Source organism: Acidimicrobiia bacterium (assembly GCA_035471805.1).
In the GTDB taxonomy this organism is placed as follows: domain Bacteria; phylum Actinomycetota; class Acidimicrobiia; order Spongiisociales; family JAHEDJ01; genus JAHEDJ01.
The window spans coordinates 1-57,671 of sequence record DATIPS010000054.1 but is presented as its reverse complement, the minus strand read 5'-3'; the positions used below and the strand labels follow the sequence as shown (position 1 = coordinate 57,671).

Below are 57,671 nucleotides of genomic sequence, written 5' to 3'. Positions count from 1 at the left end.
CCACGGTCATCGGCGAGCCGCAGGTACTGCTGCTCGACGAGCCCAGCGCCGCACTCGATCCGGCCGGCAGACGGGAGGTGCTCGACCTCGTCACCCGGCTGCGCGGCCGGTCAACGGTCATGTTCTCCAGTCACATCTTGGGAGACGTCCAGGAGGTGTGCGACACTGTCGGCATCCTCAGAGATGGCCGACTCCTCTTCCAGGGTTCGCTCGATGAGCTGCTGGTGGGCAGGGTCGAAGCCGTCTATCGGATTCGGCTGCGCGACGCCGACGACGGTGTCTTGCAGTCGCTTCGGGATGCGCCGTGGGTACACCTGGTCGAGCGAGTTTCGGCAGGTGACCTTCGGGTAACGGTTGCAGGACGAGATGAGGCCGAGCGCAACCTTGTGAAGGTTCTCGCCGACAATGGAGCGGCCGTGATATCGATGTCGCCGGAAGGGGCGAACCTCGAAGACGTATTCCTGGAGCTCACGTCGTGAATCTCTGGAGACTCGAGTGGATCCGGATGGTGCGCACCAAAAGATGGGTTGCGATCTTCGGCGTGTTCGTCTTCTTCGGCATCATCGGACCGCTGTCGGCCCGCTACATCGGAGAGTTAGTCGAGCGATTCGGCGGCGGTGTTCAGATCATCCTCCCGGAGCCGACACCGGCCGACGGAATCGAGCAGTATTCGGCCAACATTCAGCAGCTCGGCATACTCGTCCTGGTGATGATCGCGGCCGGAGCCCTCACCATCGAATCTCGCTACGAGATGGCGGTGTTCCTGCGTACCCGCGTGATGTCGTCCGCCCGGCTGTTGATCCCCCGCTATGTGGTCGTCACCGCCGCCGGGATCCTGGCCTACGTTGTGGGAGGATTACTCGCCTGGTACGAGACGGCGGTGCTCATCGGAGCGCCGGACGCCGGCGCAATGGCCGCCGGAATGCTCTGCGGCTCCGTCTACCTGCTGTTCACCGTCTCGATAGTTGCTTTCTTCGGCTCGACGCTCAAGAACGTGCTTCCGACCGTGATCCTCAGCCTGGTGGTGCTCCTCGTGCTGCCGATCATCGGGTTGATCCCGAGCTTGACGGATTGGCTGCCCAGCCGTCTGATCGGGGCACTCGACGGGCTGGTCCGGGGTGCGGCATTCGGCGATTTCCTGAAATCCCTGTTCGTGACCCTGGCCGGCACGTTCGCCCTGCTGTATGGGACAATAGGCGCACTCGCCAAACGCGAACTCTGATCTCCTGGTCTTGACGGGAGGCCCGGGCGGCGCGATAGTTCACGCACGGTGGCATTAGGGGAACTTAGAGTGAAAATCTTCAAAGGCTCGCTCGAAACAGCCGGGGGGGACCGCGCCCCGGCTTCTTTGGCGATCGACGAAGACTCCCTGACGCTCAAGGTCGGAGAATCGGACCTCGGCTCCTGGGGTTTCGACACCGTCGAGATCCGCCGTTCGGCAAGCGACCGTTTCGCCCTCGAACTGGACGGCGAACGCTTGACCTTCATCGCCAACGATCCGGTCGATTTCGCGTACACGGTTCCCGATTGGATCGAAACCCGAAAACCGAAGAGCCGAAAAGGGATCAAGCGGCGTCTGGAGCAGCGCCGGACCAACCTCATCGAGCGAATCGAGAGATCGGGCGGAAGGCGCCACACTCGCAAGATCAGTCGATCGGCGGACCACGTTCACGACTGGAGCGAACAAAACCTCCCGGGAGGCCTGATTCGCCGCGTATGCAAACAGTGCGACCAGGTGTCGATCGACCTGCGCGGCGCGGACCTTCCCGAGGAAACCGTCGCACGGCCCGACACGCCCTCCACGACCGGGTGAACCCGGCTTTCCGAGCCGCCGTTCGCCACCCGGTCACCCACCGGAACCTGCCGACGACCGGCGGCTATTACTGTGAACTGAAACAGCCGCAGGAGCAGCAGTGAAGATCGACAGCTACCGGTTCCTTCCCCGCAGCTTCCGCCCTTTCTACGAGAACCCCACGCCGGACGGCACCGACCCGGTGTGGGCCCCGTTCGACAAACGCCTGGGCAGCAGCCGCATAGCGCTCCTCACCTCCTCGGGCATGTACCTCGAGAACGGCCAGGAAGCGTTTGATCTCGATCGGGAACGTGCCGAACCAACCTGGGGCGACCCGTCCTTTCGGGTCATTCCAAAGCCGTGGCAACGGATCGCGCTCGCTCACCTGCACATCAGCCACGACGACATCCTGGCCGATCCAAACATCGCTTTGCCCATCGATAGGCTCGCAGACGCCGAGGAACGCCGGGTGATCGGAGAAGCCGCCCGGCGCCACTACTCGGTGATGGGATTCCAGGGAGCCGGACTGGAGGGGTGGCGGGAGATTGCCGCTCCCGGGATAATCGACCTCCTTCATCAGGATGAAGTGGACGGCCTCATCCTGGCTCCGGTCTGACCGGACTGTTGTAAGAACGTGCCCGTGCTGGCACGCTGGATCGAAGCGGCAGGAATCCCAACGGTTGTCGTGACCATGATGCCGGATCTCGCCACAGCTCTGTTCAACCCGCGTACCGTCGGCGTCGAGTTTCCCTTCGGTCATCCATTCGGAATGCCGGGCGACGCCCCCATGCAGGACCGTGTGCTCGGGGAAGCGCTCAACGTGCTGGCGGGAGCGGATCGGTTCGGAACCAGAGTCGACATCGACATCGAGTGGCCGGTTCCCCGCAAAGAGGCCTACAAGGCCTGGCAACCGGCGAAACCAAGTCCGATCACCCAGTGGTGGCTCGAACGAAACATGCTGGAACGATAGGTTTGCGGGCGGCGAGCAGGTCGTCGGTTACCCTGAGATTGTGCTTGATCATCTCTGGGCCGGTTGGCGGTCCACGTACGTGAAGTCAATCGACGGCGCTCTCGACGACGACTGTCTGTTCTGCCGGCTGCCCGACGAGTCCGACGAAGACGCCTTGATCCTCGAGCGCACGCCTCTCGCCTACTCGGTTCTGAACCGTTACCCGTATTCGACTGGTCACCTGATGATCACTACCAATCGCCACACCGCCGGCCTCTCGGAGCTCACGCCTGAAGAGCGGTCGCAGATGTGGGACCTGATCATCCGCGCCGAGCTGGGTCTCAACGCCGCTATGCGTCCTCAAGGCTTCAATCTGGGGTTGAACCTGGGCCGGGTGGCGGGAGCCGGGATCCCCGACCACCTCCACTTCCACCTGGTGCCGCGCTGGTTGGGAGACACAAACTTCATGACCTCCACCGCAGGCACCAGAGTCTTGCCCGAGTCTCTGGAAGACACGTGGACGAACGTGAGGGCGGCCCTCAGAGAGAACCGCCCTCCGGCCTAGTGCGGCCTGCCCTCCGCTATACACCCGGCCGGGCGTAGGTGACCAGCGTCTTCATGTAGTTGCCGCGCTCGAAGGCCGCCGGATCCGGAGACGCCGACTGACTCATCGAGCCCTTCATCTGACGCACAGATTCGTACTCGTTCTCTTCCAGCCAGGACCGCAGTCCTTCCAGGGCCTCGGTGAGCACGGCCGGACCGTTGCGCAGCAGGGCCGATGCCATCATCGTGACGTCGGCCCCGGCCAGGAGGAGTTTGATCACATCCTGCGCCGTGTGAACACCGCTGGTCACGGCCATCGAGCCGAGCAAACGGCCCTTGAGGATCGCAGTCCAGCGCAACGGCAATCTCAGATCGTCCGAGTGGGACAACCTGAGATTCGGCTTCACCTCGAGTTCATCGAGGTCGATGTCGGGCTGATAGAACCGGTTGAACAGCACCAGACCGTCGGCGCCGGCATCGATCAGCCTGGTCGCCATATTGGGGATCGAGCTGAAGAACGGCCCCACTTTCACGGCCAAGGGAATCGTTATCGATTTCTTGAGGGCCATCACCAGATCTAGATACTGTTCCTCAACCTCAGCTCCGGTCGTCTCCGGGTTGGTCGGGATCAGATAGACATTCAGCTCGAGCGCGTCCGCACCCGCCTCCTCCATCAGCTTCCCGTAGCGAAGCCAGCCCCCGATCGAAGTGCCGTTCAGGCTGGCGATCACCGGGATCTCCAGGTGCTCTTTGGCGTCGCGGATGAGCTTCAGATACTCACCCGGTCCGGTGTTGTAATCCTGCAGGGTGGGGAAATACCCGCCGACGGCCTCACCGAAGCTGTCCGAGTGGAACTCGGCGAGGGCCAGGGCTTGCTCCTCGTCGTGGACGATCTGTTCTTCGAACAGCGACCAGAGCACCACAGCCGAGGCGCCGGCCGCCTCGAGCTGGCGGAGCGAGGTGAGGTTGCCGGTCATCGGCGAAGCGGAGGGAACGATCGGATGGGCCAGGTCGAGCCCGAGATACTTGGTCGTCAGATCGACGCTCATGGCGCGACCTCCTCCTCCTCCTCAGGGACCTGCCGGTCCAGGTCCGCCAGTTGCTCGTAGAGGTGCCACCGATTGTCGATGTCGTCCTGTGCTCTCGCGAACAGCTCTTCAGCCTGCTCCGGCTTGGTTCTGGCCAGCATCGCATAGCGAGCTTCCTGCATCGCGAAGTCCTTGAAGGTGAGCTTCGGTGCCCGGCTGTCGAGATGGAACGAGTGCCGGCCTTCGGCCTCTGCCATCGGGTCGAACCGAAACAGCGGCCAGTAGCCGCTCTCAACGGCTTCCTTCTGGTGGCTCATCCCGGTCTCCATGTCGATGCCGTGGGCGATGCACTGGCTGTAGGCGATGATGAGGGAGGTCCCCGGATACGCCTCGGCCTCGGCGAAGGCCTTCACGGTCTGCGTGTTGTTGGCGCCCACCGCGATCTGTGCCACGTACACGTTGCCGTAGGCCTGGGCGATCATTCCCAGATCCTTCTTGCCGGTCGGCTTCCCACCGGCGGCAAACTTGGCAACCGCTCCCCGCGGGGTGGCTTTCGAAGCCTGCCCGCCGGTGTTCGAGTACACCTCGGTGTCGAGGACCAGAATGTTGACATTCCGGCCGGAGGCGAACACATGGTCCAGGCCGCCAAACCCGATGTCGTACGCCCAGCCGTCACCGCCGACTATCCAGACGCTCTTGTGAGCCAGTGTGTCGATTCCGGCGATGAGGCGACGAGCTTCGATCGAGTCGATGTCGCCGAGGATCTTCTTGGCGTGTGCAATACGCAGGCGCTGCGCGGCCAACCCGACCTCATCGGTGTCGGTGACGCCGGCCAGGAGTCCCGTTACGAGATCATCTCCTAGTTCTGAGGCGAAACGGCTCACGAGGACCTTGGCATCCTGGACCGACTGGTCCTGCGCCAGCCGCAAACCGAGCCCGAACTCGGCGTTGTCTTCGAACAGGCTGTTGGCCCAGGACGGGCCGCGGCCGTCGGCATTCGTCGAGTACGGAGTCGTCGGCAGGTTGCCGCCGTAGATAGAGGAACAGCCCGTCGCGTTGGCGATGGTTACCCGATCTCCGAACATCTGAGTCATAAGCTTGATGTAGGGGGTTTCTCCGCAGCCGGAACATGCTCCCGAGAACTCGAACAACGGCTCGGCCATCTGACTGCCTTTCACCGTGTCGAGACGCACTTCGGTCCGATCCGGCTCGGGGAGACTCAGGAAGAAGTCGAAGTTGGCCTGCTCCACCTCGAGATGGTCGAGTTTGGGCATCATGTTGATCGACTTGTGCTTGACCTCTTCCTTGGACTTGGCCGGACAGACATCGACGCAGACCCCGCAACCGGTGCAGTCGTCCGGTGCGACTTGAATCGTGAGGACGTTGCCGGGCATCTCGCGGCTTCTGAACTCCTTCGAGAGGAACGTGTCCGGCGCTCCATCGAGGAACGCCGGATCATATACCTTCATCCGGATGGCGGCGTGGGGGCAAACGAGCGCACACTTGGCGCAATCGATGCAGATGTCGGGGTCCCAGATCGGAATGTCCTGGGCGATCGAGCGCTTCTCGAACTTGGTCGTTCCGGTCGGGAACGTCCCGTCGACCGGCATCGCAGACACGGGCAACAAGTTGCCCTTCCCTGCGATCATCATGGCGGTCACGCGCTGCACGAAATCCGGAGCTGCTTCCGGTACGGAGGGCGGCCGAACGAACACCGAGCTCGCCCGGGCCGGAACCGCCACCTTCTCGAGGGCTGCGATTGAGGCGTCGACCGCTGCGAAGTTCCGATCAAGTACCGTTTGACCGAACTTCCCGTAGCTCTTCTGGATCGCTTCCTTGATTTCGGCAATCGCCTGGTCCGGCGGGAGTATCCCAGCCAGATTGAAGAAACAAGTCTGGAGAACCGTGTTGATACGGCCGCCGAGACCGACCTCCCGAGCGACCTTGACGCCGTCCACGACGTAGAACGTGATGTTCTTGTCGATGATCGCCTGCTGGGTCTCCAGGGGTACCTTGTCCCAAACCTCGTCGGCCGAATAGGGGCTGTTGAGGAGGAAGGTTGCTCCCTGGTCGGCAACCTCGAGAACGGCCATCTTCTCGAGGAAGTTGAACTGGTGGCAAGCGACGAAGCTCGCCTTGGTGATCTCGTATGTCGAGTTGATCGGCCGGGGACCGAACCGCAAGTGCGAGACCGTGATCGCTCCCGACTTCTTCGAGTCGTAGACGAAATGACCCTGCGCATACAGGTCGGTGTTCTCGCCGATGATCTTCACCGAGTTCTTGTTGGCCCCGACGGTTCCGTCTGCGCCGAGTCCGAAGAACACCGCGCGGACGACGTCGTCCGGCTCGGTGTTCAGTTCCTCGGTCACATCGAGGCTGAGATGCGTCACATCGTCCACGATCCCAACCGTGAAGTGCACCTTCGGAGACTCCTTGTCGAGTTCTGCGAAGATCGCCGCAACCATCGACGGCGTGAACTCCTTCGATGAAAGCCCGTACCTGCCACCGATTATCCGGGGGAAACCGTCCCAGGCGACGTTGCCGGCTGCGGTCTGCTCCGATATCGCGGTTATCACGTCCTGGTAGAGCGGCTCGCCGAGGGCCCCGGGTTCTTTGGTACGGTCGAGCACCGCAATCGAGCGGGTCGAGCCGGGCAGGGCGGCGATGAGGGCCTCCGCCGAGAACGGCCTGTACAGCCTGACCTTGACCAGACCGACCTTCTCACCGCGATCAACGAGCGCCTGCACCGCCTCCTCGGTCGCGCCGATTCCCGAGCCCATCATGATCACCACTCGCTCGGCGTCGGGTGCGCCGACATAGTCGAAGAGGCGGTAGCTGCGTCCCGTGAGCTCGGCAAGCCGATCCATGGTCGATTGCACGAGATCGGGGACCGCGTCGTAGTAGAGGTTGCAGGCTTCTCGTGCCTGGAAGAACACGTCCGGGTTCTGCGCTGTACCACGGATTACCGGGGCATCCGGATTGAGGCGACGAATACGGTGGGCGGCGACGAGTTCCTCGTCGATCATCACCCGGATGTCGTCGTCGCTCAGTTCATTGATCTTCCCGACTTCGTGCGATGTTCGGAATCCGTCGAAGAAGTGCAGAAACGGAACGCGACTTTCGAGCGTCGCGGCTTGAGCGACGAGAGCCAGGTCGTGCGCTTCTTGTACCGATGCCGACGCCAACAGCGCCCAACCGGTCCCGCGAGTCGCCATAACGTCGCTGTGATCACCAAAGATGGAGAGTGCATGAGTCGCCAGGGTGCGAGCGGCCACGTGAATGACCGACGGCAGCAGCTCGCCTGCGATCTTGTACATATTGGGAATCTTCAGCAGCAGTCCCTGTGACGCCGTGAAACTCGTCGCCATCGCGCCGCCCTGGAGAGCGCCGTGGAGAGCACCGGCAGCACCCGCCTCGCTCTGCATTTCGACAACCTCGGGGATCGTTCCGAAGATGTTCGTGCGGCCCTTGGCCGACCATTCATCGGACAGCTCACCCATCGGAGATGAAGGTGTGATGGGGTAGATGGCAATGACTTCGTTGGTTCTAAACGCAACGGAAGCGGCCGCTTCATTGCCATCAACGGTGACGACGCGTCCCACTCCGGGTCCTTCCTGTCGTGATCAACTCGAATGTTGGTACCCAACCTAGAGATCTGAGCAGGGGACGTCGGCAGTTACCAGGGAGTAATGGGCCATAACAAGGCGCGATCCGCTGGTCGCGAGTAGCGAGTATCCAGCAGAAGGTTCCACGTCCTGAATCATGGTTTCATCCCGTTCACCCCTGCACCGCCCGGAACGTGGAACTCGAGACCCGGAACCTGAGAGATCCTATTGGCCCTGTACAAGACGCCCGAAACGCGCGATCTTGAGAACCAGATTCGAAAGGAGGCGGAACCGTGCACGTGCTGGTCGCATACAGCAGCAAGATGGGTGGAACAGAGGGCATCGCCAAGAAGGTCGCCGACACGCTGACCGGCGAGCATTTCACCGTGACCCTCCGCTCGGCCGGAGAAGTGCCCAACCCCGAGGAGTTCGACGCTGTGATACTCGGCAGCGCGATCTACGGGGCGCGCTGGCGGCGTGAATCGGTTCGATTGCTGAGGCGCCTCAGGCGGGCGGGCTTCGACCGGCCGGTCTGGTTGTTCCACAGCGGCCCGATCGCCGACGACATAGCCCAGGATCCTCAGCCATTCCCCGCCAAGGTGGAGAAACTGGCGGTCGACCTCAGCGTGAAGGACCGCAAGACGTTCGGCGGGCGTCTGCCGGATGATGCAAAGGGTGCGATAGCCCGGAGCATGGTGAAGCAGGGCAGGTCCGGCGACTGGCGGGACTTGGACCAGGTCGGGGTGTGGGCGAAAGAAGTCGGGCGTGTTCTGGCGGCCTCGCAGACCTGAAGGCAAACGGCGGGTCGCCTCCGGTAGATGCCGGGACGGTGAGCAGAATTCCTGCCCATAGGAATACCCTCCGGCTTAGATGGTCCTCGAACGTCTAGCAACGAGGTGCCGTGACCACCCACCGAATGCCCGTCGGCTTCATCGGACACGGGAATCCGTTGTCGGTCGCCGAGCCGGCCCGTACGGCCCCATGGACCGCCTGGGCCCAACGACTCCCCCGGCCCAAATCGATCCTGGTCGTCTCTGCACATTGGGAAGACGCGCCCGTGACAATGGGTTCCACGTCAACTCACGACGCCTTGTTGTACGACTTCTGGGGATTCCCGGACTTCATGTACAACCTTCAATACCGGGCTCCCGGCGCACCCGGTCTCGCCGACCGCGTCGAAGCACTGCTGGATCCCAGCGTGACGGTCCGGCGATCCGAGCGGCCCCTGGACCACGGGGCTTGGATCCCTCTCATGAGGATGTGGCCGGCCGCGGACATTCCGGTACTCCAGATCTCGATGCCGATCGATCTGCATGAAGAACATCTGTACACCCTGGGCCGTGATCTCGCACCACTTCGCGATGACGGCGTATTCATTCTCGGGACCGGCAACCTCGTACACGATCTGCGTGGAGCGGACCTGTGGTCCGACCCTCCTCCTCCCGAATACGTGGAAGCGTTCGATACATGGGTTGCCAGAGCCTTGACGGGACGCGACGACCGCGCTCTGCTGCGCTGGCGGGAGCAGGCACCGGAGCCGCTGCGATCCCACCCGACTGCCGAGCACTACCGGCCGATCCTGGTGGCTGCAGGCGCTGCCCGAGGCGAGAGCGCTCGGTTCAGCGTCGAGGGCTTCGAGCACGGAACCATCAGTCGCAGGTCGGTGCAGTTTCAGGATTGAGCGCCCGGGCACTCTGCGACGGTGCAAAGGGCCCACTGGCGTCGGTGTGGCCAGGGAGACGCATGTGAGACGAGGGTCATGGTCATCCGCCGAGTCGTTGGTGGGACGGCCGGCTCTCCAATCGAGAGGCTGTGGACATGCCCCCCACACCGTGACCCTATCCTCTGGTGGTGCCCGAACCCTCAGGTGTCCTCTCCAAACAGCTCCTGCCTGCCTCGATTGCCATCTTCACAACGGTGGCGCTGGTGGCGTTCGAGGGCCTGGCGGTCACAGCCGCTCTGCCAGAACTGGCCGCCGACCTCGGCGGGGTCTCGCTCCTTCCCTGGACGATCACCGGGTTCCTTCTGACTTCAGGAATCGCCACCGCTATTTCCGGACCGCTGGTCGACGGTGTCGGAACCCGAACGATGTTCCGGTGGGCCGTCGCCATCTTCGTGGGAGCCAGTGTGGCGGCAGCCTTGGCTCCCTCGATGGCCGTAATGATCGTCTCCCGGATAGTCCAGGGCGCCGGAGGGGGGATGATCTCCGCGGTGGGTATCGCAGCCGTCGGGCTCGTCTATCCGCATCACCTCGTCGGGAGAGCATTCGCGGCCAACGCCACCGTCTGGGGGGTGATGGGTGTTGCCGCCCCGGCTATCGCGGCTCTGATGCTGACTGTGCTGGACTGGCGCTGGATATTCCTCGTCAACCTGCCGCTCGGGCTGGCCGCATTGATCGCCGGTTGGCGAGTTCTGCCCGGCCCGGCCGGTCGACGCGACAGACGAGTGGACTGGAGAGGCGCAGCCCTCGTCGGAACGGTGACGATCAGCCTGGCGATGGCGGTCGATCAACTCGACATGACGTCGCTGCCCTGGATTGCCCTCATGGTGATCGGAGCCTGGCTCTACGTCCTGCACGCCCGCAGCCGTGAAGCTCCGATCGTCCGGCTGGAGCATCTGATCCGGCAACCGTACGCCGGGCTGGCCGTCGGCCTGGGCCTCATGGTGGCGGGTGCGATCGCTGCCGAGACCTACGTGCCGCTGTACGTCAGGGGTGCTCTGGGAGCAGGCTCAGCGTCGACTGCCTGGTCCGTCATCTTCTTCACGCTCGGGTGGACGACCGGAGCCAACATCTCCGGCAGACTCACTCGGCGGATGCCCGAGTCGACTCTGACCGTGGGCGGCTTCGGTCTGACCGTGCCGGCGCTCATTCTCATGTGGGCGGCCGTGACATTCGGCTTGCCGTCCGCCGTCGTATTCGGCTGCCTGTATGTCGCCGGGACGGGGGTCGGGATATCGACCAACTCGGGACTCACTCTGCTGCGGACGGCCACGCCGGACGATCAGCTCGGAAGGGCCTCCGCGGCCCACCAGGTGGCCAGGGCACAGGGCTTCACGATCGGAGCCGCGCTCGGCGGTTCGGTGATCCTGCTGGCGGTCTCCAGGGTCGTTCCCGACCTGGAGATGGTGAGGCAACTCCTTGCGGGTGAGTCGGTCGACATGACCGGTGTCGCCGCCCAGGGAATCGCCGACGGTTTCGGCCTGACTGCACTCGTGGGAGCTTGTGTCGTTGCCGCCGGTTTCCCGGCGGTGCTTCGACTGCGAACCCATCTCGGTCCGGCCCGAAGGGCGAAGATCCGCTGACAACCTGGTGGCCCACAAACCGAGAACGGCGATCCGAAACGGCGGCTAGGCGCGGGCCAGCGCCACGGCCTCGGCCGGGCTTCCCATCCACGGATCCCCGTGTCCCGGCAGCAACATCTCGGCCTCCAGGCCAACGAGGCGCTCGAGTGACGAGTCGGCCAGCTCATGATCCAGGTTGAAGCGCTCGTCGATCAGCTGCGGCCCCCGGCCCGGACCGACGAGATCCATCGTGATCAAACCATCCCCGGTGAACAGCAGGCCCAACTCGGGGCAATGGAACATCGCGTGACCTTCGGTATGGCCCGGCGTATGGACAACTACGGGGTGGCCGGGCAGGTCGAGCCGTTCGCCATCCTGGAAAGTGTCCACCTCGTCGAGATGCTCCAGCTTCATCACGCCCGCGACGATCATCGGAAGGAAGGTCCTCAGGGAATACCGGTTGAAGAGGGGGATCTCGGAGATGGATACCGCAGCACGGCCGGTGTAGGTCCCGAGGGCACGGGTTTCCTCCGCCGAGTGCACCGACACCGCCACTCCGTTTCTCATCGCCTCCTTGCCGAACCCGAGGTGGTCGGCATGGGAGTGGGTGGCCACGATGCCCGCCACCGACTCGAGGGACAGACCAATCGACTCGAGGCCGTTGACGAGCTTCCGCCATTCTCTCGAGCATCCCGCGTCGATGACGGTCACCTGATCACCGTCACGGAGAACGTAGAAGTTGTGGCCTCCGGTCCCGAGTGCGAATGTGTTGGTTGCTACCTGTCTCATGAGCATCAGGATACCGATCGAGGCAGGTGCGTGGGGCCGGGTAGTCTCGCCTCCGTGAATGACCCCTAAGCCTGCGCAACAGATCAGGCATGACGCGGTTCAGACTGCGCGCCTAGGGTTAGTCCGACGTCGAACGAAGGGCACCGGAATGGCACAGGAACTCGGTAACTGGGCAGTCAACTACCTTCCGGACGAAGGCGGTCGGTACACGGGCAAACTCAACCTCACGGACGAGAAGCTCACTTTCGTCTCCCTGTACGAGTCCGGCAACAAGACGATCGTCAAGGCGATCTTTCTCGATGTTGGTTCTTTTGCAGCAGCCGGCGGACATACCGTTTACCGCTACTCCAACGACGACGAGGCCCGCGTCGAGCTGCCCGTGAACGAGATCACAGGCGTCAAGGCAACCAAGCGGGGGTTGCTCAAGCAAGCGGTAGTGACCATGCAGGGAGGCGAGGAGTTCGTCTTCGACTACGGCATGTTGTCGGTCAAGAAGATCGTCGAGGCCATCGAGACGGCGATCCCTTCCTGAGCCTCCGCCCGATCGCTGCCCTTGGGCCGTTCTAGCGGCCGGCGCGGTAGGGAACCACGGCCACTCCCCCCTCGCCCATTTCGATGATTCGAACCGAGGCACCGTAGAGGTTGCGGATGTTGTCCGCGGTCAAAACGTCACCGGGGGCTCCTGCCCCGTGCACAATCCCGCCGCCCAGCATGACCAGCCCATCACAGAACTGCGCAGCCAGGGTGAGATCGTGCAGCGCGCTCACTACGGTGAGCGACTGCTCCCTGCGCAACTCGTCAACCAGCTCCAGAACCTGTTGCTGATGCCCCACATCGAGTGCGCTCGTCGGCTCGTCGAGCAAGAGAATCGGTGCGCGCTGGGCCAGCGCCCTGGCGAGGGCCGACTGCTGAGCCTCCCCGCCCGACAGAGATCCGAGCGTCCGGAACGAAAGGGCACCCAGCTGCAACCGTTCCAACACGTCCACCACCACCTGCAGATCCGCCCTGCCTTCGACTCCGAAGTACGAGATGTGCGGTGTGCGCCCGAGCAGCACGTAATCGAAGACCGTCATGTCCGACGGAAGATTGGGACGCTGCGCAACCACTGCGATCGAACGGGACCGTTCGGCGGAGCTCATCTGTCGAACATCCCGACCGTCGAGTGAGACCCTGCCCCCTGCTTCCACCGTTCCGACCACGGCGCGCAGCAGCGTCGTCTTGCCGGATCCGTTGGGCCCGACCAGACCCAGCCAGCCGCCACGCTCGACCTCGATATCGACGCCCTTCAGCACCTCGGTGCCGTTGTAGGAGACCCGCAAGCCGCTGATCGACAGGGTGTTCATCGCATCCTCCGCGCCGAGCGCATCACAACGGCGAAGAATGGTGCACCCAGGAATGCGGTAACCACACCTATCGGAAGTTCGGCCGGGGACATCACCGTGCGAGCCGCCAGGTCGGCCGCTACCAGGAATGCTCCGCCGAACAACGCCGACAGCGGGATGATCACCCGGTAACTCCAACCCGTCAGCAAGCGCACCGTGTGGGGGACGATGATCCCCACGAAGCCGATCAAGCCCGACACCGCTACTGCGGCTGCCGTTCCGAGGCTGGCGGCGATCACGACCGCGGCACGAACACGACCCGTCGATACCCCCAGGGCTCTCGACTCCTCTTCCCCGACTGCCAGCACATCGAGTAGACGCCTGTGAAGGAAGATGACGATCGTGGCGATGCCGGCGTAGGGCAAAGACAACAAGACCTCATGCCAACCCAGCGTGCCGATGGATCCGAGGATCCACGAATACACCTCGCGCAAGGTGTCGGTGTTTCGTTGCTGGATGAATGTCTGCACTGCGGTCAGGAAAGATGCAACGGCCACACCGGCCAGGATGAGGGCGGCATTGCTCCGGTCACCCAGCGTTCGACCTACACCGTAGGTGAGGCCGACTCCGACCAGTGCCCCGCCGAATGCTGCGAGTGGGAGTAACTCAATCGGCCCGACCGCCGCGCCGGGAGCGAACACGAAGGCCAGCGTGGCTCCGAATCCGGCCCCAGCTGCAACACCGAGGAGATACGGGTCCGCCAGCGGATTACGGAACACACCCTGATAGGCAGCTCCGGAGATGGCCAGCGTCGCCCCGACGATCGCCCCCAGGGCAACCCGCGGGAGTCTCAGTTCCCAGAGTATGTCGAGCTGGGTCTCGGTCAAACCCTGGGAGACATCCACGAAAGGCAGCGAATCGGCCAGAGCGCGCAGCAGTTCGCCAACCGGGAGGTCTGCCGGGCCGATGACCAGACCGGCGATGCCGGCCGCCAGGAGCGCCGCGACGCCCGCGGTGACCTGGCCCCAAGTCGGCCGGGTAGCCCTCGGGAGGTCCGGGCCTACGACGAGTGTCGAGCTCATCCGCCTGCCACAGCCAGGGTGGCGATCGCAGCGGCGACGGCCTGCAAGTACTCGACGGTACGCGGGCCCCAGCGCGAGGCGATGTCATCATCGACCACGACTATCGATCCGGTCTGGACCGCCGAGATACTCCCCCACCCGGGCCGGGCCGAGATCGTTTCGATCGACTCGCCGCAGCAGTCCGTGACGAAGATGAGATCCGGGTCTGCGTCGACGATGAACTCGACGGAAAGCTGCGGGTAGCCGAATCCATCCACATCCGCCGGATCGGCGATGTTCACCAGCCCGAGTTCCCGGTAGACGCCGCCTATGAATGTCGACGAGGTCACGGAGAAGAAGTTCGGGTCCAGTTCGTGGTAGTAGGTGAGGGGCGGGTCGACACCCTCGAGTGACGAGAGGAGGGAATCCAACTCGTCGCGCAGCTCTGCGGTTGCCCGGGTGGCCTCGGCCGGGCGGCCGACGGCAGCACCGAGTTGTTCCATCTGCTCGAACGTTCCCTCGATGGTGGACACTGCCGGCATGACCAGCACCTGTACGCCGAGGGTCTCGAGATTGGCGACGATGTCGTCTATGTCGTTGGAGACGACCACTAGATCGGGCCCGTAAGAGACGATTGCCTCGATGTTGGGAATCCAGCCGGAGAGGTCTGTGACCGGAGCATCTGCCGGATACGTCGAATACTCATCGACGGCAATCACCTGACTGCCGGCCCCGATTGCGAAGAGCATCTCCGTGGCCGTAGGCGAGAGCGAGATGATCGCTTGCGGACGTGACTCGATGGTCACCGCACCGTTGCCGGCCGCAACGGTGACGGGAAAAGCTCCGTCAACTTGCGGCACGGTGGTCTGAGTCGTTGTGGGTTGTGAAGTGGTAGTCGACTCAACGGGTTCGAGTACTACTTCGGGGGTTGCGTCCCCGTTCCCATCGGTGGCGGTCACACCGCAAGCTGCGACGAGCAACACCAGCACGACGAGAGCGGCAATCTTCCTGAAATCCAAAACATCCTCCACTCGGGAGGATGAAGGGTGCCTAGGTGACCTGGGGACCAGGTCACGAACGCTGCCTTCACCCGAGACTTGTTCGTGGCCATCGAGTCAGGCGTCCTGGCTCGTCCCCGGAAGGGGCATCACAGTTGCGGGACAGCAGCGGAATCTCACCGCACTTCGCTGCACTCGACGGCATCCGGATTCTTGTGCCGGACAACCTGAGCTTAGCGACCTCAATCCGTCCCGTTCCTGCCCGCAACCCCTGTGACCGTCCCTTTTCGAGGGAGGCCGGAACGGCGGGTAGTAGCGTGAGTTCATCGATTGGAGGAGCAATGGCCGGCTGGACCAAAGGTGAACCGATCCGCACCGGGGACGACTACATCGAGAGTCTCCGCGACCGTAATCTCAAGGTCTTCCTGATGGGCGAGAGAGTGCCCGAACCCGTCGACCATCCGGTGATCCGACCGTCCATCAACGCGCTGGCTGCCACCTACGACCTGGCAGTCGACCAACCCGATCTGGCCGCCGCCGGCTCTTCGATAATCGACGCCCCGGTCAACCGCTTCCTGCACGTCACCGAGAGCGCCGACGATGTGGTTGCTCAGAACAAGATGCAGCGAAGGCTCGGCCAACTGACCGGCACCTGCTTTCAACGCTGCGTTGGTATGGACGCCATCAACTCCACCTTCTCGGTCACCTACGACATCGACGCCGCCAACGGCACCGACTACCACAAGCGGTTCACGACTTGGCTCGCCGAGATGCAACGGATGAACTTCGTTATCGGCGGCGCAATGACCGATCCGAAGGGCGACAGGTCGAAGGCGCCATCCGAGCAAACCGACCCCGATCTCTACGTTCATGTGACCGAGCGCCGCGACGACGGGATCGTGATCCGGGGCGCCAAAGCCCATCAGACGGGAGCAATCAACTCACACTGGTTCATCGTGATGCCGACGATCCGCCTCCGCCAAGCCGACCGGGACTACGCGATCACCTGCGCGGTGCCGGCCGAAGCGAACGGACTCACCTACATCTACGGGCGGCAATCATGCGACACGCGCATTCTCGACGGAGGAGAGATCGATTCAGGCAACGCCCGGTTCTCCGGACAGGAAGCGATGATCATCCTCGAGGACGTTTTCGTTCCCTGGGAGCACGTCTTCATGGACGGCGAGTATGAGTTCGCGGCCACCCTCGTCGAACGCTTCACCAGCTACCACCGGCGGAGCTACGTATGCAAGAGCGGCGTTGGTGACGTCCTGATCGGCGCCGCGGCGCTCGCCGCCGAATACAACGGTGTGGGAGAGGCCTCGCACATCAAGGACAAACTCGTCGAGATGAACCACCTGAACGAGACCATCTACGGCGGCGGGATCGCCGCCTCGCACGAGTCGTTCCAGACCGAGGCCGGCAACTGGGAGAACGACGGGCTGCTGGCCAACGTCTGCAAACACAACGTCACGCGCTTCCCCTACGAGATAGGGCGTCTCGCCCAGGACCTCGCCGGCGGGCTGATGGTCACCATGCCGTCCCAACTCGACTTCGCGGATCCCGAAGCCGGCCCGTTGCTCGACAAGTACCTCAAAGGCCGGGAGGATGTCTCTACCGAGAACCGCATGCGAATCCTTCGCCTGGTCGAGAACATGACTCTGGGCCGGAATGCTGTGGGCTATCTGACCGAGTCGATGCACGGTGCCGGGTCGCCGCAGGCCCAGAGAATCCTGATCGGAAGACAATCAGACCTGGACGGCAAGAAGGCGCTGGCGAAGAGCCTGGCAGGCATAGACGACTGAGAACTACTCGCCGGATTCTGTTGGAGGCCCGGTCCGTCATCCGGGCGATTCACGAGGGTACGGCTCTCAGCCTCCTCGCCTGCCTGAGGGAGCGGCATCCGCGACCTTCGCCTGCAACAGCATCTCCTGAGGGGCGCGACCCTCCGCTTTTCAGCCGCCACCTCCATCGAACATACGTTCGCTATAATGGGTCCATGTCGGACACGCCGGCGATTCTCCATGCCGACCTCGACGCCTTCTACGCTTCGGTCGAGCAGTTGTTGAACCCCCGCCTGCGGGGCAAGCCTGTAGCCGTGGGCGGCGGTGTCGTGCTCGCCGCCTCGTATGAAGCAAAAGCGTTCGGGGTGCGCGGCGGGATGCCGGGCCGGCAGGCACGCCGGCTCTGTCCCAATCTCCAGTTCGTCGGCGGTCACTTCTCGGAATACCAGAGACTCGGCGATCAGGTGATCGAAATCATTCGTGACTTCACTCCACTGATCGAGCGGATTTCGATCGATGAAGCATTCGCGGACGTGTCGGGCTCGGTCCACCTGTTTGGACCCCCGGCCGAAATCGCCGCCAGGATCAGGCAGCGGTCTCGTGATGAGGCAGGTCTGGCGGTCTCAGTCGGCGTGGCCCGGACCAAGCACCTCGCCAAGATCGCTTCTCAGGTTGCGAAACCGGACGGCATGATTGTGATAGACCCGGGCTCGGAACTGGATTTCCTCCACCCCCTGCCGGTCGGCCTCGTCTGGGGAATCGGCCCCGTGACACGCCGGCGGCTCGCTGAGAAGGGAATCGCCACGATCGGCCAGCTCGCCGCCATGCCGGGCCAATCACTCGAGCAGCTGCTGGGTCGGGCCGTCGGCACAAAACTCGGGGAGCTTGCCCGGAACCGGGATCATCGCACCGTCGAAACCGGCCGCCGGGCGGGCTCGGTCGGTGCTCAATCGGCCCTGGGCCGCATGGAGGCAACGGATGAGGTAATCGACTCGACTCTGCGACATCTCGCCGATCGCGTAGCCGGTCGTCTGCGTGCCGGGAGCAAAGCGGGCCGGACGATAACCGCCCGCATTCGCTTCGCGGATCTCCGGACGGTAACCCGGTCGATCACCCTTTCGGCCGCGGTGTCTTCGACGTCGACTCTCGCCGGGATCGCCGGCGACCTGGTTCGAACAGCCCTGGCCGATCATCCTGATGAGACCATCATCTCCCTTCTCGCAATCTCCGTTTCGCAGTTGGCGGAAGAACCTGCCCTTCAGCTCGAGTTGCCGATCGAACTGGACGACGACGAGCACAGGCCGGGAACCGAATCCGGCGCGGCCCGCTGGGTCCTGGATCGGTCAATCGATGAAGTGCGCAGGAGATTCGGACGCCGGGCAGTCGACTACGCCTCGGTGGCACTGACCGGGAATCGCTCGGTCCCCGACGCATTCCGGGAGCTCGCCGAGAAGGATTGACCGACTCTGCCCGGAAGCTCGGCGCCTTTGCCGGGAGTGATACTCCCGACGCGGATGAGAGGGAGCCGCCTAACCCGCCTCGCGTCGTCTTCGAGCCCGGCTCGCAACCGACGGGATGTCGACGAGCTCCGGACCCCATCCGGTCTGGATCGGCCGCACCCTGACACGCGCGTCGACCACCTGCACACCCTCGCCCGGTCTGAGAACCTTGACCGGGTTGAGATCCATCTCGATCAGCTCGGGCACAGCCTCGATCAGGGCCGAGATCCTGAGCAACGCCTCTTCGACGGCGTGCACGTCACCCGCAGGCAGTCCGCGGTATCCCTCGAGCAGTCGATAACCCTTGACCTCCTTGACCATCGTCGACGCCTCGAGGTCGGTCAGAGGAAGCGTACGGAAGGCGACGTCCTCGAGCAGCTCGACGTAGACCCCGCCCAGACCGAACGCCAGCAACGGCCCGAACGATGGATCCTCCGTCATCCCGATCAGGACTTCGTGTCCTCCCGGGACCATCTGCTGGATCAGAACGCCTTCCGGGTCGGCGACCGCCGACCGGACCTTCTCGTAGGCTTCCCGGACCTCGGCTTCACCTTCGATGTTGAGAAGTACTCCGCCGACGTCGGACTTGTGCAGCGCCGAAGGCGACAGCACTTTGACGGCGACGGGCCCTCCGATCGTGTCTGCAATCTCGGCGGCTTCGTCGGCACTGTGGGCCGTTTCCTCGACGGGAAGGCCGATCCCGAAGGCGGCCAGCATGTCCCTGACCTCATGCGGCTCCAGCCAACCGCCCTCCGACCCCAGTCGCTGCAATGCCTTGTCGACTATATAGCGGGCGGTTGGAGCATCGATGCCCGTGAGTTCGGGGACCGAACCCTCCGGAATCTGGAGCCACTCGCCATATCTGACCGCCCTCGAGAGGGCTTGCGCCGCTGATTCCGGGAACAGGTAGGTCGGAATCCTGGTCCCGTCGGTGGTCAGCATCTGGACGGCGTCATCTGACTGCATGAACACCGAGAGGAAGGTCTTGTCGCCGTCGTAGTCGCCCAGCGCCTGGCGAACGGCCGCGGTGATCTCGGGAACGCCCTCGGGAGTCGTCGGGATGTAAATGGCCATCAGGGCATCGATTTCGTCGCTCTCGAGCAGCGTTCTCAGCATGTGCAGATACTGCTCCGGTCCGGCAGATGCGATCATGTCCACCGGATTGCGAACCGAGGCTTCCGGCGACAGAACGGCCCGCAACTTGCCCTGCAGCTCCGGTGAGAACTCCCCCATGATCAACCCGTTCGACTCGAGCGCGTCCGCGGCCAGGATGCCCGGTCCGCCGGCGTTGGTGATGACCCCCACTCGCCTGCCGCGCGGCACGGGCTGGTTGGCGAGAAGCTGCGCGACGTCGAACAGTTCCTCGAGGGTGTTTGTGCGGATTACGCCGGTCTGGTGGAACAGAGCATCCACCGCGATGTCCGCCGACGCCAGGGCCCCCGTGTGACTGCTGGCCGCTCGCGAGCCGGCAACGGTGCGACCGGACTTCACCGCCACGATCGGCTTAGTCCTGGCAACTCTTCTGGCCACACGGGCGAACTTGCGAGGATTGCCGAACGATTCCAGGTAGAGCACGATGACGTCGGTGGCCGGATCTTCCTCCCATGCCAGAAGCAGATCGTTGCCTGAGATATCCGCCTTGTTGCCGACCGAGACGAACGAAGAGATTCCGATGTTGGCACTGTGTGCGTAGTCGAGAATCGCGATGCCGAGCGCCCCCGACTGGCTCGACATGGCGACATTGCCACGGGGCGGGTAGACGGGGGCGAACGTTCCGTTCATCGACACGGTTCGGCTCGTATTGAGAACACCCATGCAGTTGGGTCCGACCATTCGCATCCCGGCCGACCGCACCTTCTCGAGCAATGTGCGTTCCAGCTCGATTCCGCTTTCGCCGACTTCCGAGAACCCGGCCGAGATCACGACCAGTCCTCGCACGCCTTTCTCGGCGCAGTCTTCGACCACCGACAATACGTACGGGGACGGGACAACGATGATGGCGAGGTCGACATCGCCGGGAATGTCCGTCACCGACGGGTACGCCTTTATCGAGTTGACGACGTCGGCGGACGGATTGACCGGATAGACCGGTCCGGTGAATCCGTTGTTTACGAGGTTGCGCAGAAGCCGGCTGCCGATGCTGCCCGGGGTCCTGCTCGCTCCGACAACAGCCACCGAGCGCGGATAGAGGATGGGGAGAATGGAGGCCGATACCGCTCTGCGTTCGCGTACCTGTTCACGGGCGATGGCATCCTCGCTGTGTTCGACCGGGAAGTCGACCGTGTAGACACCCTCTTCGAGGGTACGACCGAGAGCGTATCCACTGTTACGAAAAACGCGCATCATGCCGACGTTCTCGGGCAACACAAAAGCACGGAACCCGGTGATGCCCCGGGAACGGGCATATACCGTGAGCAGCTGGAGGAGCTGCGTTCCGATACCGCGGCCCTGGTGCCCGTCGGCGACCGCGAAGGCGACCTCGGCCAATCTCGGATCGTCTCCGGCGCGGTCGTAGCGCCCGACGCCGACCATGACCCCGTCCTGGCTGACGATGAGAGCCATGCGGTCGTCGTAGTCAACGTTGGTGAAGTACTCGAGCTCCTCAGGTGTCAGCTCACGCTTGACGCGAAAGAACCTGAAGTAGCGGGACTCGGGCCCCATGTTCTCGAACATTCCCAGCATCCGCTCGCCGTCGTCCGGCCTGATGGGTCGGAACTGCGCAACCTCGCCGTCCCGCAGGACGACGTCGAACTCGTACTCGGATGGATATTCAGACAACAGAGATCCTTCTGACGTTCTAGGTACATCTTCTCATGAGGAGAATCGATCGAGATGCCGACCTCGGTCCCCTCCGGTGCTGACACCGTACCCTTTTCCAAGATGACGGGAGCGGCATGACTACCGGTCGAGTCGATCGGACTCGCCGTACGGGACCACCTCGACGACCTCTCCGGCGCGAATAGTGTCCTGGAGGCCGTGCCAGAGCGGGGTGTCGAAGAGGTCGGAATGTCGCTGTTCAAACGTCTCCTTCAGCGGGGACCGCAGGCCGAGGAAATGCCGGAACTCCTCCGGAAACACGTCATAGGGCCCGACCGAATACCACGGCTGATCCGACAACTCGTCTTCGGGGTGGACAGGCGGAGGGATGCGTCGGAAGTTGCACTCGATCAGCTCGGTCAACTCGTCGTAGTCGTAGAAGACCACCCGGCCGTGCCGCGTCACACCGAAATTCTTCAGCAGCAGATCGCCGGCAAAGATATTGGCGGCCGCCAGGTCCTTGATGCACCGTCCGTAGTCGACCACCGCCCCGTGCGCGGCGGCTTCGTCGGCTTCGCGCAGGTAGATGTCGAGAGGGATCACCCGGCGCTCGACGTACACGTGGGCAACGACGACACTGCCGCCCTCTATGCGAACCGTCTCGGACGCCTCAGTCGTCAGTTCGTGGAGGAGCTCCTCCGAAAACCGATCGCGAGCGAAAGCAAGGTGCTCGAACTCCTGCGCATCGATGAGCCGGCCGGCCCGGTCGTGGTTGAACACGAGCCTGTATCTGTCCATTATCTGCTTGCGTGTGGTCCGCTTCTGAGGAGGGAATCGATCCCTGATGACCTTGAACACGAGGTCATGGCCGGGCATTGTGAAAACGATCATCACGAGACCCTTCTTGCCCCTGGCAACAACGAACTTGCCGGCGGATCGATCGAGATGATGCAGCAGATCCCGATACATCTCGGTCTTGCCGTGCTTGTTGTATCCGGTCGTTATATACAGCTCGGCCGGGCGCTTGCCTGGCATCAGCGTGCCGAGGAACCGGACCAGGTCGTAGGGACGATCGGTATCGACGTGGAAGTAGGAGCGGGTGAAGCTGAACAGAACGCGGAGATCCTCGGGCCTGGTCAGCACGGCGTCGACGAATACCCGGTCCCCCCTGTTGTGCAGCGCTATCACCAGGGGAACATCATGTGATCCGCTGAAGAGGCGCCCGACGATGTAGGCGCCTTGCCCCCGGAAGAAGAGAGACTCGACGATCTCTGCCAACTCGACGATTGACAGCGCCCCCAGCTCCAGCAGTCGTTGCTCGACCCGTTCGGCGACGAGCTTCGCGTCTCTGGCCAGATCCTCGTAGCCGACGGTCAGGGCGAAGTCCGAGAGGATTTCTGCGATCAGCACCGAAGTGCGGTCCGAACGCTGGTAGGTACGGTAGACGGGACGACGCGTCCGGGTCGGCGGGGTTACGAAGTCGGTATCGACGAACTCGATCGCAGGGTCAACGCCGACCGTGTCGAAGATTCGACGGGTGACCGAGTTGAAGAACGTCTCCGCGATGTCGAAGTCGTCCCGATCTGAAATCAGGGCCGAGTACCGGGAGCGCATCTCCGCCCACATCTCTTTGTTTTCGAGGCAGTCGCCGAGGATCCCCCGGACATCTTCGATCAACGGATTGAGGACCGCCCGATACAGCGAAAGCCGTTCGAGGGCGTCCTGCTGGGCCCCCGGCCAGTCACAACGTTCGAATCGTGTCCGGGCCCGGCGTGTGATCGCTCGAAACTGGTCCGCATACGATGTGAACGCGGCGTGCACCGAACGGGCGGCCTGATATGCGATGTCGTTGGTCATCGATGCCATTCTCGCTGATAGTGGAGGCATCGCCGTGCCCCATCGACCTGCCGTTCGACCTCCCCCTCACATCGCTCGGACCATTCGCGGCGCTCCCGATCCGGCAACGAGGGGGTTCCGGCGTCTCCACCGGGTCGGTCGGGACAAGCCGTGGTAATCCGGCCGACCCCTCTCGAGGACGGCGTGTGCCCGGGGTGGGACTCGAACCCACACGCCCTTCCGGGCAGGGGATTTTAAGTCCCCCGCGGCTGCCTGTTACGCCACCCGGGCTGGATTGCAGGCTAATGCTCCGGGAATGGTTTGATCGACACCGTTGGTCGAGCCTTGCAGCATCCGGCATGGATCTCGACGAGATCGATGCCGGATGATTCGCCTACGGTTCGGGAAGAAGGCTCTCGGCCGCGGCGTCGAGCAAGTCATGCTCCGATATCACCAACGAGTCGACTCCCACGCGTGCCAGCGCCCGCTCGGCAACGATGGCTCCGGCCAGCAGGACGGGAGCTCGGGCGGGATCCAGAGCAGGAATCGCTGCCGTTTCGGGGATGCTGAGCCGCCGGAGTCGATCGATCACAGAGGCCAGGTCCGGTGCATGCAGACGAGCCAGATGCACCCTGGAGCGATCGTATTGCTCGAGGCCGAGAACGATCGCGGCGAGACTCGTGAACGTACCTGCAACCCCGATCACTGAGTTCGGGGAGGACGGCAGGTGAACGTCCTCGAAGAGACGATCCACGATCGCGCGGCCCTCATCGACTATTCGTTCGGGGGCCGGGCGGGAGCGAACCGCACGCTCGGTGAGCCGGACTGAACCAATGTCCACGCTCCGGGAGTAGTCGACCCCGGTATCCCCGAAAGCGAACTCCGTGCTTCCGCCCCCGATGTCGATGACGACGTATGGGCCTGCGTCCTCGACGGAACCCACGGCACCCGCGAAGGTGAGCCGTGCCTCCTCCACGCCCGAGATGACTTCCGGTCGAACTCCAAGTGCTGTTTCTGCCCGGTCGAGGAACAGTTCACTGTTGGCGGCGTCCCGACTGGCCGAGGTCGCAACAACCCGAACTCTCGATGCATCCAACAGCCGTGTTCGACGACCGAACTCGCCGAGAACCTCCACCGTGCGATCCATTGCGTCCTCGGACAGCGATCCGCTCCGATCGACCCCGCGGCCCAACCCGACGACCTTCACGATTCTCTCGAGCTCCCTGCCGGTCTCGTCGAGAACGAGCAGACGTACGGAGTTGGTGCCGATATCTACTGCAGCGACCGTCACTTCGGTTCACGCCACGCCGGATTCCACGCAACATCTGCGCCGTCCCCGACCACACAGGGCCGGGCACAGTCGAGCGGCTCCACCCACGGCGCCACGAGCGCTCCAACCGGGTTGTCACCGCCCGCCGCAAAGTCGCCGTAATGGGCATGGAGGCACTTGACCCCCCGTCGCAACCCGGCAACGCCCCCTTCCGGTCTGAGCGGCGCATCGGCAGGGACGAGGGCATCGCGTTCTGCTGCGTAACTCTCGTGCCGCCGGGCAAAAGCGGCGGTGAGTGCCTCATCCGACTCGAGCAGTCGCTCCATCTGCTTGACACCGCCGACGGATTCCAGCCGCCCGATCCGCCGCAGGGCCAGCGGGCAGGTCAGCCAGTAGAGAGTGGGAAACGGGGTGCCGTCGTCGAGCACCGGCGGCACCCTCATGACCACGGGCAACGCCAGATGGCAGCGGGCCACCACCTCGCCGGTTGCACGTAGAGGCCGGTCGAGTTGGATGGTTGCGGCAGCCTGGTCGTTGATCAAGTCATCCGCCCGGCGATCGGTAGCTCAAGAATCGACCAGGTCCTTGCCGGTGAGGAAGTTCCAAATGCCCTCGTACCAGGCATCGGGCTCAGCAGGCACCTCCACAGGTTCGACCGGCACCGCAGCCGCTTCGGTGGCCGCGGGTTCGAGAACGACATAGGCGTACTCGCCGGGACGCACGTATCCGAGATTCTCCCTGGCAAGACGCTCGATCTCGCCGTCGGTGGACAGGGCAATCGCCTCCGCCTCCAGACGGTCGTTCTCGGCGCTCAGCAGGTCCAACTGCTCTCGCGCATTCGCCACCTGCTGTTGCTGCGCGAGGATCTTTCGGTACGGAAAGACGTTGGTGAGCAGCACCGAGGCCACCAGGACGACCAGGATCGCCACACCCAGCAGCACCCGCGAACGCCTGTGTGTCATCCGACTCTCCCCAAGGCCGGCCAACCTCCATATCGAGCCGATGTACCGAGATCTTCCTCGATGCGGAGCAACTGATTGTATTTGGCGGTCCGCTCGGCGCGTGCAGGAGCGCCCGTCTTGATCTGGCCCGCATTCGTGGCGACGGCGAGATGGGCGATGAAGGAATCCTCGGTTTCGCCTGAGCGATGGCTCACCACACGGCCGTAGCCGGCACCGTCGGCCCTCGACATGGTGTGGAGCGTCTCGGACAGAGTCCCGATCTGATTGACCTTGATGAGGATGGCATTGGCCACACCTTCATCGATGCCCCGCCGCAAGATCGACTCGTTGGTTACGAAGAGGTCGTCGCCGACGATCTGGATCTTGTCACCGAGCTTCCTGGTCATGAGCGACCAGCCGTCCCAATCGTCCTCGGCCATGCCGTCTTCGATCGAAACGAGAGCTGGGAACGTGCTCACCAAACCGGAGAGGAACTCGACCATCTCAGCCGAATCGAGGTCTCGCCCTTCGAGCCTGTAGCGACCTTCGCGATAGATCTCGGAAGCGGCTACGTCGAGGGCCAGCCCGATGTCCGACCCGACCGTGTAACCGGCGCTCTCGATTGCCTCGGAGAGGAGTTCGAGGGCCGACTCGTTGGTAGGAAGATTCGGAGCGAATCCACCTTCATCTCCCACATTGGTGGAGAGCCCGCGCCCGCCGAGAACCTTCTTGAGGGAGTGGTAGATCTCCACTCCCGATCGCAGTGCGTCGGAGAAACTCGGGGCTCCCGCCGGGACCAGCATGAACTCCTGGATATCCACCGAGTTGGCCGCATGCGCCCCGCCGTTGAGCACGTTGAGCATCGGAACGGGCAGCGTCCTGGCGGCCGGTCCGCCCAGGTAGCGGTACAACGGGATGCCGAGCTGGGCGGCAGCCGCTCTGGCAACTGCGAGCGAAACTGCGAGAATCGCATTCGCTCCCAGGGAGGCCTTGTTGGGGGTGGCGTCGAGATCGAGCATGGCCTGATCGACCGCTTCCTGACGTGTGGCGTCCATGCCCATCACAGCAGGGGCAATCGTCTTGTGAATGTTCGCAACGGCCCGCGTCACGCCCTTGCCGCCGTAGCGGTCTCCACCATCCCGAAGCTCAACCGCTTCGAGTGCCCCCGTCGATGCCCCAGAAGGAACCGCTGCTCGACCGAAGCCACCGCCAGCGAGACGGACCTCGGCCTCAACGGTCGGGTTCCCCCGGGAGTCGAGGACTTCACGGGCCCGGATATCGCTTATTGCGGTGACCACGGACCCTCCTTGTGAAGTCGAACTTACCACGGCAACTCCTTATCGTCTTGCATCTCCAGGCGCTTGGCCTTCTCCCAGCGCGCCTCCATTTCCTCAAGGCTCAGGCCCGTGAACGGGCCGGACTGTTCCATTCTCCGGAATCGCATTTCAAAACGGTCCCCCGCCCTTCGCATTGCAACTTCAGGATCGACGTCGAGATGGCGGGCCAGGTTGACCACCGCAAACAGGAGATCTCCCAGCTCGTGAACCGTCGCCGCTTCTCCCTCTGCTCCGGCCAGCTCGGCGAGTTCCTCTCTCACTTTGTCGAATACAGGTGCCGCGTCATTCCAGTCGAAGCCGACCTTGGCGGCACGATCCTGGAGTTTCTCGGCACGTGTCAGACCGGAGAGCCCGGTCGGCACTCCATCGAGCTGTGAGGTTCGACCGGCCTTCTCCTCGTTCTTGATGCGATCCCAGTTGGCGAGCACTTCATCCGATGAATCGACCTCGACATCGCCGAACACGTGCGGATGGCGGCGTACCAACTTCTGCCGGAGGACCTCTGCAACATCATCGATGTCGAACGCTCCCGCTTCGGACGCCATCGTCGACTGGAAGAGAACCTGCAACAGCACGTCCCCGAGTTCTTCCTCGACGTCCGCATATGCTGCAAAGTCGGGTTCACCTCCCGGAGCCTCCGGCGGCAATACGGACAGAGCGTGAGCGAGCTCGTAGGCCTCCTCGACGAGGTTCTTCACAATGCTTTGATGCGTCTGCTTCTGATCCCAGGGGCAGTCGCGACGAAGCCTTCGCATCGTTCGGACTGCGCCGATCAGACCACCTGGTTCCGCATTCACGAACAGGCTCGTCCTGTAGCCGGCCAGCTGCGGATCGATTGCCTCCACCGTCGTCTCGACTACTCGCTCGGTCGACGAACGGAGATCGACGAGAACCTTCACAGGCGTCCCCTCCGGGAGCACCCGGTCGAGCCGGGCGGCAACGTCGGCCAAAACCACCGGAAGGTCTACATGGCCGATGACCGTGGGAGCGTCGAGTACCAGCGGATCAGGCATGTCCCGGCCGTCCATCACCCGCAGACCATCGCGGAGCGGATCAACTCCAACCTCGGCGACGACGGCATCTACGAAGGACTCGGCTCCGACGACGAGCAGGTCGACTCCGGCAGCAGCGGCACGCTCCATGAGAAGACGCACCGAGGACTCGCCCACATACGGGCTCCCGGGAACGGCAAAGGTCACCGGGCCACGGCCGGCAATCTCCATGGCCCGTGAGGCAACACCCTCATACACGCTCTCGAAGTCGGTAGCCGCGCGATAGAGATCGTCGCAGGTCTGCACCTCCCGCACCGAAGCAACCTGCGCGGCAGCCGGATGGTCGATCGTGCGCAGCAGAACGGTCCGTCCAGGGTCGGTCAGGTACCGCTGCGCTCGATCATCGGTGTATTCCAGGTCGCCGGGCCCAAGCCCGACGACGACGATGTCCGGGACTACTGCGCCGGCGGAACGACCGTCGGGAAGGGTTCGAGCTCCCACGTGCCGTACTCCTCTTCAACGGCCACGTCGGCCCCGCCGATCACGGCGAGCATCCAATCACCCAGCAAGGTGTTGCGTTGCTGCTCACGGAGGCCGGCCACGATGTCCGCACGGACATCCGCGAGCGCCGTCTCCGTGCGGTCCCTCACCAGAATGACGTGGAAACCGAACTGCGACTGCACCGGTCCGGTAGGCACATCCAGCTCCGCCTCGATCGTCGCTACGGCGAACTCTGCAACGTAGTTCGATGCCTGCGCACATCCGAGGTCACCACCCACCTCGGCAGTTCCGTCCGTCCCCAGTTCGGCGGCCACGTCCTCGAACGCCTCTCCACCCTCGATACGATCGAGTGCGGCCTGCGCCTCTTCCTCGGTCGGCACCAGGATGTGGCTCGCGCACACCTCGGTCAGGGACTGAAGCGACGAGTTGTAGGCGGCGAGGACCTCCTCCTCGGACGGATCGGCCTGAGCCTCAGTCAGGGCTTCACCGATCGCCTGCTCCGTCAGATCCTCCTCGATGATGATCGGAACCGCGTCCAGGCTCAGACCTTGCTGGGCCGCGGCTTGCTCGAGGGTTCCCCCGCCCGACTCGATCTGCGCAGTCAGAGCGACGATCTGCTCGTCGATCTCTTCCGCAGTGATGGAAATCCCGAACTCGGCCTCCGCCGCTTTGGAGACGACCTCATGAATGATGAGGGTCTGGATCAGTTGGGCATAGAGATCGGGCGGTGCCGTGGCGAGATCGCCCGATATCAGCTTCTCCACGTCGCCGGCGCTGATCTCCACTCCGTCGACGGTTGCGACCAGGGAGCCGCCGGAACAGGCAGAGACAAGGACGGCGAGCGCCATGACCAACCATACGATGCGTTTCAAGGAATCACCTCACGAAAATCTGTCCGCACGATGGTAGGCGTGTTGTGGGAGAAGGCGGTATTCGAGTTGCTCGGAATCCGGGGGGGCGAAGATGCCCGCCGGTACCCGTCCGCGTTCAGCCGGTCTGCCGGGGGTCCCCTGCCGTCTACGGGGGAGTTGTCCACCGGCCCGGGACGGCCGGTGGTTGATGCTTGTTGCAGAGGCGCTGACTCGCTTCCTGCCGCCGAACGCACGGGGTCCGCTGCCACAGCCGTCCTGGCTCCACATTTTCTTCGATATTCCTTGTCAACGGTTGTTTATGGCCGTTTTCTGTCATACCCGGTTGATATGTTGCATGAATGGAACCGACGTCAACGGCTGACCTGACAACCGATGGTTTAGAGCAGCAACTCATCGAGTTGGAGTCGATCAAGGCTCGCTTGACTGCCCGCCAGATCAGTCTGTTGCGGGAAGCCGACCGACGTCAGGCCCCACTTGGGGATGGATGTCGGTCGTTGGGTGAGTGGACGGCCGGCCGGTTGGATGTCGCACCTGAGACGGCCAAAGCTTTGGTGGCTGCTTGCCGGGTGTTGGAAACCGTTCCAGACCAGGAACAAAGATTGGGGTCGGGGTTGGGTTCGTTCGACCGGATCATCGCCACCGCCCACCTCACCGTTGCCGGAGCATCTCCGGATCGGGTTGAACAAGCGGCTGGTCTCGATATCCCTGGTATCCGCCGTTTGACCGCCATGCACAGACGTATGGCCCCTATCCATGAACAGCAAATGTTCTCGGACCGGTATGTGTCTATGCAACCCACTCTGGACCGCACCGCATACCGTCTGTGGGGACAACTCCCCGGATTGGACGGACAACTGGTTGAACAAGCACTCCTCACCAGAGCAGATACCTTCCCCACCCTGCCAGACGAAACCAGAAGTTCACTGGGTCAACGGAATGCGGACGCTCTGGTCTCCATCGCAGCCGATTCCCTCACAACCAGCTCAGGAGACCAGAACGACAGTGGTTCTGGTCCTGTGTTGTCGGTACTCACCAACCATGACCTAGCTGCCGGGTCGGACGGGCAGACCGGTTCGGTCACCTCGACAGGTATCTCGGTCGGACGATCAACGATCGAGGAGATCTTCTGCACCGGATCAACCGAACACATCAGCTTCCAAAACGGACAACCTCTAGCGGCGGGACGAACCACACGGGTCATCCCTCCCAAACTCCGCCGGGCTGTCCTCTACCGGGATGGAGGATGCACAGCCGACGGCTGCACATCACGTTACCGACTCCAACCACACCACAAGACTCCCTGGTCACAGGGTGGTCGAACAGACCCAACCAACCTCACCACGTTGTGCTGGTTTCATCATCATGTGGTCATCCACCAATCGGGCTACACCATCCAGCCCGACTCAGCACCAGGCAGACTCCGCTTCCAACAACCACCAGGCAACGGCCCGCCCTGATTGGATCCGTTGACCCCTCATCGACGCCGAACATCCACCCACCGATTCCGAAACCACCCGATACGGGCGGCTTTCGCGCGCCACTGACGGTCGTCCTTACCGGGGCCAGGTGACGATCAGCTCTTCGAGTGCCTCAGCGATACCGGCGACCAGATCGATATCGACCTGGTCCGGGGTGTCGGCGGCGGAGTGGAACAGCTCGCCGAGCATCTCTTGAACGTATTCGGTGGTGATTGCCAGAGCGGGCCGACCCCGCATGGCAAAGATCGCATGATCGCTCTGATACCAGTCGGGTCCATTCACGAAATCGTCCCGGGTATCGAAGACGCGCTGCACGTGTTCGGCGATGTCCCCATCGACGTTGTAGGTCGAGTATGCCGACTTCCCTTTCCGGTATCCGGCTCCGTCGATGTTGATCGCCAGCGTCACCTCTTCGAGCGCATCGCCATTGGAAGCCAGCCAGGCGAGCTCCCCGGGTGCGGCGTAGTGGTCCTCGCCATTGACTGCGAGGAGCTCAACTCCAATCTTGAGATCAGGATGGCGTGCAGGAGCAAGCAATTCGGCCAGTAGCAACAGCACCACCACCCCGGTGGCGTTGTCCACTGCCCCAGGAGTGCCGGGCTTGGTGTCGATGTGGGCAATCACCGTCAGCCGTGGCGATTGCGGCCCCCTGGTAGCGATGACGTTCCGGGCCCGGGAGGGAATCCGACGAGAGCGGATTTCGACCGTGGCTACTTCGCCCTCACCGTCCAGCAGTGGCCCGGCATCATTCGGTCGAACGCTCGCCACCGGGATGTTGAAGTCCCCATCCTCAATGAGTGGGAATGGATCGAGCGCTCCGCACAGTTCCGGGTGTTTCCCCGTGACGGCAAGCACCGCTTCGGGAGCACCAGCCTCCAGGAGGCGGATGATCTCCGCATGCTCGTCGGACCCGTAGAACGGAAACGCCTTCGGTGTCAACGGCACAGACGCCAGGTCACCGGCCAACACCGCAATCGAGCCGGCAAGTGCGGCCTGCTCGAGATCTTGCAGAGTGTGCAATACCCGAACCGGGCCAACCGCTTCCACTCCGAGACCGTAGGGCCCGGGTGTGAGCGAGACTGTCGCGCCGTCGATCCTCACCTCGCCGCCATCGGTTTCCCAGTCCAGGCAATCGAAGTCCTGGAACTCAAGACTCCAACCGGAAGCCCCCATCGCTCCGGCCACCAGTGCCACCGCTTCGTCGTTTCCCGAACTCCCCGGCCGGCGATCGGGAACCACGGCGCACAGAGTTTCGAGAAGGCGAGCCGCTCGAAGGGCGTCCGCAGACATATCGTCGGACATGGTCAGGATTCCGGCCGGACGCCCGCCATCATCAGGCCGACCTGCTCGCGCGTGGCGCCGGCAGGGTCGACGATGCCGATGATCTGACCTTCATAGATCACCGCGATTCGATCCGACAGAGCGAACACCTCATCGAGATCCTCGGAAATCATGAGGATGGCTGTGTGTTCGGAGCGCTGCTGCACGAGGCGACTGTGAATGTATTCGGCTGCTCCGATGTCGACACCGCGGGTCGGCTGGGAGGCTACGAGCACGGTCGGGGTCCCCGACATCTCCCGCGCCAGAATCATCTTCTGGATGTTGCCGCCGGACAGGTTCCTGGCAGGCGTATCCAGAGTCGGTGTCTTCACCGCGTATTGGTCAACCAGCAGCTGACTGTGCCCCCGGATCGCCTTGAAATCCATCAGACCGTGGTTGAGATACCTCGGATCGGCATGGTCGATCAGCATGATGTTCTCCGAGACGGAGAAATCGGCGACGGCGCCGTCCCGCAGCCGCCCCTCTGTGACATAGGCAAGGCCGTGCTTGCGGATCTCGGCCGGCTTCAGGTTGGTCGTTTCCACCCCACCGATCCGGATGGAACCACCGGTGACCTCCCGGAGCCCGGCGATAGCCTGCGCCATCTCCCGCTGACCGTTCCCGGAAACTCCGGCGATGCCGAGGATCTCTCCGGCGCGGACCTCGAGATTGAGGCCGCGCACCGTTTCATGGCCGCGATCCCCCATCACGCGCAATCCTTTGATCTCCAGAGCCGCCGAGCCGACCTCCACCGGGGGCTTGTCGGGCACCAGCTTCACCTGCCGGCCGACCATCATCTCGGCGAGGCTCTCTCGAGTCGCCCCCTCGACCGGAACCCGGCCGGTGACGTGACCCTGCCGCAACACGGTGATCCGATCACTCAGCGCCAGCACCTCGTGGAGTTTGTGGGAGATGAATATCAGCCCTCGACCATCGGCGGTCATCTGTCGCAGCGTGTTGAAGAGCTGGTCTACTTCCTGGGGGGTGAGGACTGCAGTCGGCTCATCGAGAATCAGCAGTCTCGCCTCCCGGTAGAGAGCCTTGATGATCTCCACGCGTTGCCGCTGCCCGACGGCCAGTTGCCACACGATCGCACTCGGATCGATCGAAAGCCCGTATCGCTCGGCGAGCACCTCGATTCTCTCGGAAACCGCATCGAGATCGGTCCGAAAGCCGCGCTCGGAAGGCAGCCCGAGCGCCACATTCTCGGCAACGGTCAGTGTCTCAACGAGCATGAAATGCTGATGAATCATGCCGATGTTGCGCTTGATCGCATCAGTCGGACTGTGGATCGCCACCGGCTCGCCGTTCAGCAGGATCTCTCCCTCGTCGGCCTGATAGAGGCCGTAGAGGATCTTCATAAGCGTGCTCTTTCCCGCCCCGTTCTCGCCGAGCAGGGTGTGCACCTCGCCGGACCGGAGGTCGAAATCGACCCGGTAGTTGGCGAGCACACCGGGAAAACGCTTGGTGATGCCGCGCATTTCGAGCATCGGAACATCGCTCATGGAAGGCCCTCGAGTGGAGTCGGAGGGGCGAGCGACAGAGCTCGCTCGCCCCTCGATGTGCGCACACGCGGGGTCCCGGTACCTGATACCCGGTACCTGATACCGCTCCTCCGGGTGTGAGTTTCTCTCATAGGCAGGCCGATTATCCGCCGGTGCTGATCGAGCCGTCGATGATCCCGGCAATCGTCTCCTCGGCGAGTTGCCTCACGTCATCGGGAAGCGCGTAGCCGGGGTTGTACTCGATGACCTCGCCGCCGTTGGCCAGATTGATCGAGTAGATCTCACCGCCGAGCTTGCCGCTCTGGAGGTTCGAGATTATGTCCCTGAGGACGACCTCCCAGTGATAGACCTGAGAAGCCACGACGATGTCGGGAGCCAGCGAGGACTGGTTCGCTTGTGTTCCGAACCAGAGGATCCCCTGCTCGTCCGCCACTCCGACCGCACCCACGACCATCTGGGCCGTACCCGACATGACATCGGCACCCGCAGCCGCATGGGCCTGAGCCGCCTCGGAAGCGAGAGCAACGTCGCCAAACGAGCCTGTGTAGTTGATGTTGACGGACGCCGCCGGATTCTGGGCAACAACCCCGGCCGCGAAGCCGTCGACGTACAGCTTGGCGTCACCGACCTCGATCGGCCCAACGACACCGATGACTCCGCTCTCGCTGAGTGCCGCCGCCATGACTCCCATCACATAGCCGCCCTCGTCGGAGGCAGCCTCGTAGGAGTAGACGTTCGGAATCCCGAACGTATCGGCCGCGGTTCCCCACGCGAACGAGACCTCGGGAAAGTCCGGTGCTATCTCCTGAAGCGAGCCGCCGTACTGAGATCCGTGGGCGATCACCAGGTCGTAGCCCTCAGACGCATAGCCGCGAATGGCAGCCGCCGCGTCCTCGACGACGAAGGTGCCGTCGGTCACGGCAACCTCAACGTTGCCCATCTCGCTTCTGATCACATCGACGGCGTCGACGATCGACTGGGTGAAGGCCAGATCGTTCGAAGCCGACGGGGCGACGATGGCGATCCGGAAAGGTTCGGCAGCCGCCGCCGTGGTTTCCGTCGAACCCTCCGTGTCGTCGGTTGCGGTTGTGTCGTCGGTACTGTCCCCACAGGCGGCCAATACCATCGTCAGCGCTGCGAATAGCGCCAACCAGGTTGTATGTCGTCTTCTCATTCTTCCTCCTGTTCGATGGCGGCCGGCGAGCCGGTCGCCGCTTTCATGCTCCTCTAGTGAAAGGTTTGGTGAGAGCTGCCGGCTGCCGGAACCTCCTCGCAACCAGCACCAAGGCCAGGATCGTGATGATGGCAGGGGCCATGGCTGCGATATCCGACCAGCTTCTCGGGATGATGCCCAGGGTCTTGAACTGCAAAACCAGGGAGTTGACGAATCCGTACAGAAGCGCTCCCCCCATCACACCTGCCGGGCGCCAGGCACCGAAATAGACCAGCGCAATGGCGATGAACCCCTGAGCGTTCGTCAGGTTCTGCTGGAAGATCCCGAGATCTATCGCCAGAGCTGCACCCGCAATCCCCGCCAGGGTCCCTCCCATCGTGACGGTCAGATAGCGGGTGCGAACCACACTCACGCCGAGACTGTCCGCCGCCTCAGGGTTCTCGCCGACTGCCCGTATGTTCATTCCGAAAGTCGTCCGATTGATGATGTACATGCTCACGGGGACCAGACCGAAAGCCAGGTAGACGATCATGCTGTGCTGGAACAGCATCTCGCCCAGTATCGGGATGTCGCTGAGGCCCGGGATATCAAGCTTCGGAAAGCTGCCGACGGGTCGCGGTGTCCCGACGAGCTTCTGGAAGAGAAGATCGCTCATGCCCAGGCCGAACAGATAGATACCGATTCCGCTGATGCCCTGCTCGGCCTTCAGCGTGACCGAGATGACTGCCGACACAAGGCCGAGAATGAGGCCGATCCCTATTCCCATCAACAACCCGAGCCAAACGCTGTCCGTTTTGAGGACCGTGTAGTAGCCGCCGAACGCACCGAGCAACATGATCCCGTCGACGCCCAGGTTGAGCACACCGCTTCGTTGTCCGAAAGTCTCTCCGAGAGAGGCGAGCAACAGAGGGACTGCCAGACGGATGCCCGACGCCACCGTTGCTATGAGAATCGCTTGAGTGAAGAACTCGCTCACGGCCCTCCCCCTCCATCAACCGTGCTTGATCCCGGGAGCGGCGGATTCGGCGCCACGTCGTCCACATGCACGGGTTGCTCCTGGAGGCGTTTCTTCCACCTGTCGCTGGCCACCACAAAGACGACCACGAGCCCGTTCAGCGCCATGATCAACGCCGACGGCACTTGCACGGCCCGTTGAAGTGCGATACCGCCGACGAGGAGGCCGCCGAACATGAAGGAGGCGGGAATGGTCCACAACGGATGAAGACCTCCGAACAGAGCAGCCACGATCCCGTTGAACCCCGCCGATCCTGTGAAGCCGACTGTCGAACCGTCCGTGACCATCCGGTGGCTCTCGCTTCCGAAAACGAGGACCGCTCCGGCCAGACCCGACATGGCGCCACTCATGGTCATTGCCAGGACAATCGTTCGCTTGACTGATATGCCCGCATAGCGGGCTGCATCCGGACTCAAGCCGACGGCACGGACCCGGTATCCGAGAGGAGTGCGCCACAGGAGCACGTAGGCGCCGATCGCCGCCAGGAGGGCCACGAGAGGGCCGATGTGGAGTCGACCGTCGCCGAAGAGCAAGGGGAGATCTGCCCCCTCCTGAAGCCGTGCCGTCTGGGGTATCCGGGTACCTCTTTCGAGCTCGCCCGGATCGATCATCGGACCTCGCAAGAGGAAGTTCATCAGTTGCACGGCGACGACGTTCAGCATGATCGTGCTGAGGATCTCGTTGACGTTGTAATAGGCCTTCAAGGCGCCGGGAACGGCCCCCCAGGCGGCCCCGCCGACGATGCCTGCCACCAGAACGGTCGGCAACATGACCGCGGCCGGCCAGTCGGGCAGGGCAAGAGCGATCGCGGTAGAGAGAAGGGCTCCCGCCACCATTTGCCCTTCCCCGCCTATGTTTATGACGTTTGCCCTGAAGGCAATGGTGATTCCCACCCCGACGAAAAGAAGCGGAGTGGCCTTGAGCGCCGTTTCGATCAAGGCATCGCTACTTCCGAATGCTCCCCTGAGCATCGCCCGGAATCCTTCGATCGGGCTGGCGCCGAGCAGGGCGAGCATGACGGCACCGACACCGAGGGCCACGACCACCGCGATCAGCGGCACGAGGTACGCGACGAACTTAGGTCTAGAACGGCGGTTCGTGTCCGCTGTCGCCACCCGATCCGACTCCCTCTCGCGGATTTGCCGGCGCTTCCCGGCAAACTCAGCTGAGGCTCGCCGAACGCCGGCTCGATGTCAACCGAACAAGGGGCACATACGGTGGGGTCCTATGACACGAATAGGTCTCCGGGTTGCGCTCTTGACATCCGGTTGCTTCAGTTGGAGCATGTTCCGGCGGCCGTCCAGAAAGGTGTCATGACGTTCACGACTCCAGAGACCACCAGTTTCCGCCTCAACGGTGGTCCCGTCTCCGTTCGTTCTGATCATCCTCACTTGCTGGCGGCTCTGCGTGAAGAGCTTCATGTCACCTCGCCCAAGGACGGGTGCTCGCCTTCGGGACAATGCGGAGCCTGCACGGTGCTCCTCGACGGCAAGGCCATCCAGAGTTGCCTGGTGGACATGAACAAGGCGGCCGGGAGAGAGGTCACGACACTCGAGGGTTTCGATCCCGGGGAGCGCGAACGCCTGGCGACCGCGTTCGCAGCCACCGGTGCCCTGCAGTGCGGCTTCTGCACGCCGGGAATCCTCGTCCGCACGAAGACCTTGCTGGACCAGAAGGGCAAGGACCTGACCAGGGAGACGACCGCCGGCCGACTTGGTGGACACCTGTGCCGCTGTACCGGCTACACGAAGATCTTCGAAGCGATAGAGATGCTGAGAGACGGGACCGTCCCGGCTCCCGAACTACCACGGAGGATTGGAGAGTCGGGCGCCAAGTATGAGGCACGCGAGTTGGCGTTGGGAGACCGCGGGTACGTCGACGACCTGGTCGTCGACGGCATGCTGCACGCCGCTCTCAAGCTGGCAGATCATGCGCGGGCCGACGTTCTGCGCATCGACACATCGGCGGCCGAGGAAACAGAAGGCGTCGTAGCCGTATACACGGGCGCGGACGTTCCCGGCCAACTGCGAGTGGGCATCATTCACACCGATTGGCCGGTCTTCATTCCGGAGGGGGGACGCACCTCCTACCTGGGGGACGTTCTCGCGGTCGTCGTCGCCGACAGCGTCGACGTCGCCCGCCGTGCTGCCGGGCTCGTCGATGTCGAATACGACGTCCTGGCACCTTTCACGACGGCAGACGCGGCCCTCACCTCCGATGAAGATGCAGTGTGGGGCCTGGACGGCAACATTCTCTCTCGCTCGGAGTACGCAAGGGGGGATGTGGACGAGGCGCTCCGGGGCTCGGCCTTCACAGTCCATGAGACATTCCACACCCAGCGCGTCGAACACGCCTTCCTAGAACCGGAATCGACCCTGGCGGTTCCGGAAGACGGCCGGTTGAAGGTCTACTCAGGCGGCCAGGGAGTATGGGACGATCGGAATCAGATCGCGTCGATCCTCAACGTCGACACCGACGATGTCGTGGTCGAACTCGTCTCCAACGGCGGCGCTTTCGGCGGAAAAGAGGACATGTCGAACCAGGGGCAGACGGCGCTGGCCGCCCATCTGCTGCAACGACCGGTCAAGTGCACTCTGACCCGGGAGCAATCACTGCTGATGCACGCGAAACGCCACCCGATCCGCATCGAAGCGACGGCAGGTTGTGATTCGGAGGGCCGCTTGACGGCGTTGCGGATGCGAATGGTCGGAGACTCGGGGCCGTACGCGTCGGTGGGAATGAAGGTGCTCGAACGGGCCGCCGGACATGCGGCCGGACCTTATGTGTTTCCGGCCATCGACGTCGAAGCGGTCGCCGTCCGCACCAACAACCCGGTGTGCGGGGCTTTTCGGGGGTTCGGCGCCAACCAGGCTCAGTTCGCCACAGAGGGCCTTCTCGACCGGCTGGCCGAGAAGGTCGGCATCAGCGGTTGGGAAATCCGGTCGCGCAATGTCATCACACCCGGGGTCGTCTGGGGTCCCGGCCAGATCATGGACGATGGGTCGGCCGGAGCGCGTCGGTGCCTGGACGCTGTGAAACCCGCCTACGACACCGCCCGGGCGGCGGGGAAGGCAATCGGACTGGGCCTCGGTCTGAAGAACTCCGGGCTCGGCAACGGCTTCGTCGAGATCTCCAGGGCTGTTGTCCGGTTCGAAGATGACGGAACGGTCGAGGTCCGCCACTGCTGGACGGAGATGGGTCAGGGGATTCATACCGTGGCCATGCAGATCGCCGCGGAGGAGCTCGACATCGACCCGGCCCTGATCCGGGTCGTCGTAGACACGACCAGGGAGCTGGGCGCAGGCCAGACCACCGGATCGCGCGGAACACTGTTGGGGGCCGGATCAGTCGCCGAAGCCTGCCGCATCGCCAACGAGGCAGGACGGGCACCGGGAGTCGACTACGTCGGCGAGTACCGGGTCGACTGGACCAACGCCCTGGAGGACGGCCTGGAGAACCCGGTCATCCATTCGGCATTCGGCTACGCCGCTCAACTGGTCATCGCGGACCCCGAGACGGGAACCATCGAGAAAGTGATCGCAGTCCATGACATCGGCCGGGCGATGAACCCGCAGCTCGTCGAAGGCCAGATCGAAGGCGCCGTCCACATGGGCCTCGGTTATGCCCTCACCGAGGAGTTCCCCACCGACGAACTCGGGAGGCCGACCAACATGACGCTGCGCAGCCTCGGGATCCTCCGGGCCAAGGACATCCCGGAAATCGAGGCCGTGCTCGTCGAGGTACCCCAGCCGAGGGCGCCTTACGGTATCAAGGGCGTCGGCGAGATCGGCCTGGTTCCCACGGCCGGCGCGGTGGCCGCCGCCTACCACGAGGTGGACGGAATCTGGCGCAACCGACTCCCGATGGGAATCCACCAACCGATCCAGAAGTAACTAGGGCCTGTAACCGCGTGTTCGAGGCCCCGGCTCGATCGTGTCCCACACCAGATTCACCCATTCACACAGGATCGGACGTGTATCGCGCGGGTCGATGATCTCCTCGATATCGAACGCGTCGGCCGTGCGGAAGGGTGACCGAATCGCCTCGAAGCCGGCCAGCAACTCGTCTCGCAGCGCATCGGGATCATCGGAGTCGGCGAGAACCCTCCGGTAAGCCGCTTCCACTCCGCCTTCCAGAGGTAGCGACCCCCAATCTCCGCTCGGCCAGGCGACTCGAACGTCGGGCTCTCCCCTGTCGACCAGCGCCGCCCCGGCGACGCCGAAAGCACGACGCAGAATCACGGTGAACACGGGCACGGACAACTGGTAGAGGGCGGCAATCGCGGTGACCCCGCGGCGGATGGTCGCCTCGCCCTCGGCCTGCACTCCAACGGCGAACCCCGGCTGGTCGACGAGATTGACCAGGGGAAGGTGGAAGGTGTCGCACAGGTCGACGAACCTCCTCAGCTTGTCGGAGCCGTCCGCGGTCAGCGTCCCGCCGAGCTGGTTCGGGTCAGAAGCCAGCACTCCGACCGGATGGCCATCGAGGCGCGCCAATCCGGTAACCACCGACTGTCCCCAGCCCGACCCGATCACGAACAGGGACTCGGTGTCGACGATCATCTGGATCAGATCGAACGGGTCGTAGCCCGCCCGGCGGTTCCGGGGTATGACCGACAGCAGCCGCTCTTCGCGTCGTGCCGGATCGTCTGTCGATGTCCGGCGTGGAGCCGGTTGCCCGACATGACGGGGAAGGAAGGAGAGGAAGGCCCTGATCTGCCAGAAGGCTTCCTCCTCAGAACGGGCAACGTTGTCGACGGTGCCGTTCACTCCGTGAATCTCAACGCCCCCCAACTGCTCCTTATCTACGTCCTCGTGGGTTGCGTATGCGACGACCGGCGGGCCGGCGGTGAAGATCTGCGACGTGCCTTCAACCATGAGGGAGAAGTGGCTGGCCGCCACCCGGGCCGCGCCCAGTCCGGCGACCGAGCCGAGCGCGGCTGCTACTACCGGGACCTCCGAGAGCAGGGCCGTCTGATCCGCCCAACCCGGCAGCGGCGGGACATAGGTGCGTCCAATGTCGTGGTAGGACTTGACGCTCCCTCCGCCGCTCGAACCGTCCACGAGCCGGATGATTGGAAGCTTGAGTTCCCGGGCCAGCTGCTCCGCATACACGGCTTTCCTCCAGATTGCCGCGTCCGAGGAACCACCTCTGACCGTGAAGTCGTCGCCTGCTACCACCACCGGCCGGCCGTCGATCTCGGCACGGCCGAATACGAAGTTCGCCGGGACGAACTCGACCAGCTCGCCGTCGTCCCCGTACGCGGCGAAGCCGGCCGTCGAACCCACCTCACGGAACGAACCCTCGTCGACGAGCGCCCGGATCCGCTCCCTGACCGTGAGTTTGCCCGATGCCCTGTGTCGGGCAACGCGCTCTTCTCCGCCGAGCTCTTCGGCCATTTCCTTTCGCCGGCGGAGCTGTTCCACTTCCGGTTCCCAAACCATGGAACTGACGGTAGCGCCGCCGACCGGCCGGGACCACGCCGACAGACCTGGTTCATCGAGCCCGGATCGCAACCACATCGTCGATCGCCGGATGGCCGGCCAACGCGCGGCGAACCCTCTCTGCCGTGCCTGCCGAATCGCCGGTCACCTTGGTCAATGCCACCACCACCCTGGCTCCGGCGGGCGCTTTGCGGAGGGCACCCTCCGGATGGCTCAGGACAAGTGCGCAATCCTCCGGCGTCATGACTCGATCGGGGTCGAAGCCCGTGAACGCAACGGCACGCTCAACCCGGTGAGCAACGTCCATCAGCCTCCCCCCCACAGCATCGATGCCCATGGCGATCACGACCATCGTCGTCGACGACGGCACAACCGGTTCGTGCGCGGCCGGAGCTTTGAGTGGCCTGCCGTGCGCGCCGTCGGCTTCCACGACCACGAAGTCGACAAGGGGGTGGCGTGCCAGCGTGTCCAGTTCCTCCGGTCGCGGACCCGTGACCTTGTGTGAATCCCCACCGGTCACCAGCATGATCGGACCCGGTTGCGGCCGACTCGCCAGAGTGCCATCGATCGAATCGCACACGTTCGGAACCGCCTCGATCTGGCTGCGGCCCATCTTCGTTGTGGTCGTCAGTATCACGCGCCGGCCTCCTGCGGCGAGTTCGGCGCCGAGCCGAAACATGAGGGTCGACTTCCCTCCGCCCCCGACCAGCGCAATGAGTTCGCGCTGCCGGACCCCCAGCTGCCCGGCCAGGGTCATCCCTTCCGGCCCAGCCACGCCAGCACGGCCTCCAGAACTCCCCCGCCTACTGCCAGCGACTTGTCGGAGATCTCGAAACACGCGGATGCATCCGCCCGGGGATCGATGTCGGCGATCTTGAGCCCCCGTACCGTCTCACCCTCGGACAGCAGGCCGCGGACAACTCCGCTGAGCGGTGCCTCGATGGCCTCGCCGCCTATCTCGCCGAGCACCTCACCGGCGTGGGCTGCGTCGCCGATGGCCACCCGCCACACCAGCGTGCCCGAGGTCGATGCACGCACCACCCGCTTCTCGGACTCTCCGCCGACTACCCCCGGCACACCGGTGTCCGGGGCGGCCGAGCCGTCGAGGATCACCCGACCGAGACGGTGGCCTCGCATCGTCTCCACGACCGCGTGGCAGTCCAACCCGGCGCTGAACCCGGGCCCCAGGCCCACGACCAGCGGTGCGTCGCCGATCGACGTATCGATGTTTCGTTTTGCCAGCCGGGCGTCGATCACGGCGAACGGACGGTCCGGTAACTCGGGAAGTCCTGAATCGACCAGTACGGGAACCCGACCGCTCAGGGCCGTCGCGACGGCGCCGGCGGCCGAGTCGACGCGGACTGCCGTGAGGCCTTCAACTCGAAACTCTCCCTCGGATACCGCGGAGGAAACGGCCACCGTGCGCCGGATCGTCAGCGGACGGGCGAGCTCCGTGACTACGACCGGGAACCCGGCACGCCACAATCGATACACGACGCCGGTGGCGAGATCACCGCCACCACGGACGACGATCGGGTGCTCACCGAAGAGCACTAGACCCCGACCGTCCGGTTGACCTTGATGATCTCAGACAGAATGGAGACGGCGATCTCTTCGAGGGTCTCGGCGCCAACTTCTATGCCGATCGGCGAATGCACACGGTCGAGGCTTTCAACAGGCACTCCCGCCCTGATCAGACGGTCCCGGGTCGTTCGCCAGCGGGTGGCGCTACCCATCACGCCGACGTAACGGGCCGCCGAACCCACCAGGTGCGGCAGGGCGGCAACATCGAGATCGGTGCTCCTGGTCACGACCACGATCGACGAGTCGACGGAAATCGGATATTCGGCCACGGCTTGGTCCACCGACCCGTTGAACCGTACGTCGGCGTTCGGCAACGCCTCTTCCGATACCAGGTCCTCACGATCGTCGACCGCGATCGTCCGGTAGCCGAGCCAGTGGGCCAGATCGACCACACTGCGACCGACGTGGCCACAGCCGATGACATAGACCGTGTGAGGTGGCATATAGGGCTCCAGGTAGATCTTCACTTCGCCGCCGCAGATCCCAGGATCCCCGTCGGCGGGATTCAAGAGATCGTATTCCAACAGACTATTGGTGCCTGTCGCGATGGCGGCGAGTGCCTCCTCGATGACCGCCGCCTCCATCGCTCCGCCGCCGACCGTGCCCACGGTACGGCCGTCGCCGAAGACCAGCATCTTGGTGCCCGCTCTGCGCGGAACCGAACGCCGGGTTTGGACGACGGTGGCCAGAGCTACCGGACGACCGCTCTCCACTGCGGCAGCCAGCTCGCTCAGCACCCGGGCGTTGTCTCCTGAGGTCACGGGAGTCAGCGGTCCTGCAAAGCCCGCCACACCCGCTCGGGCGTGAACGGAATGTTGTCGATGGCGACCGTCGTTGCATTGAAGATCGCGTTGCGAATCGCCGGCGCCACCCCGTCCTTGGGGATTTCAGCGATCGCCTTGGCCCCAAACGGACCCGATTTCTCCATTGTCTGCACCAGGTATGCCTCGATCCGGGGCATCTCGTCGCTGCGATAGAGCTTGTACGGTCCGAACCGGGCATTGACCATCCGCCCGTCCTCGTCGAGAGCCATTTCCTCACAGTGGCCGTATCCGAGTGCCTGAACCATCCCCCCTTCTACCTGTCCCGCCGAAGTCATGGGATTGATCGGTACTCCGCAGTCGACCGCCATCACGAGTGCGTAGACGGTGACCTGTCCGGTTTCCACATCCACCTCCACCTCGGCGAACTGTGCGGCATACGGTGGCGGGGAATCCGGGGCGACATAGGACGCGGTGGCCATGATCTGGTGCTGATCGTCCTGGTGAAGCGAATGCAACGCCACCTCCGCCAGAGTCACCGAGCGTCCATCCGTGGCAAAGGCCGCCCGGTCGCGCAGGACGATTTCGCCGGGGGAGTCGACATCGAGCATCAACGCAGCCCGGGTGACGATCTGCCGGTGGACTTCGTCGGCGGCTTTCTTGACGGCCATGCCCGACACATAGGTGGTGCTCGAGGCATAGGCACCCACATCGAACGGCGTCATGTCGGTGTCGGCGGCATAGACGATTATCTCCTCAGTCGGCACGCCCAGCACCTCTGCCGCGATCTGCGCCAGGATCGTGTCGGCTCCGGTACCGAGATCGGTGGCTCCAATGAGGAGGTTGAACGATCCGTCGTCGTTGATCTTGAGACTCGCACCGCCCATATCGAGTCCGGAAATGGCGCTCCCGTGCATACACATCGCGAAGCCGATGCCACGCCGGATGTGGGGACGATCGCTCGGACTCACCCATTCGGGGTCGTAGCGGCGATGCCACCCAACGGCGCGCTGTCCCTGGGCAACACACTCATCCATCCCGCTGGAGGTGACCACGGGAATGAACTTCATCTCGGCCGCCCCTTCGCCGAGCTCGGCCGCCACGTCCAGCGGATCGCCGACCTTGGTCCAGTTCTTGCGTCTGAACTCGAGAACATCCATCCCGAGCGCCGTCGCAATGTCCTCCATGTGCGACTCGAGGGCAAACAGCGCCTGCGGCGCGCCGTAACCGCGGTACGCGCCGGCGACGGGAACATTGGTGTAGGCCACGTCACAGTCGAACTTCTTGTTCGGGGAGTTGTAGGAACTCAGACCGCGCAGCCCGCTGACCATCTGTACCGTCAGTGCGTGCGTCCCGTAGGGGCCGGTGTTGGCCACGGTCCGCATTCTCTGAGCGACCAGGGTTCCGTCGCTCTTGACACCCGTCGTGAACGTGATCGTCTGCGGATGTCGTGTTCGACTCGAGACGAACTCTTCCTGCCGGTTCAGTTCGAGGCGCACGGGGCGCCCGGTGGCAAGGGTCAGATGGCCGACGATATCCTCGATCAGCATCTCCTGTTTCACCCCGAAACCACCACCGATGCGGGGCTTGATGATCCGCACCTGCCGGACGGGGAGGCCGAGCAGCGGGGCAACCATCCGGCGGACGTGGAAAGGAACCTGGGTCGAGGTCCGGATGACGAGCCGTTCATCGCTGTCCAACCACGAGATGGCGATGTGCGGCTCAATCGGCGCCTGCTGAACCTGATGCACCCGGAAGGTCCGCTCGAACACGTGATCCGCGCCGGCCAGTCCGGCCTCGATGTCCCCCACCTCAGCTTCGATGTGCTGGACGATATTGCGAGCGGCGTCGAAGGCACCTTCCATGTCGGGTTCGTCGTGAATGATCGGCGCATGACCGGAAATGGCCTCGTTCTCGTCGAACACCGCGGGCAGGACTTCGTACTCGACATCGATCAGAGAGACGGCCTCCTCGGCGATCTCGATGGACTCGGCGGCTACCACGGCGACCCGGTCTCCAACGTGCCTGACCTTGTTGTCGAAGCTGACCTGATCGTAAGGGAGCGGATTCGGGTAGCTCTGACCGCCGGAGGCATACCTGACCCGGGCCACGTTCTCGTGGTGGAGAACGGCATGAACGCCGGGAAGCGCCCGGGCGCGCGAGTCGTCTATACCGACGATCCGGGCATGGGCATGCGGGCTGTAGAGCATCTTGGCGTAGAGCATCCCGCGCAGTTCGATGTCGTCTACGAACGCAGGATGACCCTTGGCGAGCTTGACGGCGTCGACCTTCCGCTCGGGCTTGCCGACCACCTGGGTCTCGGGAACGTCGGGGCTCGGAATGACCTTCGGAGCCAGCGGCGGAAGGTCGAGCCACCGCTCGACTGCGCCGAAATCGGGCCCTTGATCGGGCTCGACGAGGGGTTCGATCAGCGCCGGTTCAATCGGAGCGATCGCCTCACCGCGCAGCATTGCCGCGGCCCGCAAGATGGCGTGGACCGGCCGCAGGTAGCCGGTCTCGCGATCGAGGATTCCGGATAACGCATCCCGCACCTCGACCTCGGTGGGATCAGGATTGCGGTCGAGCAGCTCCTTGGCGGCGAGGATCATGGCCGGGGTCGAGTATCCCGACTGGATGGCGCCCGAGGCGACGAAGGCCTCCTGGATCGGATGAAGCCCCCGTGCAGGGTTCAGGCCTTCGACGGTCTCGACGCTGTGCCCACCGGCCTGGGCGGCCAGCATGATCTCGGAGGAGACCAACCGGCCGTCGAGCAGAACGGCGTCCGCCCCGGTCTCGCCGGTCTCGGCCCCGAAACGAACGCTGAAGAGGCCCTCCCGGCGAAGCACAGCTCGAAGAGACTCGTGTGGCGCGCAGTCGAAGGATCGATCGATTCCGTTCACTCTCAGGTCGATCTTCACGCCACACCTCCCAACTGATCGAAGACTCGGCCGGCCAGGGTCCCGGCAAGGTCGATCCGATAATCGGCCGAACCGCGAAAATCGCCGGACGGATCGAGATGTGCGATCGTCTCGCGCGTGGCGAGGATCGGCGTGGCGGCAACCCCGGTCAGCGCCAGAAGCACACCGTCACCGGCAGATCGCCCGATTGCGGCAACGATCGAAACATCTGCGGGAGTGCGCCCGGTCCTGGCCGAGGCGGTGGTTCCGCCGGTGGCGACGGAGATCGAGCTGATGATCCCGCCTTCGATCAGTCGCCGGTCGGCGAGGAGATCCGCAACCGGCAGAGTCGAGGTGCGGCCCTGGTGCTCGACTCGAACCGTTGCTTCGAAGACCAGCAAACCTGCCAGCAGCTCGCTGTCGGGGTCACCCGCCGCCACGGTGCCGCCAATCGTGGCGGCGTTACGGAGGGTGTTGGGACCTTCACGGTAGGTCAGCTCGCGCAGCAGCGACGGAACCGCCGGATTCTCAACGAGGGTCTGCAACCGGGTCATTGCGCCAATGACCAGGCGGCCATTCTCGTTCTCGATCGTGTTGCCGCAGATGGCTTGAAGATCGATGACTTCTGTGTCCGGTGGATGAGGCGACGAGTTGACGACCGTCCCGCCGGCCACCACTACCGAACTCACTCCTTCCCTGGCCATGAGATCTAACGCCTCACCGAGGCTCGTAGGCCTGTGGTACATCGTGATCGTTCGCATCCCATACCCCGCATTCACTCGACAAGCTCCACGTCTGCCCGGGCCGGGAGCTACACGACCGGAGCAGGAAGAAGACTCAACCAGGATAGTTGCCGACGGCCACGCTCATTCCGGATCACACCCGGCGCGCCGGGCAGCGCTCAATGGTGAGATTCCCCTGCGAGATGGGAAACGAGGAAGCCGGCCCGCTAGCTTGGGTAGCCGAGAGGAGCGATATGGCAGCGACTACACCCGGATTGGTTTGTGCCCACCACCACCTCTACTCGGCTCTGGCCAGAGGAATGCCTCCTCCCCCGAAGACCCCGACAGACTTCCAGACGATCCTCGAGCAAATCTGGTGGCGTCTCGATACGGCCCTGGACTTGGAGATGATTCGCTGGTCGGCCATGCTCGGTGCAGTCGAGGCACTGGAGGCCGGCACCACTGCGATAGTCGACCACCACGAGTCGCCGAACGCCATCGAAGGCAGCCTGAGCGTGATCGCCGAAGCCTGCGCAGAAGTCGGCGTACGGGTTCTCCCGGCCTACGGCATCACCGACCGCCACGGCGTCGACGGAGCCAGGCGCGGCCTCGCCGAAAACGAACGGTTCATCAAGGAGGGCAACAAGGGCCTGGTGGGGATCCACGCCGCCTTCACGTGCTCGGATGAGTCGCTGCGCCACGCAGCTCATCTGGCGAACGACCTAGGCGTCGGCGTTCACATTCATGTGGCAGAGGGCATCGGAGACAAGGACGCGCCGTCCCGGCTGGCAGGGCTGACCCGCGACAACTGGCTGCTCAGCCATTGCGTGCACCTTCCGACCGAGCATCATCTGCACGGCACGATTCTCCATAATCCGCGTTCGAACCTGAACAACGGCGTCGGATACGCCAACCCCGCCCGGTTCTCCAACCCGGTGGCGCTGGGCACCGACGGTATCGGCGCCAACGTGATCGAATCGTTCCGACTCGCCTACGTCATGCAGCGGTCCGTCGATGTCACCGCCGGACCCGATCGTGCCTGGTCGTGGTTGGAGACCGGCTGGGACATCATGCCGGAAGCTCGCAACGATGAAGTCACCTGGTCGTACGAGCCGATGGACCCGTGGCACATCGCCTTCACACCGGGAGTGCGGCCGCTCGAGGTCAGGGTCGACGGCGAAACCGTTTTCGAAGATGGCAAGACAACGCGGGTCGATGCCGATGAAGTGCGCGCCAAAGCTGCAGAGCAGGCAGCTCGCCTTCATTCCCGACTCTGAATCCATAGGAGCCAAGAGATGTCCGATCGATTCCATCCCATTTCGATGGAGCAGCTGACCGACTGGGTCTTCGATGAACTCGAGCAGAAGAACTCCCTGTTCGGCGTTCCGCGCTCTGCCTTCTTCGAGCCGTCCGCCGGCGATCGCTTCGGACTCGAGAAGTACGGCCAGTGGCTGGAAACGCCATTCGGCGTCGCCGCAGGACCGCACACGCAGATGGCCCAGAACATCATCGTCTCATGGCTGGTCGGCGCCCGATTCATCGAACTCAAGACGGTGCAGACCCTCGACGAACTGGACGTCAACAAACCTTGCATCGACATAGAAGACGAGGGATACAACGTCGAGTGGTCGCAGGAGCTCAAGGTATTCGAATCGTTCGATGAGTATCTGAGAGCCTGGGTGCTCATCCACGCTCTGCACCACAAGCTTGGTTTCCCCGGCGACCGACCCGGAATGATCTTCAACATGAGCGTCGGCTACAACCTCGAGGGGATCCTGAAGCCGAACGTGCAGTGGTTCCTCGACACCATGCGTGACGCCTCGGCCTACCTTCCGGCCTACGTCGAAATCGTCGCTCAGCGGTATCCCGACGTTCGGAATCTCGAAATACCGACCCAGATCTCCAACACCATCACGCTCTCGACGATGCACGGCTGCCCTCCGGATGAGATCGAACGAATCACCGAATACCTGCTCGATGAGCGGCAGCTTCACACCTCGGTGAAGTGCAACCCGACCTTGCTCGGCGCCGACCGCGTACGCGGAATCATCAACGAAGACCTCGGCTTCGACGATGTTCCGATCCCCGACGAAGCGTTCGGCCACGATTTGAAGTACGCCGACGCCGTGCCGATGTTTCACAACCTCAGGAGGGTGGCGGCCGGACACAACCTCACCTTCGGCTTGAAACTCTCGAACACGCTCGAGGTGAACAACTGGCGCACGGTTTTCGAGGCGGACGACATGATGTATCTCTCCGGCCGCGCTTTGCACGCCGTCACGGCCAATCTGGCTATGCGCATCTCGGAGGATTTCCGGGGCGATCTGCTGCTGTCATTCGCCGGTGGGGCGGATGCGTTCAACGTCGCCGGTCTGCTCAAGTCCGGAATGAAGACGGTCACCGTGTGCTCGGACCTGCTCAAGTCCGGCGGCTACCTTCGAATGCTCCAGTACATCGAGCACCTCGAGAAGGCGATCGACGATGTGGGCGCCGAGGATCTGTCCGATTTCGTTGCCAAGTCCGCCTTGCGCGACGCCAACCTCGACGAGTTCGCCCCGCTGCTCCGCTACTCCGCACTCACCGACAGCGGTCTGAACCTGGACCTCGACTCGTGTCGTGGACTGGCCGAAGCTCTCCGTTCGGAGTCGATCGACCGCCCTGCCGTTGAGGTAACCCGCGCCTGGGCTGTCGAGGCAGGGAGCGATTTCGATCGATCCGAGGCTCTGGTCGGGTTGGTGGGCAGGGTGCTGGCGCGGCTGAATCTCCGCCACTACGCCGACGAGGTGCGATCCGATTGGCGTTACCGGAAAGAGTCCTTCCGGACGGATCGTTCGAAGACTCCGCGCGGCCTCCACTACTTCGACTGCATCGAAGCACCGTGCCTGGACGAGTGCCCCGTGGACCAGAAGGTCCCGCAGTACATGAACGCCGTGCGCAACGGCGACTTCCTCGAGGCCGTCAGGCTGACCCGGGAGGACAACCCCCTCCCTTCGATCCTCGGGCGAGTATGTGATCATCTCTGCGAGAACACCTGCATCCGTACCCACTTCGACGAGCCACTGGCCATCCGGCACATGAAGCGGTTCATCATGGAGCACGAGGAGCAACCGGTGCTGTTCACCCGCAAACCGGGAACGGGCAAGAAGATTGCCATCATCGGAGCCGGGCCGGCCGGCCTGTCCGCGGGGCAGGAACTCGCCTACGCAGGATTCGGCGTGACGATATTCGAAGCCCACCCCTATGCCGGTGGAATGGTCGGTGGGGCAATCCCCTCCTACCGGCTCCCGCAGACCGTCATCGACCAGGACGTCGCGGTCCTCGAGTCGCTCGGTGTCGAAATCCGCTATGGGATGAAGGCCGGTGTCGACTTCTCCCTGGACGGCCTCCGCCGGGAGGGATACGAAGCCGTTTTCGTGGCAGTCGGAGCGCAACTGGCCAAGCAGCTCGGACTGCCGGGCGAGGATGCCGACGGCGTGCTGGACGCCCTCAGGTATCTCCGCAGTGTGCGCGAAGGCGATCCGGTGCCGATCGGCCACCGGGTGGGCATCATCGGTGCCGGAGACACCGCCATGGACTGTGCTCGCTCCGCCCTCCGCACCGGTGCGGGGAAAGTGTCGATCATCTACCGGCGCACCATCGACCAGATGCCTGCCGATCGCGAAGAGGTTCATGCATGCCTCGAAGAGGGCATCGAGATAGTCGAGCTGGCCAGTCCGTCGTCGTTGCACATCGAGGACGGAGCGCTGGCCGGACTCGTCTGCACCCGGACCCGGTACACCGGCGAACGGGACTCCTCAGGGCGGAAGATCCCCTTCGACGTGCCCGACTCGGAGTTCGAGATTCCCCTCGATACGATGATCCTGGCCATCAGCCAGCATTCAGTTCTGGACTTCTTCGACGGCGAGACGCCGGAGTTGACTGCGAAGGGTTACCTGGTCGTCGATCCGGCGACCTTCGAAACGACCGTCCCCGGCGTATACGCCGGTGGAGACGTAGCCGCCCACGGCCCGTCCTCGATCGTCAAGGCGGCGGCCGACGGGAAAGCCGTGGCAGCTTCCATCGCCTCCTCTCTCAACGGATCGGCTCCACCCGTCGAAAACCCGCAGGTGGATCTCCAGGACATGGTCGTCCGCAGGTCCCGGCGGGAGTATCGCGTCCCCGTGTCGCACACGGCACTGTCCGAGCGTGACGGATTCGAGGAAACGGTCGTCGGGTTCACAGCCGAGGAAGCCATGGCCGAGGCAGCCCGGTGCCTCGACTGCCATCTCATCTGCTCCTTGTGCGTCGGGGTGTGCCCGAACATGGCACTGATGACCTACGAGATGGACCCGTTCCGGACCGACCTGGCGACCCTGACTGCGTCGGGAGGTGAGTTGACGGCCGGCGGCACCTCGCCGTATCGAGCGGACCAGCAGTTCCAGATCGCCGTCCTCACGGATTTCTGCAACGAATGCGGCAACTGCACGACGGCATGTCCGACTTCGGGACGACCATACGTAGACAAGCCGCGCCTGTACCTGGACCGGGAGGACTTCGAGGCCCAGGTGGGCAACGCCTTCATGATCTTCGAGGACGGCTCGATCGAGAGCCGGGTAGGCGGCGAGACACACCGAATGACTCTGAACGGGTCGGTCGAGTATTCGACCCCCGGATTCACGGCCCGGCTGGAACCGGGCACGCTCGAGGTAATCGACGTCACACCCACCCGGCCGGCCACAGACGGGGAGGCGTACTCGTTGGAGCCCGTGGCGGATATGTACGTGCTCCTCAGGGGGCTGGCAGGCTCGATGCCGCACCTGCCCACCGTGGCGGGCGGCGGGACCAGGCTGCTGCACCCGGGCTACGAGGAGTAGGTGGACTCGAGTCGCAGCACTGCGGTCCCGGGCGCCGGTAACCGGTAGTCCCGCCGGTCTGGGACGTCGTGACCGGCTCGGCGAACGGCAAATCCTCCTCGCTCTGGATAAAGGTTCCGGGCCGAGTGCCGATGAAGGAGCATGCGCCCGGGGACGCGCCCGTCCGGTCTCTTAGCCGCGGGAATGGTGATCATGCTGATTGCTTTCCCGTCGACCACCCCTGTCGCAGCCCAGACCGGTGAGCTTCCACCAGGAGGAACGTTCGTCGATGACGACGGGACCGCCGCCGAAGGCTTCATAGAGGCTGTGGCAGCAGAGGGAATCACCACAGGCTGCAACCCGCCGGCGGGCGATCGTTTCTGTCCCGATCAGACGGTCACCCGCGCCGAGTTGGCGACCATGCTCGCCAGAGCACTTGCTCTGCGGCCCGCGGCGAGCGACTTCTTCGTCGATGACAACGGGTCGGCTCACGAAGCGTCGATCAACTCGCTGGCGGAAGCGGGCATCACCGGCGGATGCGGCACCGATAGGTTCTGTGGATCGGCTCCGGTGACCCGGGGAGAGCTGGCCACCTTCCTGGTGCGTGCGTTCGACCTTCCGGCTGCGGACACCGACCTCTTCTTCGACGATTCGCTGACGATTCACGAAGCATCGATCAACGCTCTCGCCGCGGCCGGGATCACGAGGGGTTGCGCCACCGGCCGTTTCTGCCCCTATGGCGCTCTCCCTCGCCGGCAGGCAGCCGTGTTCCTGGCAAGAGCCCTGGATCTGAATCCTCTCACCCCTCCCGCCCGGCCGTTCCCCTCACCCCCCGACGTCGGGCAGGGAAAGCGCATCATCTACGCCAACGCCCAGCAACGGATCTGGATGATCGACCAGAACGACACGGTGGTGGACTCGTACCTCGTCTCCGGCCGTGAAGGAGTACCGGATCCCGGCACATATACCGTCTACTCGAAGTCGCCCCTTGCCTGGAGCCATCACGGGATCACAATGGAACACATGGTGCGCTTCGCCTACGGGAGAACCGCATCCATAGGGTTTCACGCCATCCCCCGCCGATCCGACGGAGAACCGATGCAATCGGAAGACGAGTTGGGGCAGTTCTTGAGCGCCGGATGTGTCAGACAATCCGATGCCGAGGCGGAAGCTCTCTACGCGTGGACGCCGATCGGCACGGTGGTCATCGTCGTCCCGTAGACAGCGCTCAGCCCGGCTCGACTTCGTGGCCCACGCAGAACTGATTCCCTTCCGGATCGGCGTAAACGTTCCAGACAAATCCGGGAACGTTGTGGGTCCCGACCAGGGCGCCGCCTAATCCGCCCACACGCTCGGTCACGGTCTCGAGATCCTCGTGGTGGGCATCGAGGTGCAGCTTGTTCTTACCGGGAGTCGGGTCCGGCACCTCCTGGAATGCCAGTTGCAGCGACCCTCCGGATTGCGGCTTCAACCAGATGAAACCGGCGAACTCGGCCGCTACTTCGGTATCCAGCAAGCCCATCCAGAAGCGGGATACGAGATGGGCGTCCGCGCAATCGAACACCACGCTGCTCACCACCGGGACCGGTTCAGCCATGACTCCCCTTCGGTCGGCCCCCCAAGAGTATCAGGCGGTTCCGATCTCTTCGCCGGGAGAACCCGCGAGATTCCCGACGCCGGTCCTCTGCATATCGCCCCACACCTTCCTGGAACGGTTCCAGAACATCGCCCGGAACCTCCACCACACGCTCATCTGCCGCAGCCCGATGTGTTCGGCTAGCGAGTAGAAGAGCAGTCGGAGGGTCTGGCCGGCCTTCCCGAAATATCCGAAGCGATCGTCGAGAAACAGCGAAACGACCGAGTTGATCGCGCCCAAGAGCAGCGCAGCGATCGCCAGCGGCAGGGCGACCGCAGCCTGAACGAATCCGGAAGCGATCGATGCCGGCACGATCACCCATCCGAGCAACTCGACCGTCGGCGCGATGAACTCGAAGATGATGAACACCGGCCAGCCGATCAGGCCGACCCGGCGGTAACGCGGGTTGAAGATCATCCCCTTGTATTGCCATATCACCTGAATCAGACCTCGATGCCAGCGAATCCGCTGCTTCCGCAGAATGCCCCAGGTGCTGGGCACTTCGGTCCAGGCGACGGCATCCGGCGCATACACGATCCGGTAGGGTTGTCTCTTCTTGAGATAGTGCCGATGCAGCCGCATGGTCATCTCCATGTCCTCGCCAAGATGATCGTTGCGGAACCCGCCGACCTCGATGACTGCGCTCTTGCGGAACATGCCGAAGGCTCCCGAAACGATCAAGAGTGAGCCGAAGGCCGACCATCCGGGACGGGTCGCCAGGAATGAGCGGATATATTCGACGATCTGGACCATTTCGATCGGCCGCCTGGGCAGGTCCACTTCGGAGACCGAACCACTGCGCACTCGCGACCCGTTCAAGGGCCGGACGTTGCCGCCCACTGCGACCGTGCGATCACGGTCCTCAACGAAGTGACGTGCCGCATGGATCAGGGCCTCGCTTTCGATGATCATGTCCGCATCGGTGGCCATGAAGTACGGATACTGGGAAACGTTGATTCCTGCGTTGATGGCATCCGACTTCCCACCCCCTTCCTTGTCCACGAGCACCAGCGGCAGCGGCATCCGGCTCCGGTAGATCCGACGAATCGGTTTGGTACTGATGGCGGGGCGGAACGGGAAGTCGATCGGCACCATGTCGAATGCCTCAACCAGGCGCTGAACGGTGAGATCGGTGCTTCCATCGTTAACAACGACTATCTCGAGACGTGGATAGTGGAGCATGGCGGTGGATCGCACCGACTCCACGATTCCGGCCTGCTCGTTGTGGGCCGGGATGATGATCGTGATCGGGGGTGTGGTGTCGGAGGTGGCCAGATCACGGATGCGTCCATGCCGCCGGGTGAAGTTATCCCGCCGCAGAGCGACGTAGGAAGCGCCGGCCAGCAACAGGATCTGCAGCTCCATCACCAGGACGTAGCCGAGCATCCCGTAGTTGATCCAGAGGAGGACTGTTTCCGCCATCAGAAGCCCGCCGGCAAATGAGACTGCCCTGCATGATGGAGTCGACTCACGAGCTCGGGCGGCACTCCTTCGTTGACGAGGAATGCTCCCTTCCCGGCTCTGGCGAGTTTCATGACGAGGTCCATCGCAGGGTTGCGGACGAGCGGATCGTCCGAGGTCAGATCGCCGACGGCCTCACCGGCCATGCCTGAGGAGAGGAGCACAGCAGCAGCCGCGTCCCTGGCATAGGGATCCGGATGATCGAGGGCAAGGCGCAATGCGTCGGGTCCGCCGGGAACTTCGACGAGGCTGGCGGCGGCGTTGTGCCGTACCCACCAAGAGTCGTCGCTGAGCGCCCTTTTGAGCCAGGGCACGGCCCTTTGATCCAGGCGTCTCCCGACTGCCGTGGCAGCCTGTGCGCGCACCTCCCACTGGTCATCGCCGAGCATCTCGAGCAGGTACGGAACGGACCTGTGTGTACCGGCTCGACCCAGGGCCGCCGCCGCACGAATCCGCAGGCTTTGATCGGGCGAATCGAGGGCCTGGATCAACGCATCTTCTGCGTTGATGTCGCCGATGAGACCAAGGGTTCTGGCGATCAAGGGGCGGTACTTGCCCGGACTCGAGAGATAGCGAGCAGCCTCCTGCACCGCTACTGCACCGAAGCCGTAGAGAGCATCGGCCAGTCGCTGGGCGCTCATGTCGTCCTGTTGATCCATTGCCGCAAGAAGGCTCTTGACGGCACGGCCGTCACCGATCTTCGCCAGTGCTGCGGCCGCCTGCACCCTGACCTCCGGAACGGGATCGCCGAGTGCGAACACGAGATCAGTCAGCGTCTCAGGATCGGCGATCTCGGACAACGCCTCGGCTGCGGCCACCCGCCCGTTCTTGTCCCCCGCGCGCAGGTCCGCCACGTACTCGGCAACCATCCCGATCTCCCGGGTGACGGCCATGAGCCGCTCTCGATCGGATCCGGCGATCATTCGCAGGTACTCGAGCAGTACCTCCCGAAAGAGTTCATCGCTTGCATATCGCCTGAATACGCGTGCGTTCCACTCTCCCTCGACCACCAGTCCACCGACCATGTCGATGAAACGGTTCTTCCTCCCGACCCGCCGGTCGCGCTGCCGGCGGCGGGCGACCTTGAGGACGAACAGCGAGCCTGCTGCCAGTACGAACACTCCGGCCAGCCCGATGAGCAAGCTGCCGACGGCACCGTTCACGAAGCGACTCCGCGCAAGCGGACCTTGACCCGGGCCAGAACCTCCTGGATGCTGAACGGCTTCCGGATGTAATCGACCGCGCCGACTTCCAGGGCTTGGATGACGTCGGCCTCGCCGGTAATCCCGGAGATCATGATGACCGGGAACTCCCGACCTGCTGCAGTCCACCTCTGCAGGACCTCGAGGCCGAGCAGGCCCGGCATTCTCTGGTCGAGAAGTACGAGGTCGAAATCCCGTCCCAGCCCTATTTCCAAAGCGTCGAGCCCGTCTCCGCATGCGGTCACCGAATAGCCGGCGGCTTCGAGTGTGCGCGTCAGGAGAAGCGAGACCACTCGCTCGTCCTCAACAACCAACACTCTGGGTCGACTCATCGCCGCGTCCTCCATAGATCAACCACGGCGCGTTCGACCGCGCCGGTTCCGGCTGTTATCGGCATGAACGGGCGTACGGTGAAGCCCAATGATTCCGGAGCGGATTCGAGACCGCGGACCGTCCGGTCGCCGGCCGGTTCTCAGCCCGACCCCGAGGCCTTTGCGGCGCGGCCATGGGCACAGATGCAGACGGGCGGCCGTGTGGAAAGCCGGGTGGGCCCTTCCAGTTGCAGCCACTTTCTGAGACGATATCCCTATGAAGACGGCCCGGGTATTCGGAGTCATTCTCATAGGCGTGGCGGCCGCCTGGGGCGGCTACTGGATCGGGCATGCGCTGGGCTGGACCCGTGGAGCCGATTGGCCGTGGACGGTCGGCAGAGGCGGGGGTGCGTTGGCGCTTTCGGCGGCGGCCGCGACATTGGCCCTACTGGGAGTGCTCGGGTTCGCTGCTACCCGCCCGATGATTCGCCGGCGAAGGCTGGCCAAGGTCGGGATACATGCACAGGGGCTGGTTCTCGATATCCACGACACCGGCCTCACGATGCACAGGCATGGCGCCGTTCTGCATCAATCCGAGGTAGATCTGGAGGTACACCCGGAATCCTCGGAGCCCTACGTCGCCCACGCCTACGAGTACCTGAACGACAGAGAGCTGTCACACTTCCTTCCGGGAAGCGCAGTCTCGGTCCGTTTCGACCCGAACCACCCCAAGCGGGTGGCCATCGAACACGAGCTGATCTTCAACTAGTGATCCGTTTTCGCGCGACATTCTGACCCTCTGGGGGCAGAATGTCGCGCGAAAAGGCCGGCTCAGTGGAGAGCGACTCGGGCGTTGAAGGCGTCGATCAGATCGTCGATGGGGTCGACCATCGCCTGGATCGATGTCCAGTACTCCGGGTCGTACCACTGCGCCTGAATCTCGTCGTAGGTCTTGCCCTGCTGCTCGACCCACGTGTAGTACTTGAGGTTGTGGATCCGCTTACGGTCGTAGTACGACAGCTCGTGAACGTGGTCGATTCCAGTGCCCATCAGATAGCGCTCGTATGAACCTGCCGCGTTCAGGGTGGTGAACTCGCCTCGCTCGGCGGTCAGCTCCTCGAGGCGGCTCGCATACATCTCCATCGAGTCCGTCCCGACGGTGATGATCACG

General features: G+C 63.6%; 48 protein-coding genes, 1 tRNA gene and 1 riboswitch (1 of these 50 running past the window's edge). Of the genes, 18 read left to right on the top strand and 31 right to left on the bottom strand.

Translation table 11 applies throughout. From position 1 onward, the window contains the following. From VLT15_10620 to VLT15_10595, 6 genes are all read left to right on the top strand, one after another. On the top strand, positions 1-479 hold the 3' portion of the coding sequence (locus VLT15_10620; protein ID HSR45661.1) for an ABC transporter ATP-binding protein. Its footprint begins 400 nt before the window's first position; the window shows 479 of its 879 coding nt (coding positions 401-879); the start codon falls outside the window, past its left edge; its stop codon occupies positions 477-479. Further along, a complete protein-coding gene (locus VLT15_10615) occupies positions 476-1,222 on the top strand; it encodes a hypothetical protein (GenBank protein ID HSR45660.1) in 747 nt (248 codons plus the stop codon). The genes VLT15_10620 and VLT15_10615 overlap by 4 nt, the downstream gene beginning before the upstream one ends. A gap of 69 nt (positions 1,223-1,291) precedes the next feature. Then, positions 1,292-1,813, top strand: coding sequence for a hypothetical protein (locus tag VLT15_10610; protein ID HSR45659.1), 522 nt, complete (start codon positions 1,292-1,294; stop codon positions 1,811-1,813). Between the two features lie 100 nt (positions 1,814-1,913). Beyond that, positions 1,914-2,408 carry a glycine/sarcosine/betaine reductase selenoprotein B family protein gene (locus tag VLT15_10605; protein ID HSR45658.1) on the top strand — a complete coding sequence of 165 codons (495 nt, stop codon included), beginning with the start codon at positions 1,914-1,916 and terminating at the stop codon, positions 2,406-2,408. Positions 2,409-2,432: 24 nt separating this feature from the next. Further along, positions 2,433-2,762: a hypothetical protein gene (locus VLT15_10600; protein ID HSR45657.1), complete on the top strand. Its 330-nt coding sequence runs from the start codon at positions 2,433-2,435 to the stop codon at positions 2,760-2,762. A gap of 40 nt (positions 2,763-2,802) precedes the next feature. Next, positions 2,803-3,306 (top strand): HIT domain-containing protein, encoded by a 504-nt coding sequence (locus tag VLT15_10595; GenBank protein ID HSR45656.1) that lies wholly within the window; start codon positions 2,803-2,805, stop codon positions 3,304-3,306. Positions 3,307-3,322: 16 nt separating this feature from the next. Here VLT15_10595 and VLT15_10590 read toward each other — a convergent pair whose 3' ends face one another. Together VLT15_10590 and nifJ are read right to left on the bottom strand one after the other, a co-directional pair. Further along, positions 3,323-4,333, bottom strand: a complete 1,011-nt coding sequence (locus VLT15_10590) for a dihydroorotate dehydrogenase-like protein (GenBank protein HSR45655.1) — start codon at positions 4,331-4,333, stop codon at positions 3,323-3,325. Continuing rightward, positions 4,330-7,914: a pyruvate:ferredoxin (flavodoxin) oxidoreductase gene (gene nifJ, locus VLT15_10585; protein HSR45654.1), complete on the bottom strand. Its 3,585-nt coding sequence runs from the start codon at positions 7,912-7,914 to the stop codon at positions 4,330-4,332. The genes VLT15_10590 and nifJ overlap by 4 nt, the downstream gene beginning before the upstream one ends. Before the next feature lie 296 nt (positions 7,915-8,210). Here nifJ and VLT15_10580 point away from each other — a divergent pair, with 296 nt between their 5' ends. From VLT15_10580 to VLT15_10570, 3 genes are all read left to right on the top strand, one after another. Further along, complete coding sequence (locus tag VLT15_10580) at positions 8,211-8,708, top strand: flavodoxin domain-containing protein (GenBank protein HSR45653.1); 498 nt, start codon at positions 8,211-8,213, stop codon at positions 8,706-8,708. 110 nt (positions 8,709-8,818) lie between these two features. Beyond that, positions 8,819-9,598, top strand: coding sequence for a class III extradiol ring-cleavage dioxygenase (locus tag VLT15_10575; protein ID HSR45652.1), 780 nt, complete (start codon positions 8,819-8,821; stop codon positions 9,596-9,598). Between the two features lie 170 nt (positions 9,599-9,768). Further along, entirely contained in the window at positions 9,769-11,220 is a 1,452-nt protein-coding gene (locus tag VLT15_10570) for an MFS transporter (protein ID HSR45651.1), read from the top strand. 45 nt (positions 11,221-11,265) lie between these two features. On the opposite strand, the gene VLT15_10565 is transcribed toward VLT15_10570, so the two are convergent. Then, positions 11,266-11,988 (bottom strand): MBL fold metallo-hydrolase, encoded by a 723-nt coding sequence (locus VLT15_10565; protein HSR45650.1) that lies wholly within the window; start codon positions 11,986-11,988, stop codon positions 11,266-11,268. A gap of 148 nt (positions 11,989-12,136) precedes the next feature. Here VLT15_10565 and VLT15_10560 point away from each other — a divergent pair, with 148 nt between their 5' ends. Then, the gene (locus VLT15_10560; protein HSR45649.1) at positions 12,137-12,520 is read left to right on the top strand and encodes a hypothetical protein; all 384 of its coding nucleotides are present in this window, start codon (positions 12,137-12,139) and stop codon (positions 12,518-12,520) included. Positions 12,521-12,551: 31 nt separating this feature from the next. Here VLT15_10560 and VLT15_10555 read toward each other — a convergent pair whose 3' ends face one another. Genes VLT15_10555 through VLT15_10545 form a run of 3 tightly spaced genes read right to left on the bottom strand, consistent with a single transcriptional unit; the run spans position 12,552 to position 15,390 of the window. Then, positions 12,552-13,331 (bottom strand): ABC transporter ATP-binding protein, encoded by a 780-nt coding sequence (locus VLT15_10555; GenBank protein HSR45648.1) that lies wholly within the window; start codon positions 13,329-13,331, stop codon positions 12,552-12,554. Beyond that, positions 13,328-14,392, bottom strand: a complete 1,065-nt coding sequence (locus VLT15_10550) for an iron ABC transporter permease (GenBank protein ID HSR45647.1) — start codon at positions 14,390-14,392, stop codon at positions 13,328-13,330. Before VLT15_10550 ends, VLT15_10555 begins: the two co-directional genes overlap by 4 nt. Continuing rightward, positions 14,389-15,390, bottom strand: a complete 1,002-nt coding sequence (locus VLT15_10545; GenBank protein ID HSR45646.1) for an ABC transporter substrate-binding protein — start codon at positions 15,388-15,390, stop codon at positions 14,389-14,391. Before VLT15_10545 ends, VLT15_10550 begins: the two co-directional genes overlap by 4 nt. 81 nt (positions 15,391-15,471) lie before the next feature. Next, positions 15,472-15,615, bottom strand: a riboswitch (cobalamin riboswitch). A 95-nt stretch (positions 15,616-15,710) separates the two neighbouring features. Here VLT15_10545 and VLT15_10540 point away from each other — a divergent pair. Together VLT15_10540 and dinB are read left to right on the top strand one after the other, a co-directional pair. Further along, complete coding sequence (locus VLT15_10540; GenBank protein HSR45645.1) at positions 15,711-17,174, top strand: 4-hydroxyphenylacetate 3-hydroxylase N-terminal domain-containing protein; 1,464 nt, start codon at positions 15,711-15,713, stop codon at positions 17,172-17,174. 194 nt (positions 17,175-17,368) lie between these two features. Continuing rightward, positions 17,369-18,613, top strand: coding sequence for a DNA polymerase IV (gene dinB, locus VLT15_10535; protein ID HSR45644.1), 1,245 nt, complete (start codon positions 17,369-17,371; stop codon positions 18,611-18,613). Positions 18,614-18,682: 69 nt separating this feature from the next. Here dinB and VLT15_10530 read toward each other — a convergent pair whose 3' ends face one another. From VLT15_10530 to VLT15_10490, 9 genes are all read right to left on the bottom strand, one after another. Continuing rightward, positions 18,683-21,430 (bottom strand): bifunctional GNAT family N-acetyltransferase/acetate--CoA ligase family protein, encoded by a 2,748-nt coding sequence (locus VLT15_10530; protein HSR45643.1) that lies wholly within the window; start codon positions 21,428-21,430, stop codon positions 18,683-18,685. A gap of 120 nt (positions 21,431-21,550) precedes the next feature. Next, the gene (gene aceK / locus VLT15_10525) at positions 21,551-23,266 is read right to left on the bottom strand and encodes a bifunctional isocitrate dehydrogenase kinase/phosphatase (protein HSR45642.1); all 1,716 of its coding nucleotides are present in this window, start codon (positions 23,264-23,266) and stop codon (positions 21,551-21,553) included. A 186-nt stretch (positions 23,267-23,452) separates the two neighbouring features. Next, positions 23,453-23,536 (bottom strand) — tRNA-Leu (locus VLT15_10520). Between the two features lie 103 nt (positions 23,537-23,639). Beyond that, a complete protein-coding gene (locus tag VLT15_10515) occupies positions 23,640-24,536 on the bottom strand; it encodes a Ppx/GppA phosphatase family protein (GenBank protein ID HSR45641.1) in 897 nt (298 codons plus the stop codon). Beyond that, on the bottom strand, positions 24,533-25,057 hold the full coding sequence (locus tag VLT15_10510; GenBank protein HSR45640.1) for a DUF501 domain-containing protein: 525 nt from the start codon (positions 25,055-25,057) through the stop codon (positions 24,533-24,535). The genes VLT15_10515 and VLT15_10510 overlap by 4 nt, the downstream gene beginning before the upstream one ends. A 24-nt stretch (positions 25,058-25,081) precedes the next feature. Further along, positions 25,082-25,477 (bottom strand): septum formation initiator family protein, encoded by a 396-nt coding sequence (locus VLT15_10505; protein HSR45639.1) that lies wholly within the window; start codon positions 25,475-25,477, stop codon positions 25,082-25,084. After that, positions 25,474-26,754 carry a phosphopyruvate hydratase gene (gene eno / locus VLT15_10500; GenBank protein HSR45638.1) on the bottom strand — a complete coding sequence of 427 codons (1,281 nt, stop codon included), beginning with the start codon at positions 26,752-26,754 and terminating at the stop codon, positions 25,474-25,476. Before eno ends, VLT15_10505 begins: the two co-directional genes overlap by 4 nt. Before the next feature lie 23 nt (positions 26,755-26,777). Beyond that, positions 26,778-28,286, bottom strand: a complete 1,509-nt coding sequence (mazG, locus tag VLT15_10495) for a nucleoside triphosphate pyrophosphohydrolase (GenBank protein HSR45637.1) — start codon at positions 28,284-28,286, stop codon at positions 26,778-26,780. Beyond that, a complete protein-coding gene (locus VLT15_10490; protein ID HSR45636.1) occupies positions 28,241-29,158 on the bottom strand; it encodes a peptidylprolyl isomerase in 918 nt (305 codons plus the stop codon). Before VLT15_10490 ends, mazG begins: the two co-directional genes overlap by 46 nt. A gap of 338 nt (positions 29,159-29,496) precedes the next feature. Here VLT15_10490 and VLT15_10485 point away from each other — a divergent pair, with 338 nt between their 5' ends. Further along, positions 29,497-30,615 (top strand): DUF222 domain-containing protein, encoded by a 1,119-nt coding sequence (locus VLT15_10485; GenBank protein ID HSR45635.1) that lies wholly within the window; start codon positions 29,497-29,499, stop codon positions 30,613-30,615. 96 nt (positions 30,616-30,711) lie between these two features. Here VLT15_10485 and VLT15_10480 read toward each other — a convergent pair whose 3' ends face one another. The 5 genes from VLT15_10480 to VLT15_10460 form a co-directional block, all read right to left on the bottom strand. Then, positions 30,712-31,938, bottom strand: coding sequence for a M28 family peptidase (locus VLT15_10480; protein HSR45634.1), 1,227 nt, complete (start codon positions 31,936-31,938; stop codon positions 30,712-30,714). 2 nt (positions 31,939-31,940) lie between these two features. Continuing rightward, positions 31,941-33,461, bottom strand: a complete 1,521-nt coding sequence (locus VLT15_10475) for an ABC transporter ATP-binding protein (protein HSR45633.1) — start codon at positions 33,459-33,461, stop codon at positions 31,941-31,943. A 142-nt stretch (positions 33,462-33,603) separates the two neighbouring features. Next, on the bottom strand, positions 33,604-34,635 hold the full coding sequence (locus VLT15_10470) for a BMP family protein (GenBank protein HSR45632.1): 1,032 nt from the start codon (positions 34,633-34,635) through the stop codon (positions 33,604-33,606). Between the two features lie 43 nt (positions 34,636-34,678). Further along, entirely contained in the window at positions 34,679-35,611 is a 933-nt protein-coding gene (locus tag VLT15_10465; GenBank protein ID HSR45631.1) for an ABC transporter permease, read from the bottom strand. Next, positions 35,608-36,711: an ABC transporter permease gene (locus tag VLT15_10460; protein HSR45630.1), complete on the bottom strand. Its 1,104-nt coding sequence runs from the start codon at positions 36,709-36,711 to the stop codon at positions 35,608-35,610. Before VLT15_10460 ends, VLT15_10465 begins: the two co-directional genes overlap by 4 nt. A gap of 252 nt (positions 36,712-36,963) precedes the next feature. Between VLT15_10460 and xdh the strand changes: the two genes are divergently transcribed. Beyond that, entirely contained in the window at positions 36,964-39,543 is a 2,580-nt protein-coding gene (gene xdh, locus VLT15_10455; protein ID HSR45629.1) for a selenium-dependent xanthine dehydrogenase, read from the top strand. On the opposite strand, the gene VLT15_10450 is transcribed toward xdh, so the two are convergent. From VLT15_10450 to VLT15_10425, 6 genes are read right to left on the bottom strand one after another with little or no spacing between them, the layout of a single operon-like run. Further along, entirely contained in the window at positions 39,544-41,094 is a 1,551-nt protein-coding gene (locus VLT15_10450) for a carboxyl transferase domain-containing protein (GenBank protein ID HSR45628.1), read from the bottom strand. It lies immediately after the preceding gene. Positions 41,095-41,146: 52 nt separating this feature from the next. Then, positions 41,147-41,869 carry a selenium cofactor biosynthesis protein YqeC gene (gene yqeC / locus VLT15_10445; protein ID HSR45627.1) on the bottom strand — a complete coding sequence of 241 codons (723 nt, stop codon included), beginning with the start codon at positions 41,867-41,869 and terminating at the stop codon, positions 41,147-41,149. Further along, a complete protein-coding gene (gene yqeB, locus VLT15_10440) occupies positions 41,848-42,648 on the bottom strand; it encodes a selenium-dependent molybdenum cofactor biosynthesis protein YqeB (GenBank protein ID HSR45626.1) in 801 nt (266 codons plus the stop codon). Before yqeB ends, yqeC begins: the two co-directional genes overlap by 22 nt. Next, positions 42,648-43,439, bottom strand: coding sequence for an XdhC/CoxI family protein (locus VLT15_10435; protein HSR45625.1), 792 nt, complete (start codon positions 43,437-43,439; stop codon positions 42,648-42,650). Before VLT15_10435 ends, yqeB begins: the two co-directional genes overlap by 1 nt. A 5-nt stretch (positions 43,440-43,444) precedes the next feature. Further along, positions 43,445-46,357, bottom strand: coding sequence for a molybdopterin cofactor-binding domain-containing protein (locus VLT15_10430; GenBank protein HSR45624.1), 2,913 nt, complete (start codon positions 46,355-46,357; stop codon positions 43,445-43,447). After that, complete coding sequence (locus VLT15_10425; GenBank protein HSR45623.1) at positions 46,354-47,082, bottom strand: FAD binding domain-containing protein; 729 nt, start codon at positions 47,080-47,082, stop codon at positions 46,354-46,356. The genes VLT15_10430 and VLT15_10425 overlap by 4 nt, the downstream gene beginning before the upstream one ends. 230 nt (positions 47,083-47,312) lie before the next feature. Here VLT15_10425 and VLT15_10420 point away from each other — a divergent pair, with 230 nt between their 5' ends. The 3 genes from VLT15_10420 (at position 47,313) to VLT15_10410 (ending at position 53,111) form a co-directional block, all read left to right on the top strand. After that, entirely contained in the window at positions 47,313-48,335 is a 1,023-nt protein-coding gene (locus VLT15_10420) for an amidohydrolase family protein (protein HSR45622.1), read from the top strand. Between the two features lie 18 nt (positions 48,336-48,353). Next, positions 48,354-51,911 carry an FAD-dependent oxidoreductase gene (locus tag VLT15_10415; GenBank protein ID HSR45621.1) on the top strand — a complete coding sequence of 1,186 codons (3,558 nt, stop codon included), beginning with the start codon at positions 48,354-48,356 and terminating at the stop codon, positions 51,909-51,911. Between the two features lie 183 nt (positions 51,912-52,094). Continuing rightward, positions 52,095-53,111 carry an S-layer homology domain-containing protein gene (locus VLT15_10410; protein ID HSR45620.1) on the top strand — a complete coding sequence of 339 codons (1,017 nt, stop codon included), beginning with the start codon at positions 52,095-52,097 and terminating at the stop codon, positions 53,109-53,111. Between the two features lie 7 nt (positions 53,112-53,118). Here VLT15_10410 and VLT15_10405 read toward each other — a convergent pair whose 3' ends face one another. From VLT15_10405 to VLT15_10390, 4 genes are read right to left on the bottom strand one after another with little or no spacing between them, the layout of a single operon-like run. Beyond that, positions 53,119-53,487, bottom strand: coding sequence for a VOC family protein (locus VLT15_10405; GenBank protein ID HSR45619.1), 369 nt, complete (start codon positions 53,485-53,487; stop codon positions 53,119-53,121). Positions 53,488-53,517: 30 nt separating this feature from the next. After that, a complete protein-coding gene (locus VLT15_10400) occupies positions 53,518-54,948 on the bottom strand; it encodes a glycosyltransferase family 2 protein (protein ID HSR45618.1) in 1,431 nt (476 codons plus the stop codon). Further along, positions 54,948-56,150, bottom strand: a complete 1,203-nt coding sequence (locus VLT15_10395; protein ID HSR45617.1) for a HEAT repeat domain-containing protein — start codon at positions 56,148-56,150, stop codon at positions 54,948-54,950. Before VLT15_10395 ends, VLT15_10400 begins: the two co-directional genes overlap by 1 nt. Then, positions 56,147-56,521 carry a response regulator gene (locus VLT15_10390; GenBank protein ID HSR45616.1) on the bottom strand — a complete coding sequence of 125 codons (375 nt, stop codon included), beginning with the start codon at positions 56,519-56,521 and terminating at the stop codon, positions 56,147-56,149. The genes VLT15_10395 and VLT15_10390 overlap by 4 nt, the downstream gene beginning before the upstream one ends. Positions 56,522-56,777: 256 nt before the next feature. Between VLT15_10390 and VLT15_10385 the strand changes: the two genes are divergently transcribed. Next, entirely contained in the window at positions 56,778-57,269 is a 492-nt protein-coding gene (locus VLT15_10385; GenBank protein ID HSR45615.1) for a DUF3592 domain-containing protein, read from the top strand. Between the two features lie 62 nt (positions 57,270-57,331). On the opposite strand, the gene VLT15_10380 is transcribed toward VLT15_10385, so the two are convergent. Continuing rightward, a partial coding sequence (locus tag VLT15_10380; protein ID HSR45614.1) for a pyridoxal-5-phosphate-dependent protein subunit beta occupies positions 57,332-57,671 on the bottom strand: 340 nt, incomplete at its 5' end.

Coding starts and splice junctions, on each gene's coding strand:
- VLT15_10560 (HSR45649.1), top strand. CDS start 12,137: ATGGCACAGGAACTCGGTAACTGGGCAGTCAACTACCTTCCGGACGAA.
- VLT15_10540 (HSR45645.1), top strand. CDS start 15,711: ATGGCCGGCTGGACCAAAGGTGAACCGATCCGCACCGGGGACGACTAC.
- aceK (HSR45642.1), bottom strand. CDS start 23,266: ATGACCAACGACATCGCATATCAGGCCGCCCGTTCGGTGCACGCCGCG.
- VLT15_10565 (HSR45650.1), bottom strand. CDS start 11,988: ATGAGACAGGTAGCAACCAACACATTCGCACTCGGGACCGGAGGCCAC.
- VLT15_10400 (HSR45618.1), bottom strand. CDS start 54,948: ATGGCGGAAACAGTCCTCCTCTGGATCAACTACGGGATGCTCGGCTAC.
- dinB (HSR45644.1), top strand. CDS start 17,369: ATGTCGGACACGCCGGCGATTCTCCATGCCGACCTCGACGCCTTCTAC.
- VLT15_10505 (HSR45639.1), bottom strand. CDS start 25,477: ATGACACACAGGCGTTCGCGGGTGCTGCTGGGTGTGGCGATCCTGGTC.
- VLT15_10475 (HSR45633.1), bottom strand. CDS start 33,461: ATGAGCGATGTTCCGATGCTCGAAATGCGCGGCATCACCAAGCGTTTT.
- VLT15_10480 (HSR45634.1), bottom strand. CDS start 31,938: ATGTCCGACGATATGTCTGCGGACGCCCTTCGAGCGGCTCGCCTTCTC.
- VLT15_10415 (HSR45621.1), top strand. CDS start 48,354: ATGTCCGATCGATTCCATCCCATTTCGATGGAGCAGCTGACCGACTGG.
- VLT15_10470 (HSR45632.1), bottom strand. CDS start 34,635: ATGAGAAGACGACATACAACCTGGTTGGCGCTATTCGCAGCGCTGACG.
- xdh (HSR45629.1), top strand. CDS start 36,964: ATGACGTTCACGACTCCAGAGACCACCAGTTTCCGCCTCAACGGTGGT.
- VLT15_10390 (HSR45616.1), bottom strand. CDS start 56,521: ATGAGTCGACCCAGAGTGTTGGTTGTTGAGGACGAGCGAGTGGTCTCG.
- VLT15_10385 (HSR45615.1), top strand. CDS start 56,778: ATGAAGACGGCCCGGGTATTCGGAGTCATTCTCATAGGCGTGGCGGCC.
- VLT15_10405 (HSR45619.1), bottom strand. CDS start 53,487: ATGGCTGAACCGGTCCCGGTGGTGAGCAGCGTGGTGTTCGATTGCGCG.
- VLT15_10410 (HSR45620.1), top strand. CDS start 52,095: ATGGTGATCATGCTGATTGCTTTCCCGTCGACCACCCCTGTCGCAGCC.
- VLT15_10450 (HSR45628.1), bottom strand. CDS start 41,094: ATGGTTTGGGAACCGGAAGTGGAACAGCTCCGCCGGCGAAAGGAAATG.
- VLT15_10590 (HSR45655.1), bottom strand. CDS start 4,333: ATGAGCGTCGATCTGACGACCAAGTATCTCGGGCTCGACCTGGCCCAT.
- VLT15_10555 (HSR45648.1), bottom strand. CDS start 13,331: ATGAACACCCTGTCGATCAGCGGCTTGCGGGTCTCCTACAACGGCACC.
- VLT15_10425 (HSR45623.1), bottom strand. CDS start 47,082: ATGTACCACAGGCCTACGAGCCTCGGTGAGGCGTTAGATCTCATGGCC.
- VLT15_10420 (HSR45622.1), top strand. CDS start 47,313: ATGGCAGCGACTACACCCGGATTGGTTTGTGCCCACCACCACCTCTAC.
- VLT15_10550 (HSR45647.1), bottom strand. CDS start 14,392: ATGAGCTCGACACTCGTCGTAGGCCCGGACCTCCCGAGGGCTACCCGG.
- VLT15_10485 (HSR45635.1), top strand. CDS start 29,497: ATGGAACCGACGTCAACGGCTGACCTGACAACCGATGGTTTAGAGCAG.